This is a genomic window from Arthrobacter sp. RT-1, from assembly GCF_003367205.1.
GTDB lineage: Bacteria > Actinomycetota > Actinomycetes > Actinomycetales > Micrococcaceae > Arthrobacter.
In genome coordinates this window covers 68,817-124,844 of the sequence record NZ_QRGQ01000050.1, presented here as the reverse complement: position 1 = coordinate 124,844, position 56,028 = coordinate 68,817, and the positions used below count along the sequence as shown (strand labels likewise).

The 56,028-nt window shown below is 65.5% G+C and carries 52 protein-coding genes; 26 read left to right on the top strand and 26 right to left on the bottom strand.

Annotation, left to right across the window (positions count from 1 at the left end; genetic code table 11):
* Nucleotides 1-282 precede the first annotated feature (282 nt).
* Nucleotides 283-1,602 (top strand): BTAD domain-containing putative transcriptional regulator, encoded by a 1,320-nt coding sequence (locus DXK94_RS20870; RefSeq protein ID WP_258868652.1) that lies wholly within the window; start codon nucleotides 283-285, stop codon nucleotides 1,600-1,602.
* Nucleotides 1,603-1,612: 10 nt separating this feature from the next.
* Here the strand turns inward: DXK94_RS20870 and DXK94_RS20865 are convergent, their stop codons facing one another.
* A complete protein-coding gene (locus DXK94_RS20865; protein WP_181884897.1) occupies nucleotides 1,613-2,305 on the bottom strand; it encodes an ANTAR domain-containing protein in 693 nt (230 codons plus the stop codon).
* A gap of 606 nt (nucleotides 2,306-2,911) precedes the next feature.
* On the opposite strand from DXK94_RS20865, the gene DXK94_RS20860 reads away from it, so the two are divergent.
* Together DXK94_RS20860 and DXK94_RS21500 are read left to right on the top strand one after the other, a co-directional pair.
* Complete coding sequence (locus DXK94_RS20860; RefSeq protein ID WP_115526401.1) at nucleotides 2,912-4,045, top strand: glycosyltransferase family 2 protein; 1,134 nt, start codon at nucleotides 2,912-2,914, stop codon at nucleotides 4,043-4,045.
* An 11-nt stretch (nucleotides 4,046-4,056) separates the two neighbouring features.
* Nucleotides 4,057-4,203 carry a hypothetical protein gene (locus DXK94_RS21500; protein WP_176156811.1) on the top strand — a complete coding sequence of 49 codons (147 nt, stop codon included), beginning with the start codon at nucleotides 4,057-4,059 and terminating at the stop codon, nucleotides 4,201-4,203.
* Nucleotides 4,204-4,216: 13 nt separating this feature from the next.
* Here the strand turns inward: DXK94_RS21500 and DXK94_RS20855 are convergent, their stop codons facing one another.
* Nucleotides 4,217-5,443, bottom strand: a complete 1,227-nt coding sequence (locus DXK94_RS20855; RefSeq protein WP_258868651.1) for a glycosyl hydrolase — start codon at nucleotides 5,441-5,443, stop codon at nucleotides 4,217-4,219.
* Nucleotides 5,444-5,774: 331 nt separating this feature from the next.
* Nucleotides 5,775-5,942: a hypothetical protein gene (locus tag DXK94_RS21495; protein ID WP_181884896.1), complete on the bottom strand. Its 168-nt coding sequence runs from the start codon at nucleotides 5,940-5,942 to the stop codon at nucleotides 5,775-5,777.
* A gap of 181 nt (nucleotides 5,943-6,123) precedes the next feature.
* Here DXK94_RS21495 and DXK94_RS20850 point away from each other — a divergent pair, with 181 nt between their 5' ends.
* Nucleotides 6,124-7,917: a glycoside hydrolase family 5 protein gene (locus DXK94_RS20850; RefSeq protein WP_181884895.1), complete on the top strand. Its 1,794-nt coding sequence runs from the start codon at nucleotides 6,124-6,126 to the stop codon at nucleotides 7,915-7,917.
* A gap of 10 nt (nucleotides 7,918-7,927) precedes the next feature.
* Here the strand turns inward: DXK94_RS20850 and DXK94_RS20845 are convergent, their stop codons facing one another.
* From DXK94_RS20845 to DXK94_RS20810, 8 genes are all read right to left on the bottom strand, one after another.
* Nucleotides 7,928-8,272 (bottom strand): hypothetical protein, encoded by a 345-nt coding sequence (locus DXK94_RS20845; RefSeq protein WP_147294413.1) that lies wholly within the window; start codon nucleotides 8,270-8,272, stop codon nucleotides 7,928-7,930.
* An 83-nt stretch (nucleotides 8,273-8,355) separates the two neighbouring features.
* Nucleotides 8,356-9,045, bottom strand: coding sequence for a cation diffusion facilitator family transporter (locus DXK94_RS20840; protein ID WP_115526398.1), 690 nt, complete (start codon nucleotides 9,043-9,045; stop codon nucleotides 8,356-8,358).
* Between the two features lie 42 nt (nucleotides 9,046-9,087).
* Nucleotides 9,088-10,362, bottom strand: a complete 1,275-nt coding sequence (locus tag DXK94_RS20835; protein WP_115526397.1) for a glycoside hydrolase family 26 protein — start codon at nucleotides 10,360-10,362, stop codon at nucleotides 9,088-9,090.
* A gap of 108 nt (nucleotides 10,363-10,470) precedes the next feature.
* The gene (locus DXK94_RS20830; RefSeq protein WP_115526396.1) at nucleotides 10,471-11,547 is read right to left on the bottom strand and encodes a LacI family DNA-binding transcriptional regulator; all 1,077 of its coding nucleotides are present in this window, start codon (nucleotides 11,545-11,547) and stop codon (nucleotides 10,471-10,473) included.
* A 38-nt stretch (nucleotides 11,548-11,585) separates the two neighbouring features.
* Entirely contained in the window at nucleotides 11,586-12,491 is a 906-nt protein-coding gene (locus DXK94_RS20825) for a carbohydrate ABC transporter permease (protein WP_115526395.1), read from the bottom strand.
* Entirely contained in the window at nucleotides 12,491-13,369 is an 879-nt protein-coding gene (locus tag DXK94_RS20820) for a carbohydrate ABC transporter permease (RefSeq protein WP_115526464.1), read from the bottom strand. Before DXK94_RS20820 ends, DXK94_RS20825 begins: the two co-directional genes overlap by 1 nt.
* Before the next feature lie 78 nt (nucleotides 13,370-13,447).
* Nucleotides 13,448-14,782: an ABC transporter substrate-binding protein gene (locus tag DXK94_RS20815; protein ID WP_115526394.1), complete on the bottom strand. Its 1,335-nt coding sequence runs from the start codon at nucleotides 14,780-14,782 to the stop codon at nucleotides 13,448-13,450.
* Between the two features lie 43 nt (nucleotides 14,783-14,825).
* Complete coding sequence (locus DXK94_RS20810) at nucleotides 14,826-16,259, bottom strand: GH32 C-terminal domain-containing protein (protein ID WP_115526393.1); 1,434 nt, start codon at nucleotides 16,257-16,259, stop codon at nucleotides 14,826-14,828.
* 273 nt (nucleotides 16,260-16,532) lie between these two features.
* Between DXK94_RS20810 and DXK94_RS20805 the strand changes: the two genes are divergently transcribed.
* Complete coding sequence (locus tag DXK94_RS20805) at nucleotides 16,533-18,092, top strand: glycoside hydrolase family 32 protein (protein WP_115526392.1); 1,560 nt, start codon at nucleotides 16,533-16,535, stop codon at nucleotides 18,090-18,092.
* A gap of 77 nt (nucleotides 18,093-18,169) precedes the next feature.
* Here the strand turns inward: DXK94_RS20805 and DXK94_RS20800 are convergent, their stop codons facing one another.
* The 3 genes from DXK94_RS20800 to DXK94_RS20790 all read right to left on the bottom strand — a co-directional run bounded on the left by DXK94_RS20800 (nucleotide 18,170) and on the right by DXK94_RS20790 (nucleotide 19,846).
* Nucleotides 18,170-18,817, bottom strand: a complete 648-nt coding sequence (locus DXK94_RS20800) for a LysE family translocator (RefSeq protein WP_115526391.1) — start codon at nucleotides 18,815-18,817, stop codon at nucleotides 18,170-18,172.
* The gene (locus DXK94_RS20795; protein ID WP_115526390.1) at nucleotides 18,814-19,212 is read right to left on the bottom strand and encodes an STAS/SEC14 domain-containing protein; all 399 of its coding nucleotides are present in this window, start codon (nucleotides 19,210-19,212) and stop codon (nucleotides 18,814-18,816) included. The genes DXK94_RS20800 and DXK94_RS20795 overlap by 4 nt, the downstream gene beginning before the upstream one ends.
* Nucleotides 19,213-19,303: 91 nt before the next feature.
* Entirely contained in the window at nucleotides 19,304-19,846 is a 543-nt protein-coding gene (locus DXK94_RS20790; RefSeq protein ID WP_115526389.1) for a TOPRIM nucleotidyl transferase/hydrolase domain-containing protein, read from the bottom strand.
* 36 nt (nucleotides 19,847-19,882) lie between these two features.
* On the opposite strand from DXK94_RS20790, the gene DXK94_RS20785 reads away from it, so the two are divergent.
* Entirely contained in the window at nucleotides 19,883-21,217 is a 1,335-nt protein-coding gene (locus DXK94_RS20785; RefSeq protein WP_258868650.1) for a cation:proton antiporter, read from the top strand.
* 67 nt (nucleotides 21,218-21,284) lie between these two features.
* Here the strand turns inward: DXK94_RS20785 and DXK94_RS20780 are convergent, their stop codons facing one another.
* The 5 genes from DXK94_RS20780 to DXK94_RS20760 form a co-directional block, all read right to left on the bottom strand.
* Entirely contained in the window at nucleotides 21,285-22,658 is a 1,374-nt protein-coding gene (locus DXK94_RS20780) for an MFS transporter (protein WP_115526388.1), read from the bottom strand.
* A 39-nt stretch (nucleotides 22,659-22,697) separates the two neighbouring features.
* Nucleotides 22,698-24,173 carry an NAD-dependent succinate-semialdehyde dehydrogenase gene (locus DXK94_RS20775; RefSeq protein ID WP_115526387.1) on the bottom strand — a complete coding sequence of 492 codons (1,476 nt, stop codon included), beginning with the start codon at nucleotides 24,171-24,173 and terminating at the stop codon, nucleotides 22,698-22,700.
* 20 nt (nucleotides 24,174-24,193) lie between these two features.
* The gene (locus tag DXK94_RS20770) at nucleotides 24,194-25,444 is read right to left on the bottom strand and encodes an iron-containing alcohol dehydrogenase (protein ID WP_115526386.1); all 1,251 of its coding nucleotides are present in this window, start codon (nucleotides 25,442-25,444) and stop codon (nucleotides 24,194-24,196) included.
* A 164-nt stretch (nucleotides 25,445-25,608) separates the two neighbouring features.
* Nucleotides 25,609-27,576: a GAF domain-containing protein gene (locus DXK94_RS20765; protein ID WP_181884894.1), complete on the bottom strand. Its 1,968-nt coding sequence runs from the start codon at nucleotides 27,574-27,576 to the stop codon at nucleotides 25,609-25,611.
* A 92-nt stretch (nucleotides 27,577-27,668) separates the two neighbouring features.
* The gene (locus DXK94_RS20760) at nucleotides 27,669-29,189 is read right to left on the bottom strand and encodes a SulP family inorganic anion transporter (protein WP_115526384.1); all 1,521 of its coding nucleotides are present in this window, start codon (nucleotides 29,187-29,189) and stop codon (nucleotides 27,669-27,671) included.
* Nucleotides 29,190-29,366: 177 nt separating this feature from the next.
* Between DXK94_RS20760 and DXK94_RS20755 the strand changes: the two genes are divergently transcribed.
* Both DXK94_RS20755 and DXK94_RS20750 read left to right on the top strand, forming a co-directional pair.
* Entirely contained in the window at nucleotides 29,367-29,768 is a 402-nt protein-coding gene (locus DXK94_RS20755; protein WP_079596492.1) for a VOC family protein, read from the top strand.
* Nucleotides 29,769-29,900: 132 nt separating this feature from the next.
* Nucleotides 29,901-30,227, top strand: coding sequence for a hypothetical protein (locus DXK94_RS20750; RefSeq protein WP_115526383.1), 327 nt, complete (start codon nucleotides 29,901-29,903; stop codon nucleotides 30,225-30,227).
* A 20-nt stretch (nucleotides 30,228-30,247) separates the two neighbouring features.
* On the opposite strand, the gene DXK94_RS20745 is transcribed toward DXK94_RS20750, so the two are convergent.
* Nucleotides 30,248-30,991 carry an SDR family oxidoreductase gene (locus DXK94_RS20745; RefSeq protein WP_115526382.1) on the bottom strand — a complete coding sequence of 248 codons (744 nt, stop codon included), beginning with the start codon at nucleotides 30,989-30,991 and terminating at the stop codon, nucleotides 30,248-30,250.
* Between the two features lie 406 nt (nucleotides 30,992-31,397).
* On the bottom strand, nucleotides 31,398-33,080 hold the full coding sequence (locus DXK94_RS20740) for a cell wall metabolism sensor histidine kinase WalK (RefSeq protein WP_258868649.1): 1,683 nt from the start codon (nucleotides 33,078-33,080) through the stop codon (nucleotides 31,398-31,400).
* 231 nt (nucleotides 33,081-33,311) lie between these two features.
* Between DXK94_RS20740 and DXK94_RS20735 the strand changes: the two genes are divergently transcribed.
* Together DXK94_RS20735 and DXK94_RS20730 are read left to right on the top strand one after the other, a co-directional pair.
* Nucleotides 33,312-34,148 (top strand): alpha/beta fold hydrolase, encoded by an 837-nt coding sequence (locus tag DXK94_RS20735; RefSeq protein WP_115526380.1) that lies wholly within the window; start codon nucleotides 33,312-33,314, stop codon nucleotides 34,146-34,148.
* Nucleotides 34,145-35,935 (top strand): EAL domain-containing protein, encoded by a 1,791-nt coding sequence (locus DXK94_RS20730; RefSeq protein ID WP_115526379.1) that lies wholly within the window; start codon nucleotides 34,145-34,147, stop codon nucleotides 35,933-35,935. The genes DXK94_RS20735 and DXK94_RS20730 overlap by 4 nt, the downstream gene beginning before the upstream one ends.
* Before the next feature lie 144 nt (nucleotides 35,936-36,079).
* On the opposite strand, the gene DXK94_RS20725 is transcribed toward DXK94_RS20730, so the two are convergent.
* Entirely contained in the window at nucleotides 36,080-36,403 is a 324-nt protein-coding gene (locus DXK94_RS20725) for a hypothetical protein (protein WP_079596497.1), read from the bottom strand.
* Nucleotides 36,404-36,616: 213 nt separating this feature from the next.
* On the opposite strand from DXK94_RS20725, the gene DXK94_RS20720 reads away from it, so the two are divergent.
* Nucleotides 36,617-38,497, top strand: coding sequence for a hypothetical protein (locus tag DXK94_RS20720; RefSeq protein WP_115526378.1), 1,881 nt, complete (start codon nucleotides 36,617-36,619; stop codon nucleotides 38,495-38,497).
* Here DXK94_RS20720 and DXK94_RS20715 read toward each other — a convergent pair.
* Nucleotides 38,490-38,831 carry a hypothetical protein gene (locus DXK94_RS20715; protein ID WP_079596499.1) on the bottom strand — a complete coding sequence of 114 codons (342 nt, stop codon included), beginning with the start codon at nucleotides 38,829-38,831 and terminating at the stop codon, nucleotides 38,490-38,492. The two genes, DXK94_RS20720 and DXK94_RS20715, sit on opposite strands and share 8 nt — an antisense overlap.
* A 153-nt stretch (nucleotides 38,832-38,984) precedes the next feature.
* Between DXK94_RS20715 and DXK94_RS20710 the strand changes: the two genes are divergently transcribed.
* From DXK94_RS20710 to DXK94_RS20645, 14 genes are all read left to right on the top strand, one after another.
* Nucleotides 38,985-40,202 (top strand): MFS transporter, encoded by a 1,218-nt coding sequence (locus DXK94_RS20710; RefSeq protein WP_115526377.1) that lies wholly within the window; start codon nucleotides 38,985-38,987, stop codon nucleotides 40,200-40,202.
* A 17-nt stretch (nucleotides 40,203-40,219) separates the two neighbouring features.
* Nucleotides 40,220-40,924 carry a triacylglycerol lipase gene (locus tag DXK94_RS20705; protein WP_079596501.1) on the top strand — a complete coding sequence of 235 codons (705 nt, stop codon included), beginning with the start codon at nucleotides 40,220-40,222 and terminating at the stop codon, nucleotides 40,922-40,924.
* On the top strand, nucleotides 40,921-41,853 hold the full coding sequence (locus tag DXK94_RS20700) for an LssY C-terminal domain-containing protein (protein ID WP_115526376.1): 933 nt from the start codon (nucleotides 40,921-40,923) through the stop codon (nucleotides 41,851-41,853). Before DXK94_RS20705 ends, DXK94_RS20700 begins: the two co-directional genes overlap by 4 nt.
* Nucleotides 41,854-41,987: 134 nt before the next feature.
* Nucleotides 41,988-42,545, top strand: a complete 558-nt coding sequence (locus DXK94_RS20695) for an alternate-type signal peptide domain-containing protein (protein WP_115526375.1) — start codon at nucleotides 41,988-41,990, stop codon at nucleotides 42,543-42,545.
* A 67-nt stretch (nucleotides 42,546-42,612) separates the two neighbouring features.
* Nucleotides 42,613-43,224 (top strand): hypothetical protein, encoded by a 612-nt coding sequence (locus DXK94_RS20690; protein WP_115526374.1) that lies wholly within the window; start codon nucleotides 42,613-42,615, stop codon nucleotides 43,222-43,224.
* Nucleotides 43,225-43,279: 55 nt separating this feature from the next.
* A complete protein-coding gene (locus tag DXK94_RS20685; RefSeq protein ID WP_258868647.1) occupies nucleotides 43,280-43,858 on the top strand; it encodes a signal peptidase I in 579 nt (192 codons plus the stop codon).
* A complete protein-coding gene (locus DXK94_RS20680) occupies nucleotides 43,858-44,355 on the top strand; it encodes a hypothetical protein (RefSeq protein WP_115526373.1) in 498 nt (165 codons plus the stop codon). Before DXK94_RS20685 ends, DXK94_RS20680 begins: the two co-directional genes overlap by 1 nt.
* A gap of 602 nt (nucleotides 44,356-44,957) precedes the next feature.
* Nucleotides 44,958-45,608, top strand: coding sequence for an acetyltransferase (locus tag DXK94_RS20675; RefSeq protein ID WP_115526372.1), 651 nt, complete (start codon nucleotides 44,958-44,960; stop codon nucleotides 45,606-45,608).
* Nucleotides 45,609-45,682: 74 nt separating this feature from the next.
* A complete protein-coding gene (locus DXK94_RS20670) occupies nucleotides 45,683-45,979 on the top strand; it encodes a hypothetical protein (RefSeq protein ID WP_115526371.1) in 297 nt (98 codons plus the stop codon).
* 77 nt (nucleotides 45,980-46,056) lie between these two features.
* The gene (locus DXK94_RS20665; RefSeq protein ID WP_115526370.1) at nucleotides 46,057-46,893 is read left to right on the top strand and encodes a gamma-glutamyl-gamma-aminobutyrate hydrolase family protein; all 837 of its coding nucleotides are present in this window, start codon (nucleotides 46,057-46,059) and stop codon (nucleotides 46,891-46,893) included.
* A gap of 218 nt (nucleotides 46,894-47,111) precedes the next feature.
* Entirely contained in the window at nucleotides 47,112-48,227 is a 1,116-nt protein-coding gene (locus tag DXK94_RS20660; RefSeq protein ID WP_115526369.1) for a glutamate--cysteine ligase, read from the top strand.
* A 34-nt stretch (nucleotides 48,228-48,261) separates the two neighbouring features.
* A complete protein-coding gene (locus tag DXK94_RS21865; protein WP_115526368.1) occupies nucleotides 48,262-49,740 on the top strand; it encodes an aminotransferase class I/II-fold pyridoxal phosphate-dependent enzyme in 1,479 nt (492 codons plus the stop codon).
* A 21-nt stretch (nucleotides 49,741-49,761) separates the two neighbouring features.
* On the top strand, nucleotides 49,762-51,543 hold the full coding sequence (locus DXK94_RS20650) for an N-acetylglutaminylglutamine amidotransferase (RefSeq protein ID WP_115526367.1): 1,782 nt from the start codon (nucleotides 49,762-49,764) through the stop codon (nucleotides 51,541-51,543).
* Entirely contained in the window at nucleotides 51,543-52,916 is a 1,374-nt protein-coding gene (locus DXK94_RS20645) for a M20/M25/M40 family metallo-hydrolase (RefSeq protein WP_115526366.1), read from the top strand. The genes DXK94_RS20650 and DXK94_RS20645 overlap by 1 nt, the downstream gene beginning before the upstream one ends.
* A gap of 101 nt (nucleotides 52,917-53,017) precedes the next feature.
* On the opposite strand, the gene DXK94_RS20640 is transcribed toward DXK94_RS20645, so the two are convergent.
* The 3 genes from DXK94_RS20640 to DXK94_RS20630 form a co-directional block, all read right to left on the bottom strand.
* Entirely contained in the window at nucleotides 53,018-53,923 is a 906-nt protein-coding gene (locus DXK94_RS20640; protein WP_115526365.1) for a phosphatase PAP2 family protein, read from the bottom strand.
* Between the two features lie 76 nt (nucleotides 53,924-53,999).
* Nucleotides 54,000-54,506: an SRPBCC family protein gene (locus DXK94_RS20635; protein ID WP_115526364.1), complete on the bottom strand. Its 507-nt coding sequence runs from the start codon at nucleotides 54,504-54,506 to the stop codon at nucleotides 54,000-54,002.
* Nucleotides 54,507-54,510: 4 nt separating this feature from the next.
* Nucleotides 54,511-54,858: a helix-turn-helix transcriptional regulator gene (locus DXK94_RS20630; protein ID WP_115526461.1), complete on the bottom strand. Its 348-nt coding sequence runs from the start codon at nucleotides 54,856-54,858 to the stop codon at nucleotides 54,511-54,513.
* A gap of 68 nt (nucleotides 54,859-54,926) precedes the next feature.
* On the opposite strand from DXK94_RS20630, the gene DXK94_RS20625 reads away from it, so the two are divergent.
* Nucleotides 54,927-55,958, top strand: coding sequence for an o-succinylbenzoate synthase (locus tag DXK94_RS20625; protein WP_115526363.1), 1,032 nt, complete (start codon nucleotides 54,927-54,929; stop codon nucleotides 55,956-55,958).
* Nucleotides 55,959-56,028 lie beyond the last annotated feature (70 nt).

The window sequence follows — 56,028 nt, the reverse complement described above, 5'->3', positions numbered from 1 at the left end:
CGCGCGTGATTTCGCCTCCGCGCGGAGCTACCTAGGTTTGTCCAATCGTTTGAGACGGATCCGTGGCCATTCGCGTTCACCAGCACAAACGCCTCATGCCTCGCTGGTTTTACCCGAGTACAGGCGGGTTGCACCCACAGGGCCTCTGAGTATCTGCTCCCAAGTACTAAGTAGCCGGACGGAAATAGCCGGTGTGGAAGCGAGTAGTGACCACTGTTGTTCGCACTTTTTTCCGCCAATTCAATGGAAACCAGCAGTACTCAATTACTTGGGGGGCACAGAGTGACTATTTTGGAGATGGCGAAGAAGAGCGGCGGCCCGGAACTTGTTCCCGCATCACAGCAGGCGCCGGTGCTGACGATTTCGGTTTTTGGTCCGTTGACCATTCGGCGGGGAAACACCGAGCTGGGCGCGAATGACCTTGGCGGGCCCAAGCCCCGGCAGGTGCTGGAGATCCTGTTGTTGAACTTCGGCTCGGCGGTGTCCAAGACCCGCATCATGGACCTGCTGTGGGGTGACAATCATCCGTCGGTGGCGTTGCCCACGTTGGAAAGCTATGTCAGTGTCCTGCGGCGGCACCTGCAGCCGGGGTCCGGCCGGGGCGGGCCGCTGCGGACGGTCACCGGCGGCTACGCGATCGACCGGTCGCTGGTGGACCTGGACCTGAACCGGTTCGACACACTGACCAAGCAGGCCAGCCAGGCCGACGCGCCGGCAGCGCTGGCACTGCTCACCGAAGCACTCGAGATCGCTTCGGCCCCGCTGCTGGGGGATGAGTTGCTGCCGGCCTGGGCCGAGGAGGAACGGGCCCTTCACGCAGCCCGGGTCAGCATGGTCCGGGTCCAGGCGGCTGAGACTGCGCTGGCCGTGGGGGACCTGGGCAAGGCTATTGTGTGGGGCGGCGCGGCGGCAAAGGAAGATCCCCTGAATGAGCGGGCCTGGACGGCCCTGATTCTGGGGCTGGAACGCAACGGCGAGAAAACAGAGGCGCTGCGGGCGTATGACCGTTGCCGCAAGGTGTTGGATGAGGAATTGGGCTGCGCGCCCAGTCCGGCGCTAAAGGAGGCGCACGCCCGGCTCCTGACCAGCACGGCAGCAGCGCTCGGGCCAGCCGAGACCCGAAGCCCCATCCACGTGGTCAGCGGGGCCGGCGCCATTGCGCCGGTGGCGACAAAGCAGGAAACCGAACGGCTGCGAATTCTGATCGTTGATGACCACACCACCTTTTCGGACCTGCTGGCTGGAGCACTGGACCGGGAACCGGACCTGAAAAGTGTGGGGGCGGCGAAGTCGGTGGAATCCGCGGTGACCATGTTCCGCGAGCTGCAGCCCGACGTCGTGCTTATGGACCTTCATCTCACGGACGGGTCGGGCCTCGAAGCGGCCGGACAAATCCTCTCGGAAGCACCTGGGGCACGGGTCATCATGCTCACCGGCAACCCGTCACAGGAAGCCTTGGGCGAGGCTGCCCGGATGGGTATTTGCGGGTTCCTCCCGAAAGACGGCGGGTTGGGAGTCATGCTGGATACCCTGCGGCACGCCCATCCCGGCAACATGATCGTCCACCCGTCGCTCTTTGCGGGCCTGGTGGGTGCTGCCTGACCCTACCGGTTCATCGTTTGAAATGAACGGCGGGAGCACCGCCCGGGAGGTCGTCGAGGATGGTCTCCGCCACGTCCTTGGGATAGGCGTTGTTGTGGCTGGAGGCTTCGACGAGGATGCCGAATGCCTCGTCATAGGAGCAGCGCTTCCTTGCCATGATCACGCCACAGGCGACATCAATGGAGGTCCGGCCCTTTATGGCCGAACGCAAATGATGCGCCGTACTTAATGCCTGCCTGACTTCATCGGCTGCCACCAAGCTCGTGGCGGCCACTTCAGCGAAGGCCATGGCTTTGCTCAGAACTTCAGGAGTAAAGATGGCGCCCTTTGTGGCAAGGAGCGTCATCGCGCCACAGTGTCCGGCTGCCAGTTGCAGCGGCACTGATGCTACTGACTGATAAACGGACATCCGTAACCGTTCCCGGTACGCGGGCCAGCGCGTACCTCCAGAGGCGGCGTTGACGACGACAGCCAACCGCCCGCCCAGAGCCTGCGACACGGGCCCCTCACCGGACTCTTGGTCCCATGCGGCGAGGCCGGCGGCACGGTTGGAGTTGCCGGCGGTCAACGGGACCTCTTCCGGACGGACCAGGGTCACGGCACAGTCGAAGGCGTGGCCGGTAGCCTCCAGAAGTGCTGACTTAGCCGTCAGGGCGAGTAACCATAAGGAGTCATGCTCAGTATCGGCATGCACATCCAGCATGAACGTCGCGGGGCTTTCCCACCACTTATCCTGCGAGAAAGTCCCATCCCGGGCCGGCCCTGAGGATGCCGGGGCCGGTGACTGCCAGCGGGACCACGCTGTCCCGCTGCTGCCTCCGTCACCGACCCCTGCCTGATACCGTGCACCGTGCACGTTTAGCTCACTACTCATAACCTGCCCCCCATGACAGTCAGAATGCCCTCAGCAATACTTCTGGAGACAGTACCGGGGGGCCAAGGCGGAGCACACGAGTAGTGTGTACTCTATTTTCGCTCCGGCGGAGTCCCTGGAGGATGCGTTCGTGCGTCGGGGGAGCACGTGAAGGGCCGTCCTCCAGTTGGCCCAGGAATCAAGTGAATTTGAATTTGCCGTTTTAGCCCCAAATTGTGACCAGAAGCACAAATAAAATTAATGCACGCTATTAGTGCTTTCGCGATGTGGCTTTTGCATGAGTTGTGAATTGTGAGTCTCAAGAAAATGCGTTGAGCAAGAATTGAGAGTATTTGATTGAACCTTGATGCCGGGTGCGGGCGAAATCTGAGATAGGGGCTATTAGCTGGGTTGGAAGGTCCGGCCGGACTTTTCGACGTCCAGTAGGAGGCCTCCTTGTCCACGGTTTTGCCCTCGGCAGCTGACACCATGGTGCACTCAGGTGTCCCTGTTTCCAGGCTGCGCGTGGTGGTGCTGGTCCCCGCGTACAACGAGGCCGCGTCCATCGGGGCGACGCTTGATGGACTGATGCGCCAGGACCGTCCTGCGGACCTGATCGTGGTGGTTCCCAACGGCTGCACCGATTCAACAGCGAGGGAAGCGCGGAAGTATCCGGTCACCGTGATGGAGCTGCCCCGGCTGGAACACCGCAAGTCCGAGGCACTGAACCGCGCGTGGGCGGAGTATGCCTATGACGCGGACGTGCTGGTCTGCCTGGACGCGGACACCGTGCTGCCGCCGAATGCGCTGGCAGCCTGGGAAGCTGAATTCAGTGGCGGGGAAGGAGTCCTTTTGGGAGGGTCCTCCTCAAAATTCACCATGCAGGATCCCGGGCTGCTGAGCCGGCTGCAGAAAGCTGAGTTTGCCACGTGGACCGATACGGCGCTGCGGCGGGGACGGACGAGCGTGCTCGCCGGTACCGGCTGTGCGATCAACAACGCGGTCCTGCGGCAGATTGCTGCCCGGGACGACCGGGAGGGGCCCTGGGTCTATACCTCGCAGGTTGAAGACTTCGAGCTGACCTACCGGATCCGCGAACTCGGCTACGTTTGCCAGGTTTCGCCGGAGGTGCGGGCCTACACGGATTCCATGAAGTCCATCAAGGCCCTCTGGGGCCAGCGGATGAAATGGCAGGTGGGCACGGTGGAGGATCTGCTGGACCTGGGGCTCAACCGCCTGACACTCCGGGACTGGGCCCAGCAGGCCATGGGCCTGCTGGGCGTCTTCCTCAAGCTCCTGTGGATCGCCGTCATGGTGCTGTCGCTGACCCTCGGCGTGTTCCAGGTGGTCCTGTTCTGGTGGCTGGTGCCCATCCTGTTCGTGGCGCTGGACATCAAGCGCGCACTGCGGATACCGCACTGGGACTGGAAAGACGTCCTGATTGCGGCCACCTTCTTCCCGCAGGAACTGTTCATGTGGCTGCGCTCCGGATGGTTCCTTGCGTCCTGGTCAGCAGTACTCACCACCAAAATCACCCGGCGGCGCATCGACCGCTGGGAAGCACAATACACAGCAGAGGAAATCAACTAACAATGTACGGAATGAACACCTCCATCCCCGCGTCCGGGGCAGCTCTGGCCTACACCGGACTCAACGTAGGGGCCGGACTGCTCACAGCGCTGGGCATCATGCTGATTGGCGTGGCCCTGATCGCCCTGGTCCGCCGCAACCCCGCAGCCCGGCCCTAACCAGCAGCAGGGACTACGACGCCCGGCGCGCCGCCAACGCAGAATTGAAGGCGGACGCCGAGGCGTCGCTGCTGTTAATGCGCCAGTCGGCTTCCTTCTGCATGTGGAACCAGACGAAGCCCATCACATCCGGCTGGGCCGCAAGGTAGGACACCAAATCCGTGTTCCACGCAGCCTTGGACCCGCCCGCCTCACTTGAGGCCGTCTCGGCGATCAAAATCGGAACTCCCGGAGCCAGCGACCGCAGCTGGGCGATTCCGGGCGCGAAGAGATCCTGCGGCGAAATCCAGCCGCTCCACGAGGCGGACGTGCCCCAGTTGTACCCGTCCAGAGCGACAATATCCACGTAGCCGGCACCCGGATAAAGGCCGGACAACTCGGTGGAGCCCCAGTAGGGAACATTCGGGCTCCACACCCACGAGACGTTCGACGCCCCGGTGGCCGCCATGACGTCGTGCACGTGGCGCCACGCCTGGACGTAGTCCCCGGCCTCGTTGCCGTTGACCCCTTCGGCCCACGGGTACCAGTCGCCGTTCATCTCATGGGCGAACCTCAGCTGCACCGGGTAGCCCCAGGCGGTCAATGCCTGTCCCCACTGGGTGATGCGGGCATCGAAGTCTCCGGCCGCAATCCTGTCCAGGGAGTAGGCGGGCTGGTCGAGCCCGCCGCCCCAGGCCCACGGCTCCCAGGTCACCAATGGCACAGCGCCACGGGCCCGCACGGCGTTCATCTCGCTGATCGGCGGCGCCTGGAGGAAATCCTTGTAGAACAGGACGCTGGACGGGCTTTCCCCGGCCAGCCGTGACACCTCGTCCAGTTCGGCACTTGCCAGCGGCCCGCCCGTGGTGGCGACTCCAAACTTCAGGGCAGCCGTGCTGACCGGTGGCAGCGCCGGGGGCAGCACCGCCACCGGCGCTGCCACAGTAAAGACCGAGGACGCCTGGACTGAAGATGTCTTTGCCGAGATGGTCAGCTTTCCTGTTGCGGTTGAAGGAATGGTGATTGCCGTGCTGAAAGCACCGGTTGAGGTAGTACGGAAGCCAAATGTGGTGGAGCCCGCGATGACCGTTCCTGAGGTGGAGACCCTGAACCCGGTCCCGCTGACCGTGACGGCGGACCCCGCAGGACCGGTGGTTGGACTAAGCGTAATCTGGGCGGTTGCCGGTGCTGCCTGCACAGGCTGCACTCCCGCAAATGTGAGGCCCAGGCCGACGCCAAGAGTGGCCGTAAGAATCTTCACGAACTTGAACACAGAGATCGGTCCCCGCAATCGTCAAGGCTGCCCCAGCAGCCGCCAGTTCCGTGCCGGCAGGCACTTCCCTGATCCTAAAGGCCGCCTATTGCCCATGTCTCAAGATCCGCTCAAGTTTCTTAGCCCGAGCCCTTTACGCGGCGGACCTGGCTTATTAAAGTCAGTTCTTGTCATAGTCCGGATGGGCGCTGTGGGGCGTCCGGGAAGGGGGAGTGCATCACCGCTGACCGTTACCAGAAGACCAATGACCACTACGTTGAAAGCCCCTCCTAGGAGGGGCTTTCCCTTTGCCGGCTGGCATCGGCCGGGCGGTGTTTATTCAGCGCGGAATACGGCGTCCCCTGAACCGGTTCAGCAGCAGAAGGACCAAGGCGACAATCACCAGCATCGGGGCCACCCCAAGGAGGAACCCCAGCGTTTCGACGGCCAGTCCCACGATGAAAAGGACCACGGCGACAACCAGGATCGCCACCACCAAAGCTCTCATCTGTCTCCGCCTCACGGTCGCAGTAATCTCCCCAGCGTACGCCGATGCCCCCGTTTCCGGCCCCCTGGATGTGCTATGCGTCCCGTTGGTTTCCGCAGGTGGAACCACACCAAAGGTTTATCCAAGGTCAGCTCCCTAAAGTGGGCGCAACTGCTTTATGGCCAGGCAAGGGGAGCTCATCATGACCGACAGCAGCGCTTCATCATCGGATCGCCCAGCAGGGGCAAGGGCCTGGCGGATCGCCGGCCGGCGCAAGTGGCCGTGGTGGGTTGGAGGCGCGCTGCTGGTGTTGGTCCCGGCACTGGTCATTGCCGGCTTCACGGCCTTGGGCGACAAGGATGACCCTCCTGCAGCCGGACCGGCGTCGTTCACAGGCTTTGTTACTGCCTCCGGCCGAGGCCTGGTCCTCAACGGGGAACCCGCCAGGCTGAAGGCAGTGAACTTTTCCAACCTGTACCACCGGAATCCGAAGGGAACCGAGCTTCTCAATTCCCAACACCATTCCGAGACGGATTTTGAGCGCGCGAAGGAGCTGGGATTCAACAGCATCCGGTTCGCCTTCGACGGGGACTGGTTCGTCGATTCGCCAAAGGTTTTCTTGGAATGGCTGGACCAAAACGTCACCTGGGCGCGGCAGCACCAGATGCGCCTGATCCTGGACATGCACACACCCATCGGGGGCTTCTGGCTGGACCCCACCAGCGACCAGGTAAGTTTCGATATCTGGGAAGACCCCCGGATCCAGCAGCAGAACGCCGATTTGTGGCGCGTTATTGCCGACAAGTACAAGGACGAACCGGCCATCGCCGCCTACGACCTGCTGAACGAACCGGTGACCACTGATGCGACGGGGGAGCAGTGGAAAAAGTTCGCGCAACAGCTGGTGGACTCGGTGCGGTCCGTGGACCAGAACCACCTGCTGGTCATCGGCGGGATTTACGGGGTCAACGGCCGCTACGGAGCCGCCGGAATCGACCAGCACTTCCTGGTGGACGACAACAACGCGGTGTACGACTTCCATTTCTACGAACCCATCAAATACACGCACCAGTACGCCTCCTGGGTGGAAGGCCCCATTCAGGACGGCGGCCGGTACCCGGACCCGAACGTCATCCTGCCCACGGGCAACAGGACCCTGCTGCAAGGAAGCCGCATCACCACCCCGGCCCTGCCGAACGGCACCTCGGACTGGGCTCCCTATGACAGCGGCATCATCGCCATCGACGACCGAAACGCGGTAGCGGCCGCGCCGCTCATGACAGTGCAGGGCGGCATGCGGGGTTCCGCCGGGTTCGACGCCGTCACCGTGACCGAGTACAGCCCGGATGGGACAGAACTGCGCAAAATCGTTGATGAACAGCTGAACAAGGACTCCGTCCTGGACTGGTACCAGTGGAGCTTCGGCGGAGATGCGGCGGCGCCGGCCGGCTTCGCACGGGAAACCACCGGGCACCTGGATGACGGCAGCCTCTCCATCAGCAATGCAACAGACCCCGCAGCCATCACAGGATGGAGCAACGATAGGCACCTGTTCAAGGTGACACCCGGCAACAAGTACCGCATCCAGGGCTTCATGCGCGGACAGGACATCGCACCGTCAGCCGGCACGGCGCCCCGCATCGGCCTGCAGCTGGACGTTTATGCCCAGTCGCCCGGAGCGGCCGGAAACGGCTTCCTCCAGCGCGACAAAACCTACCTGGCGCATGAAATGGCGAAGCACCTGAAGTTCGGCGCCGACAACAACGTCCCCATGTCCGTGATGGAATTCGGGACGGTGCGCCAAGCTTTTGAAATGGAGGGCAAGGGCGGCCAGCAATGGGTCAGCGACATGCTCAGCCTTCTGGAGGAAAATAACCTCAGCTTCGCCTACTGGGAGTACCACGGGGCCCAAATGGGCCTCTACCTCAGCGGCCAGGGCCAACCGGGCGAACCCAACGTGCCGCTCCAGGAAACCCTCCGGCGCGAGATCGGCTAGAAGACACTCCTCAACTGCCGTCGCCGTTGGCGGCGCTGATGAACTGGGCCAGCATCCTTGCCTCGCTTGAGGTCAGGAAGACCTCAATGGGCTTGGCCTGGTTCGCGATTTCGAGGGTGAGCGTGAAGCCCTCTGACCCGGCGCTTGGGCGGGCGGACCATGTCTGCAGGACAGGTGCCATGTCCTGTCCCAACAGCACGTAGCGCTCCTCCATGTCCCAGGGGGAGCCGGCCTCGATCAACGCTTTATGCTCAGCGCAGACGAAGGCCTCGTGATAACCGGCAACGAGGTTCTGGTTCCCCACCAGGAAGGCGGAACCGGCATTGGTGCACCGCAGCACCGAGCAATTAATCATGAATCAGAGGGTAGGGAGCGGACATTGGGGAACCCTAACGGCGCAGCTTGGGGATTCCTTGTTTCGCAAAGGTTTCCATCGCCTCACTTTGTCCCGTCTGATGTGCAGCAGTCATCGGGTTCCCCAGCATGACTTTCCTCCACATGGGGGACGGTGCAGCAGACGTCCCCTTTCCAGGCGTTGATCCCCTCACGGACGGCGATCCCGGCAATGACCAGGGCCGCGCCGGCGTCGGCCCACCACCATCCCAGCGTGCTGTTCAGCACCAGGCCAGCCAGCAGCACGGCTGAGAGGTAGGTGCACAGCAGGGTCTGCTTGGAGTCAGCCACCGCAGTCCTGGATCCGAGTTCGCGGCCGGCCCGGCGTTGGAGCCAGGACAGGACGGGCATTATGGCCAGGCTCAGTGCGGCGATGACGATGCCCGGCATGGAGTGCTGTGCTTCCCCGCCGCCGGTCAGTGACCTGACAGAGTCGACGGTGACGAACAGTGCGAGGGCGAAGAAGGAGCACGAGATGATCCGCAGGGTCAGGTGCTCGCGCCGTTCCGGGTCCTGCGCGGAGAACTGCCAGGACAAGGCCAGTGCGGAGGCGACCTCGATCACCGAATCGAGTCCGAAGCCGATCAGGGCCGAGGAGTCCGCCACGGTGCCGGCCCACAGCGCTGCAACCGCTTCAAGGAGGTTGTAGGTGATCGTCGCGGCAGCCAAGAGCCGGATGCGCCGGCTCAGGACGTCACGCCGCGCCCGCGCCGGGGCAGTCCTCACGGTTTCCATAAACCCAACCTATATCCGCGCATGGGTCCGTGCGGCAGCGGATTACCTGCGGGGAGCGCAGGCCTCGGCCGGGCCGTAGTGCAGCCAGTCGGGCAATGCGGCGGTGAAGGCTTCCCGGATCTGCGCTGTCTTGGTGACCGTCCAGTCCACCCGGCCGTTGACTTCCACCTCGTCCTCGTCCCGCTCGAACCAGTTGACCATCTTCAGCTGCGGGAAGCGCGCGGCCGTCGCGGGATCGAACAGCTGGCCCCACCAGGCCTGCTTGATGGCCAGCTCGGTTTCCCCGCCGGCCGCCGGATTGAACAGCGCGGCAGTTTCCGGGATGGCCACCGGCTTGCCGTGCTGCACTCCATAGACCTCGTAGAAGTCAGGCGCCGGGGTGTCGTCCCCGTTCGCGCCAAGGTAGTTGCCGGTGAGCTGGCTGGCGAACTTGTTGGCTTCCGGCAGTTCGTTCTCACCCCAGGGAAAGGCCGAACCCCAGTGGTAGAGGGACATTCCCACCCAGTCCACCGCGTCGTCGCCGGGATAGTAGGGGGCGTAGGGGTCATCATTTGCGGTGAGTGCCCCGTCCGCGTCGGTGTCCAGCGCGGTGAAGTCCGCTGTTCCCGGCTTCACATCGAACTGACCGCCGGAGGACGGATAGCCGCCGCCGTAGTCCGGCGCCCACATCATCGCCGAACCCGGCGCCTGGGCGTGGACGGCTGACGCCAGCGTCCGGAAGGCTGCGATGTAGCGGGCCGGCTGCTGTCCCCATGGGGTCCAGTTGCCGTTCATCTCAGGTGCAAAGCGCACAAAGACGGGGACGCCGCCGTTGTTGACCGCCGCGAGGTCCCTGGCGAGAGTGGCGGCGGATTCCTCCGTCACCGCGTCGAGGCCGTTCACGGGCTCCAGGGTCAGCAGCATCGTCTGGCCGTGGGCGCGGATTTGGTCGGCGGCACGTTGCAGGTCCTCCTTCTCCTCGCCGTTGTAGGGGAAGCCGGTGGAAACTACGGTCACTGCTGGCGTGTGGCCCAGGTTGAAGGAGTATTCAGCCAGCGTCCTTGCCTCCATATCGAGGTTGACGCCGAATAGCGCACCGCTGGCGGGGACCAGCGCAGCCCTGTCCAGGACTTCGCACGGACGCAGGGAGACGGGCGTTGGAAGGCGGATGGACTGGTCGGTGTTCTGCGGCCTCGCGTTGATCCCGTAATAGGTGACGGCACCACCGATCCCCACGAAGACCAGCCCCACGATCACGGGAAGGGCGAGGCCTTTCAGCCGCCGGGAAAAACGGTGCCGCCGGGAACCGCGGCTCTCCTCCGGAACTTCCTCCGACATCGGTGGCGGCCCCCTCCCTGGCTGACGCTGACTCCATCCTAGGTTTGAACCTTGGAACCACCATGGAAACGTACGACGGCGGCCGCGCGCCGACGTCGTACGTTCCAGTTAAGCGTGGGCTTGCGCCCGGACTGACGTGCGCTCCACCGTGGGGCAGTGGACTTTCGAGATCCCCTCGGTGGCGCCGTCGAGTTCCAGCAGCATGCGGACTCCCGCCGCGCCCAGCTCGTAGTGGGGGAGGGACACCGTGGACAGCGGGGGGCGAAGGTGCGCGGCGATGACTTCCTGGTTATCGAAGCCCACCACCGCGATGTCGTCCGGGATGGACAGGCCGTGCTCGCGCAGCCCGTCGTAGAGGCCCATGGCCATCCGGTCGTTGTAGCAGTACACGGCCGTAGCGCCTCGTTTGAGCAGTTCCCCGGTTGCCCCGTAGCCGCCTTCCTGGTCCGGATAGGCTTCCATGACCAGCTCGGGATCGAACGGGATTCCCGCGTCCTCAAGCGCTTCCCTGTACCCCAGGAGCCGTCCGTCCTTGGCGGGGGCGGGGATGGTGGCGTTGATAAAGGCGATGCGCCGGTGGCCGTGCCGCAGCAGGACCTCCGTGGCTGAGCGGCCGCCCTGCACCTCGTCCGGAACCACGGACCGGGTGCCCGGCTCGTTGGAGAAGCAGTTGACCAGGACAAAGTCCGCTTCCCGCAGCGACGCCGGGATGTCGGTCTGGCGGTGGAACCAGGTGGAGTAGAGGATGCCGCGCACTTTGTACTCGAGCATCATGGTGATGGCGTCCTGCTCCAGCTCGCCGTTGCCCTCGGTGTTGGCGATGAGGAGGGCGTAGCCGTGCTTCCACGCCTCGTCCTGCGCGCCGTGGATGATCTGGCCGGCGAAGGGGGTGGTGGCAACGCCGTCGGCCACCAGCCCGATGAACCGGGAGGTGCCGCTGACCAGGGTCTTGGCCATCGCGTTGGGGCGGTAGCCCAGCGACCGGATGGCATCCTTCACGCGCTGCCGCGTTTCCTCCGCGATCCGGGCGTCCTTTTTCTTGTTGACCACCAGCGAGACGGTGGCGGTGGAAACCCCGGCCGCTTCCGCGACGTCGCGGAGGGTGACGGGGTGGGCACGCTCGGGAATCCGCCGGGCACGGGGCGTCCGGGCCGGTTCTCCCGGGCCTTTCTCCATTGAAATCATCTGTCCTCCTTCAGGAGTATATCCATCCGCTGCGGCCGTCATCCCTTGGTCGCCCCGCTCTCAAGGCCCTGGATCATGGCCTTGTTGAGCACCAGGAAGACCAGCAGCAACGGGGTGATGGTGACGCACACGGCGGCGAACGTTGCCGTCCAGTCCACCTTGCCCATGGCGCCGATGTAGTTCTGCAGGCCCAGCGGAATGGTCTTCAGGTCCTCGGACAGGACGAAGGTGTTGGCGAAGATGAAGTCGTTCCAGATGAAGATGCTGTTGACCAGCACCACGGTGACAACCGTGTTCAGGGACAGCGGCAGGGTGATCAGCCCGAAGATCCGGTAGGGCCCGGCGCCGTCCAATGATGCGGCCTCGTACGTCTCCCGGGGGATGTATTCGAAGAACGACGAGAACAGGTAGACAGACATGGGCAGGGAGAACCCGGCCAGCGGGATGATCATCGACTGGTACGTGTCCAGCAGGTTCACGGCCGAGTAGTCGATGAACAGCGGGACGAGGGCGATCTGGACCGGCACGATGATGCCGATCAGGAACAGCCCGCGGACCAGCTTGCTGAGGCGGAACCCGAGCACCTGGATGGCGTAGGCGGCCATCATGCCGAACAGGACAATGAGGATGTTGGCGCCCATGGTCACGATGAAGCTGTTCAGGATGTTCCGGCCCAGGTCGCCGGTCTCGAAGGCCCTGGCGTAGTTCTCCCACGTCAGGGAACTGGGCAGGGCGAAAGGGTCGCCGGTGGCGAAGTCCTGTTCGGTGCGCAGACTGGTGAGGAACAGCCAGGCCAGCGGGTACACCTGCACAATCACAATGAGCATGATCAGGACCCGCGACAGCGTCCGGAACAGGTTGGGCTTACGACGGCGGCGCGCGGCTTTGCGCGGAGCGGGCGGGACGGTGGTGGGAGGCGTAGCCGGGGCTGCCTGGGCGATCATTAGTCTGCCTTCCGCTTGAGCAGGAACAGGATGAGGCCGACGGCAACGAGGCACTCAATGACGATGAATACGGAGATGGTGCTGGCGTACCCGAAGTCCGTGCTGGTGAACGCGGTCTTGTACATGTAAGTGGTCAGCAGTTCGGAGGACTGTCCCGGGCCGCCGTTGGTCATCAGGTAGGGGATGTCGAAACCGCGCAGTCCGTAGGTGGTGGCCATGATGGTGGTGGTGATCCACACCGGCCGGATGTACGGGAACCGGATCTTGGTGAAGAGGGTCCACCGGGACGCGCCGTCCAGGACCGCGGCTTCCTCCAGTTCCTTGGGCACGGCGATCAGTGCCGCGTAGATGATGAGCATGTAGAGCCCGGTGAAGCGCCAGCCTTCCGGTGCGGACACTGCCGCCAGGACGGTGTTGACGTCTGAGAGCCAGGGCCGCTCCAGGCTTCCCAAACCGATCCAGTGCAGCAGCTGGTTGAGCAGGCCGGCCGGGTCGATGGAGTAGATCCGCACGAACAGGAAGGCGATGGCCACGGTGGAGATGACGGCCGGCAGCAGGTAGAGGGTTTTGATGAGCTCCCGCCCGCGGCGGAGGGACGTGAGCAGGCTGGCCACCACCAGGGCGCCGCCGAGTTGCAGGACCAGGCAGATGGCCAGGTAGATCAGGGCGTTCAGGAACGCGCGCCAGAAGATGTCGTCGGCGACGAACATCCGGACGTAGTTGTCCAGCCCGACGAATTCCATGTCGCTGATGCCGTTCCAGGAAAAGAAGCTCAGGAACAGGGACTGGAGGATGGGGAAGAGGACTGCGGCGCAGTAGAGCAGCAGGGGCGGGAGCAGGAAGACCAGGACCGAGGTCCGTGACCTGTTGGGAAGCATCCTGTTGGGTTGCATGGCGGGGCCTTTCGGGCGGGGGACCGGGTGGCCCCCCGCCGCGGTTGCTTGAAGAAGCTGTGCTTACTTGAAAAACTTGGGGGCGTTCTGGGCGATGGCGTTGTCCATGGTGCTGGTGAACTGCTCGGGCGTGATGTTGCCCTGGACCAGGAGGACCAGCTCCTGCTGCAGCCGGCCGTTGGCGGTGGGGTCAAGCTGGGTGTCCCACGGCATGGCCTGTTTGGATCCGAGGTTGTCGGCCTGGTCAAGGGCTTTTTGGTACAGGGGAGTGGCGTTGGCGGGGATGGCGGTTTCGACGTCGGTGGTGGGAGAGAGTGCACCGGTGGCGGCATACTCAGCGGGGTACTTTTCCAGGGCGAACTTCAGGAAGTCGCTCACCAGGGGGTCATAGGTCTTGGCGTTCACTGCCATGCCGATGCCGGAGGGGGAGACGAACTCGTTGGCCGCCGTCACGGATCCTTCCGTGGTGGGAAGCGTGAAGAAGTCGATGTCGTCCCGGACGTCGGGGTTCAGCTTGTCCGTGGCAAGGCTGGGCAGCTCCCAGGTTCCGATGTTGTACATCGCGGCCTGGCCGGAGGTGAACTGGTTCTGCGCATCGGAGTAGCCCTGGGCGGAGAACCCTTCCTGGAAGCACTTGGCCTTGCCGAGCTCCGCCAGCCACGTGACCGTCTTCTGGCCTGCCGGGTCGGCGAACTTCGCTTCGCCCTTCTTCAGCTTCTGCACAAAATCCGGCCCGGCTTCGCGGAACGGCTGATAGGCGACATAACGTTCCAGCGGCCACTGGTCCTGGCCGTCGATGGCGATGGGGGTGATGCCGGCGTTCCGCAGGGCGGTGCACATGGCGGGAATGTCATCGAGGGACGCTGGTACCGCAACCCCGGCCTTTTCCAGCAGTGCCTTGTTGTACCAGATGAATTCCAGCTCGAACTGGAACGGGATCATGTAGAGGGACCCGTCGTCGAACCGCTGGTAGTCCAGTGCGCCCTGGCGGTAGTCGTCGTAAACGTCCAGGGACTTCAGCAGCTTCTCGGCGTCCACCATCTTGCCCTGCTTGGCCAGCTGCTGGGCGAAGGGCGTGGCGTCGGTATCGAACAGCTCGGGAAGCTTGTTGGCCGCGGCCAGGGTTTCGAGCTTCTGGATATAGGAGGGCCGGTCCGGGGTGGTGATCAGGTTCAGTTCGAAGCCCGGGTGGTCCTTGGCGTAGTCGTCAGCGATCTTTTTCATGATGTTGATGACGGCACCGTCTGCCGGGCGGGAGAGCAGCCACGAGATTTCGCGGGGCTTGATCTCCCCGGTGGGGCTGACATTGGAGGGGTCGGTGGAGCTTCCGCCGCCACAGGCGGTCAGGGCCAGGGCGGCAACAGCTGCGGCTGCGGCAGCGCGGAACACGTTTTTCATTGCGGCAATCTTCCTTGATTGGAACGGAGGGAAACGGGGTTATTCAGTTGTCGGTGCGCTTGCGTACTTCAAGGTCTGCGATGGCGGATCCTTCGCCGGCGAAAACGCCGATCCGCCCGGCCGCCAGGTCGTAAATCCGGGTGCTGAGGGCTACCTGCCGGTCCACGACGGCGACGCACAGGTCCCCGTCCACCACGACTTCCAGGGTGTGCTTTCCGGGGCGGAGGTCGCAGGGGCGTTCGAGTTCAAGGGCGAAGGGGACGTCGCCGGAGACGTGCCATTGGGCGTCACCGGTAATGGTGCGCGGCCATCGGTCGAACACCAGGCGCCCGCGCTTCGGTTCCAGCCGGAGGACGTAGGAGTGGTCACCGTCGGGGGATGACCGCAGCAGCAGTCCGCATTCGGTGGTGCCCGGTTCGATGTCCAGCACCGCCTTCGCATAGAACTGCGCGGGGAGGTCCTCGTTGGAGACCGCGGCGGCGTAGCCGTCGGGTGCCTCCAGCCGGGCAGGGAGTGCCCGGTCGAAGCTCACGGAGACCTCGTCCCAGAAGCTGTCCACCAGTTCGTCCGCGAAGCCGAACCCGAGGGTTCCGTCTGGATTCTGCCGCGCCTCCAGGACGGACATGGTGCCAGCCCACTGCCAGGCGCCGCCGTCGTGCTTTCCTTCCTTGGTGGCGATCCACCCGAAGAAGAAGCGACGCCCGTCCCGCTCTGCAGACTTTGAGGCGTAGAAGGCGCGCCCGTCGATGGAGTCCTGGTCAGGTACCGTCCACGGGCCGTCGGGGCTCTTGGCCATGCGGTACCGGGTGGTGAACGTTTCGGAGAACTCGGAGTAGACCAGGTACCACCAGTCGCCCCAGGCGAACACGTCCGGGCATTCGTGGGTGATGTACCGGCGGGGGTCCCAGAACGGGTCCGTGTACTGCCAGGTGATCAGGTCCGTGGAGACGCACTGGGCGATGACGCCGCGGCGCCGTTCGGGTCCCGCGGAGTGCCGGGCCGCGATGAGCATCCGCCACTGGCCGGCGGCCTCGTCGCGGAAGACGAAGGGGTCCCGCCAGTCTCCGGACTCGTAGCCGCCGGGTGCGCCGAAGGTGTGCCCGGGGTGCTTGACCCACGTGCGCATTCCGTCAGAGCTGGTGGCGTGCATGACCAGCTGCAGCGGCAGCTTGTCCGGTCCCAGGTTGTTCGGATTGTGCCCGGTGTAGAAGAGGTGGTGGAGGCCGGCTTCGTCAACGACGACGCTGCCCGTGTACGCATTGAAGTCCAGGTCGGTCTCGGTTCCGTGGGGGAGGGCTACCCCGTGGTCCTGGAACTGGGTGAGGTCTTTTGTGGTGACCAGGTTCCAGGACGTTCCCGGTTTCGGGTCGGAACGGATCTCGTGAAGGTAGTAGAGCCAGAACTCCCCGTCCTTCTGGAAGGGGATGAGGTCTCCCACCCATCCATCGGCGGGCTGGAAGAAAACTGTATAGCTCATCGGCGTTGATGTCCATTTCTGCTAAAGCGTTTGATCAATCAAAGGCTAGCGGCGGGTCAACCTCTGATCAAGCGTTTTAGCAGAAAAGTTTTTTAGCCACTCCGTTGGCTCCAGGTCGGCGGTGCTGTTGGTTGATAAAACGCTTGACCAGCCGACTGAAACCACATTATCTTCTGCCTAAGCGATTTACCACGATGACGAGGATCGCGACGAACCAACGACGGTTCTGCAGCAGCGAAGACGCAGCTGCCACCCTGAGAGGAATCCCTTCCCATGACACCTGATATTTCGCGGCGCCGTGTCCTGCAAGGCACGGGAGCAGGAGCGCTCACCCTGCTAATGAGCGGCGCCCTGCCTGGCCCGGACGCCTACGCCCAGCGCTCGCTGCGGGCGGTGTACCACATGACACCGCCGTCCGGCTGGCTGTGCGATCCGCAGCGTCCGGTGCACGCCAACGCCGCGTACCACCTCTATTACCTGCATTCCGGGCAGAACAACGGACCGGGCGGATGGGACCACGCCACCACAACTGACAATGTGGCCTTCACCCATCACGGGGTGGCGCTGCCGCTTCAGCCGGACTTCCCGGTGTGGTCGGGATCAGCGGTGGTGGACACCGATAACACCGCGGGCTTCGGGGCCGGCGCCATCGTGGCGCTCGCCACCCAGCCCACCGGTTTCATCCGGAAGTACCAGGACCAGTACCTGTACTGGTCCACGGACGGCGGCTACACCTTCACGGCACTGCCGGATCCCGTCATCGTCAACACCGACGGCCGGACCGCCACCACCCAGGCGGAAGTCGAGAACGCGGAGTGGTTCCGCGACCCCAAGATCCACTGGGACGGGGTACGCAATGAGTGGGTGTGCGTGATCGGCCGGGCCCGGTACGCCGCCTTCTACACCTCCGCGAACCTGCGGGACTGGCAGCTGAAGCGCAACTTCGACTACCCCAACCACGCGCTCGGCGGGGTCGAATGCCCGGACCTGTTCGAGATGACCGCCAGTGACGGCACCCGGCACTGGGTGCTCGGCGCCAGCATGGACGCCTACAGCATCGGCATGCCCATGACCTACGCCTACTGGACCGGCACGTGGGACGGTGACCAATTCATCGCCGACGCCCTCACGCCGCAGTGGCTCGACTGGGGCTGGGACTGGTACGCCGCCGTGACCTGGCCGGCGGCCGAGGCGCCTGATTCGCGGCGGTACGCGGTGGCCTGGATGAACAACTGGAAGTACGCTGCCCGCGATGTTCCAACCGATGCCTCCGACGGGTACAACGGGCAGAACTCCATCGTGCGCGAGCTTCGGCTCGAGCGGCAGCCCGGAGGCTGGTACAGCCTGCTGAGCAGCCCTGTCGCACAGCTCGCGAACTACGTCGGTTCCACCACGGTGTTCCCCGACCGCACCGTGAACGGCAGCGCGGTGCTGCCGTGGAACGGCCGGGCCTACGAGCTCGAACTCGATATTTCTTGGGACGCCGCAGCGAACGTGGGGGTATCCGTGGGGCGGTCCGTCGACGGCTCGCGCCACACAAACATCGGCAAGTACGGGGCCGAGCTGTACGTTGACCGGGCCCCATCAGACCAGGCCGGCTTCGCGCTCGCACCCTACACGCGGGCCGCCGCCCCGATCGACGCAGCCGCCCGGACAGTGCACCTGCGTATCTTCGTGGATACGCAGAGCGTCGAAGTGTTCGTCAACGCCGGGCACACAGTGCTGTCGCAGCAGGTCCACTTCGCGGACGGCGACACCGGGATCTCGCTCTACACCGACGGCGGCCCCGCCACCTTCTCCGGCATCACCATCCGCGAATTCGAAGGAAGCTAGCCACCAGCCGCGGTGACGCGTACGACGGCGGCGCGTGCCGCCGTCGTAGGCGTTGCCCGAGGTGCCACCCGCCGGAACTAGTGGGTGGGCTCGAGGGCGAGCTTGAGGCCGAAGCCCACCAGGACTGTTCCAGTGATGCTGTCGATGATGCGGATGCTGCGGGCTCCCTTGAGCCAGCGGGAGGCGTATCCGGTGCCGAAGATCAGCAGCGTGAACCAGGCCATGGCCAGCAGGCAGTGGACGCCCGCCAGTAGGATGCCCACAAGCAGGGGCGACACCCCGGCGGGAATGAACTGCGGGATGGTGGCGATGTAGAACACCCCGACTTTAGGGTTGAGCAGGTTGGTTCCGGTCCCCGTCAGCCAGCCCTGGACAAGGTTGTCCCGGCCTTCCACGTGGCCCATTGTCCCGCCCGCGGCGTGCACCCCGGTCTTCCGTAGGCTTTTCCAGAGCAGGGACAGCCCCAGCCACACCATGTAGGCCGCGCCGGCGATGGTCAGCACGCGGTATGCGATCTCGGATGCTGCCAGGAGCGCCGATATGCCCACCGCCGCCGCGACGCCCCAGATCATCGCTCCCGTGCTGATGCCCGCCGCGGTGGCGAAGGCATAGCGGCGTGACTTGGAGATGGACGAGCGCAGGACAAGCGCCGTGTCCAGGCCGGGAACCAGGGTGAGGAGTCCGGCAACCAGGGCAAAGGAAAGAAGGGCCTGAAGAAGGGTCACGACTCAAGGATAGGGGTGGGGGAGTCCCCTTGGAGGAGCCAGTCCAGGGCGCCGTCACGGGACGTGAAGAAGCGGGTTGGACACGGCAGCACCTGCCGGTCGATGGTGAAGTTGGCAATGATGCGGTCCACCGGGCTGGAGCCAAGCAAGGCAATCCGCGAAGCGGCACACCGGATTTGGAAAGTGGACTTGGCCTGGCGGGTCACTGCTTTTGTGGTCCCCATGTCCACCAGCATCGGGTATTCGGACCCGCCGCAAATTTCGTTGACCGTTGCCATGGCCGCGAGCACGTCATCGCTTTCCAGAACAATTCCCGGTCTCCAGGAAAGGTGGATAATTCCGTCGGCACCGAGTTTTACCGTGCCCTTGCCGCCATCAACCACAATTGGTTCCATTTTTCTGCTCCCCCAAGATACTGATCAGCCACGTTTAGCGGCATGCATCAAACTACCGCACAGAGCCGCCTGCCGGACCAAATGGATCGCATCAGAATGATGCGACGAGGCGGGCGAGCGGCGGGGGTGCCTGTCCCGCAGGCAATGCATCAACGAGCAGCCGCGCGTACCGGACTTTGTTACCGCTGCGTCCCCCGAAGAACCGGCGCAGCTGCTCCTTAACGGGCCGCTCCCGCTGTGACGGCTGGCGCTGGAGGACCCGGAACGACGCGAGTTCGCCCTGCGCCTCGATGACGTTGAGCACGGCATCGGTCCCAAGGCAGCGGATAAGTTCGTCCTCCAGGTCGGCGTCGCAGACGTGGAATCCAAGCTCGGCCAGCGGGCCCGGCCCGATGCCTGACCGAACGAGTGCGCGGGCGACGCCGTGTGATTCACCCACATCGCACAGTCCGAGCAGCCGGTGGCCTTCGCCGTTGGGGCCGTACCGGTCAAGGAAGTGGACGATGCTGGTGGCGCCTCCCATCGGCACCACCGCCACCCGCCGGGCGGCCAGATCATGGCCGGCACGAGCGGCCAGAGTCTCCACCGCCACCCGGTCACTTTCGCCCTCGACCAGCACCGTCGTCGCCTGCATGGAACAAGTATGGCGTTGTGGGTGCCGGTTGCGTGGATGCCTGACTGTTATGGCGCCAACCCAGCGGCGGCGGTAGCTTTGGAGTACTTTTCCTTCGAAGCAGCCGAGGTGCCGGAGGTACCGCCGATGCAGGGCTTGTCCACGTCATTGGTTCTGATCGCCCTGCTTGCTATCGCAGCGCCCCTTGCGGCGCGCTTCCTGGACCGGGTGGTCAAGGTCCCGATTGTGGTCTTCGAGATTGTCCTCGGCATCATGCTAGGTCCCAGCCTGTTGGGGTGGATCCAGCCCACGGAGTTCATCGACACGCTGGCGCAGTTCGGGCTGGCCATGCTCTTCTTCGTGGCCGGCAACGAGATTGATTTCGCCGTGATCCGGGGAAGGCCGGTCAACCGTGCCGCCGCCGGCTGGGTCATCTCGTTGGCGGCAGGCATCGGCGCCGGATTTGTCCTGGGTCCGTCACCGGCTGCTGCCGTGATCATCGGCGTCGCCCTGTGCTCCACGGCGCTGGGCGCGCTGCTGCCGATCCTCCGCGACGCCGGCGAATTGAGATCCCCGATGGGCATCGCGGTCACGGCACTGGGTGCGGCGGGGGAGTTTGGCCCCCTGGTGGCGATCTCGCTGTTCTTCAGCGGCAGGGAACTGGGGCCGGCCACGGCGGTGCTTCTCGGGTTTGTCCTCCTGACCGGCCTGGCGATCTTCCTCGCCTCCCGGGCACGGCATACGCTGCTCCACTCCCAGGTCACCCGGACCCTGCACACCAGCGGCCAGTTCGCCGTCCGGTCCATTATGTTCATCCTGACCGTGCTGGTGGTGCTGAGCATGGTGGTGGGACTGGACATGCTGCTGGGTGCCTTCGCCGCCGGGGTCCTCTGGAAGGTGGCCATTGCGCGGGCCCCGGAACAGGACCGGCACGTCATTGAGACCAAGATCGACGCGGTCGCCTTCGGGTTCCTGGTGCCCATTTTCTTCATCGACACGGGCATCGATTTCGACCTGCGCGCCCTCACCGACAGCCCGGCCGCCCTGGCGCTGGTCCCGCTGTTCCTGCTCCTCCTGCTGGTGGTCCGCGGCCTGCCGTCGCTTCTGGCAGCCCCGCCCAAGTCCACGCCCGCGGACAAGCGGGCCATCGTCCTGTTCGGGGCAACGGGACTGCCGATCATCGTGGCGGTGACCGCCATCGGCCGGGAAGAGGGTCTGATTTCCAGCGGGATCGCGTCGGCACTCGTGGGGGCAGGAATGCTCTCTGTGCTGCTGTTTCCGCTGCTCGCACTCCGCCAGCAGCACCGCAAACCGCCGGCACGTCTCCGCGGCCCAAAGAACTCCCGGCGGAAGGTGCCCCGGGTTGATGCCCCGGGTGAAGCACCTCAGTGAATGACGGTTAACGAAACGTACGACGGCGGGCCGTGCCGCCGTCGTACGTCCCTCTTTAAGGGGGGTGTTACTTGGTGCTGATGCTTTGCTCGGCGATCCGTGCGTTGGTGTCGTCCAGTTCCTGGGCGGCGGTGATGCGCCGGTCCAGCTTTCCGAGGGTTTCCGGTGCCAGGAGCGTGGCCACAACGGTGATGACGCCGATCACGCTGAAGTAGAGGATCACCCAGCCGGGCTCACCGTTTCCGGCGTTCAGGAGCGCCACCGCGACCAGCGGAGCGACGCCGCCCGCCAGGACGGAACCGAACTGGTAGCCCATGGAGGCGCCGCTGTAGCGCAGCTTGGTGGAGAACAGCTCCGAGAAGAAGGCAGCCTGGGGGCCGTACATCGAGTTGTGGAAGACGGCGAGGCCGATGATGATGGCCAGTGTTGCCAGCAGGGCGCTGCCGGTGTCGGTCATCACGAAGTAGAGCGGGAAGAACAGGAGTCCGCCGATGGAGCCGAACAGGTAGAGCGGCTTGCGCCCGATCTTGTCCGAAAGGATGGCCCAGAGCGGGACGGCGAAGACTCCGATGGCAGAGGCGATCAGGACAGACAGCGTTCCCTGGTTGGCACGATCGGGTCCGAAGGTCCTCATGATGTAGACCACCGAGAACGTTGTGTAGAGGTAGAAGGCGGAGTTTTCTGCCAGGCGCATGCCCACAACAAGCCAGATGCCCTTGGTTTCCTTCTTCATTGCTTCGCCCAGCGGCTTCTTGGACGTCTGCTTGCTGGCCACAAGGTCCTTGAAGTCGTCGGAGTCCTCGAGCTTGGCGCGGACCACCAGGCCGATGACGATCAGGACCACGCTGAGCAGGAACGGCACCCGCCATGCCCACGCATCAAAGACCTCTGCAGGGACGGAAGACTTGACGATCAGGACGCTGGCGTTGGCGAGCAGCATGCCTGCCGGGACGCCCATCTGGGTGAAGCTGCCGAAGAAGCCGCTGCGTCCCGGTGGGGCGTGTTCGATGGAGATGACGGCTGCGCCGGCCCACTCCGCTCCGGCGCCGAAGCCCTGGAGCAGGCGCAGCACGGTCAGCAGGATGGGGGCCCAGACGCCGATCTGGGCGTAGGTGGGAAGCAGTCCCATGGCCAGGGTGGCGAAGCCCATGATGAGCAGGGACAGCACGAGCATGGGCTTGCGGCCGATCTTGTCGCCGAAGTGGCCGGCGAACATGCCGCCGAAGGGGCGTGCGACGAAGCCGACGGCGTAGGTGACGAACGCAAGGAGCAGGCCGGTTGCCGGATCCTGTTCGGGGAAGTAGAGCCGGCTGAACACACCCGTGGCGGCGAGCAGGCCGAAGATGTAGTAGTCATACCACTCAATGGTGGTGCCGGCGAAGCTGGCCAGCGGTACGCGCCAGGCCGCCTTGGGCTTGGCTGTGGTGTTGGAGATCGTCATTGGTCTTTTCTTTCGGAGGGAAACGAAGGGAGCAGCGGGCTACCAGTCGAGCGCGATGTATTTGGTTTCGGTGAAGTCCAGCAGGCCCTGATGGGCCCCTTCGCGGCCAAGGCCGCTCTGCTTGACGCCCCCAAAGGGTGCTGCGGGGTCGGAAACCAGGCCGCGGTTCAGGGCCACCATTCCGCTCTCGATGCGCTCGCAGACCCGCAGTCCGCGGCGGAGGTCCTCGGTGAACACGTAGGCGGCGAGGCCGTACTCCGAATCGTTGGCGGCGGTGATGGCTTCGTCCTCGGTGTCGAAGGGGATGACAGAGGCCACCGGCCCGAAGATTTCCTCACTGACCATGCGGGCCTGGAGCGGCACGTTGGTGACGACAGTGGGCGGGTAGTAGTACCCGGCCCCGTCCACGGCCTTGCCGCCGGCGAGGAGCCGTGCTCCCTGGCTGACCGCGTCGCGGACCAGCGAATCGACTTTGCGGACGCTGGCCTCATCCACCAGCGGCCCCACCTCGGTATCGGCGTCGGTACCCGGACCCACGCGCAGTGCGCTCATCCGTTCGGCCAGCCGGCGGGCGAATTCGTCGTGGATGCCGCGCTGGACGTAGATGCGGTTGGCGGCGGTGCAGGCCTGGCCGCCGTTGCGCATCTTGGCGACCATGGCGCCGTCGATGGCCAGGTCGAGGTCCGCGTCATCGAAGACGAGGAAGGGCGCGTTGCCGCCAAGTTCCATGGAGCACTTGAGGACATTGTCGGCCGCCTGGTGCAGCAGGTGCCGCCCGACGCCGGTGGAGCCGGTGAAGGACAGCTTGCGGACCCGGGGGTCGGCGAGGATCGGGGTCATGACCTCGCTTGTTTTGCTCGTGGTGATGACGTTGACCACGCCGGCGGGGGTTCCGGCGTCGAGCATCAGCTGGGCGATCGCGAGGGAGGTCAGCGGCGTGAGCGTGGCCGGCTTGAGCACGGCCGTGCAGCCGGCTGCCAGCGCGGGTGCCAGTTTGCGGGTGGCCATGGCCGCCGGGAAGTTCCACGGGGTGATCAGCACGCAGACGCCGATGGGCGGGTGCTGGACAAGGATCCGGTTCGAGCCCGACGGCGAGACGGACACATCCCCGATGATGCGGACGGCTTCCTCGGAGTACCAGCGGAAGAATTCTGCGGCATAGGCCACTTCGCCGCGGGCATCGGCAAGGGCCTTGCCGTTCTCGAGGGAGATCAGGTGGGCGAGCTGCTCGCTGCGCTCGGTCATCAGTTCGAAGCAGCGGCGCAGGATTTCGGCGCGGCGGCGCGGAGGAGTTGCCGCCCATTCGGGGAAGGCTGCTGCCGCGGCGTCCACGGCTGCGAGGCCGTCTTCGACGTCGGCGTCGGCGATGCCGGTGATGATGGAGGCATCGGAGGGGTTGATCACCTCGACGAGGTCACCGCCGGCCGCGTGCTGCCAGTTGCCGGCAATCAGCAGCTCGCGGGGCACCGTCAGGCCGTCAATGTCGAGGGGTTCGAGGGTGGAAAGAAGTGTCATGGGGAAGTCCTTGGTGCTGGTCAGCGGATGGTGCGGTCGCCGGCGAAGGCGGCGTGGACGATGGAGGTTACGGCGTCGAGGTCGAGGGGCACGGGGTTGTTGTCGATGAGCCGCTTGGAGTTCAGAGACAGCTTGGCCACCTGGGCGAGGTCGCTTTCCTGCAGGCCGAGGTCCTTCAGCGTTGGGGGCAGCTCGATCGCGGCGATGACTTCGTCGATTGCCTCTACGCCTGCGACGGCGGCGGCGCGCGGGTCCAGGCCCTTGGTGTCGCGGCCCAGGGCTTCGGCAATCTGTGCCAGCTGCGGCTGGATGGCCTGGAAGTTGTGGCGGACAACGTAGGGGAGCAGCAGGCCGACGCCTACACCGTGGGGAGTGTGGGTCAGTGCCCCCACCGGGTACTGGATGGCGTGTGCAGCGGCGGTTCCGGCATTGCTCAGGACGACGCCGCCGTACAGTGCCGCGAGCATCATTCCGGCGCGGGCCTCGATGTTTTCCGGGTCCTTGTATGCAGTGACGAGGCTGCGGCCCACCAGTCCAATGCCGTTCAGGGCAATGGAATCGGTCAGGATGTTCTTGCCGACGAAGACCCGCTCAGCGGCGAGCTCGGGGGTGGGTTCCCGGGTGATGGCGGTGAAGGACTCCACCAGGTGGACCAGGGTGTCAGCGCCGGTGGCGGCCGTAAGGGGCGCGGGGCAGGAGTAGGTGAGTTCGGGATCGCAGACGGCGGCGAACGGGATGATGTGCGGGCTCGAGATGCCCATCTTCATGCCCAGGTCAGGGTCGGAGACCACGGCGATGGCGGTCGCTTCGGAACCGGTGCCCGCGGTGGTGGGCAGGGCGATGACCGGCTTGGTGGGCCCGGGAACGGCAAATTCGCCGTAGTAATCGCTGGGCTTGCCGCCGTGCGTGAGCAGTACCGACACAACCTTGGCCATGTCCATGCAGCTGCCGCCGCCAAAGCCGATGATGACGTCGATGTCCTGGCCTTTGAGCTCCTCAACGCAGGCCAGGATGCCTGGCGTCGGCAGCTCGGCCTGGGTGTCTCCGTAGACCGTTACGGTCAGGTGCCGGTCCTCGAGGCTGCGGACCAGGGCCTTGAGCTCGTCCGAGGCGGCCAGCCGCGGATCGGTGCAGATGAGGATGTTGGTGCCGAATTCGGCTGCCATGCCGGCAATTGCGAAACGCTGCCCGGCGCCGACGACGACGCTCCGGGGCAGGCGCAGGACGCCGAAAGTTGCGGGACGGATGCCCGCTGCATGCGCACACGACATTGTGAATGACTCCTAAAGATGGGGTTGGCGGGCTGCCTGACAGGTGCCGCAGAAACCAGCATTCCAGAGCCGCGTGATGGTCACCATGTAGATGTGCGCCACACAAAAAGCGCGCTTATGTGCACGGGCGCCATGTGTGTCCCGGTAGAAGGCAGAACAGCTGCTCAGGCGCCGGACGTGACCCCGGACGTCTTCATCCTCCAGAGACGCAGCGCCACCTGGACGTCGAGGGAACGGCTTCCCCGGCGCCAGGTGGCACCGATCAGGGCGTCTATCCGGTCCAGCCGCTGCCGGAGGGTGTTGGGGTGGATGTGGAGGGCGTCGGCCGTCTCCTGCATGGCGCCGCCTTTTTCCTGGAACATCCATGCCGTGAGGACCAGCTGCGTTCCCCGCCGCTCGTCGTAGCCCAGGAGCGGACCCAGCTGTGCTGTCAGCAGTTGTCCGGCGAAGGGGCTGTCCATGGCTCCGAGCAACATCCCGGCGGTGCCCAGGGCGGCGCGGTCCGCTGCCTCCCCGTCACGCGAGAGGGCCTGAAGTGCCCGCAGGACGGTGTGGGCCTCAGTGTGCGCCGCCGACAGGCCTGCAAAGCCGGTGACCGGTTCCGATGTCCCCACGCTGGCAGTGATACGGCGCCGCTTGAGTTCTTCGATGATGGACCGGCCGTTGTCCCCGGCGCCGCCGGTTCCATCAGCTCGTGCGGTGCGCCGGTCGAAGGGTTCGATGATGCACAGGTGCGACTCGTGCAGGGCGATGATTCCCGGGGTGCCCTCTGCCCGGAGCCTCAGCACGGACAGCGCCCGCTGGCGCTGGTCGTCAGCGACCCCCACCACGCGCACCACGAGCTGAAGGTGGTTTGCGAGGCCGAACTGCCCGGCCCTGCGCGACAGCGCCTCGGCATGTTCCGACCGCGGGCTGAGCAGGTCGTCGATGAGTTCGAGCTGCAGCCGGTACTGCGCGTCCTGGAAGGTGCGCTCGAAGAGCAGGGACACGCTGAGCACCAGGGCGCTGCGTTCCAGGACAGCGAGACGGGCTGTGCTGAGTTGCTCTGCGACGATGAGCGTAGCCAGATGCTGGTCGCCCGCAACAGCGGACATGGCCGTGTACTTCCTGCCCGTGACCTCGAACTGCACTGCCGAGCTCGTCGCCACCGATTCCTCAGCCGCGCTCAGGGCCGGAAGACTGGTGAAGTCACTGTCCGCCGCGATTCCCGCCAGCGGCTCGCCCATGGGGGAGACCAGGAAAACAGGGGCGCCCAGCGATTCGGCCAGCAGGCTGAGCAGGTGCGGGAGGCTGCCGGTGGAGGCAAGGGTCTCCATGAGCCGCCGGTCAAGGGATGAAAGCTCTTCCAGGTCCCGGACATGGGCCAGGTTCTGCTGCTGTGCCTGGTCCAGCCGGGCGAGGGCATGGGCCATTTCACTGAAGTAGCGGGCGTTCTCCAGTGCGACGGCGGCGTGCGTGCCGATGGATTCCATCAGGGCGACGTCGTCGCTGCTGAACTGGTGCGGGTGCCTGTCGGCCACCAGCAGCGCGCCGATGACTTTCCCTTCGGCGCGCAGCGGAACACCCATGATGGCCCGGACGCCCTCCGCGGCAACGGCCCTGTCGCTGGACTCCAGGTGGGATTTGGTTTCGTCCAGGAGATAGTCCGCGCTTTGAGCCGGTGCCTCACCGGTGGCCACGGCGCCGAGCACGCCTTCGCCAAGCGGCATGCGGATGTTGCGGAACAGCGCCGTGGTTGCACCGTCGGTCACACGGACGTAGGACTCGCCGCTGTCGTAGTCGTTCAGGCTCAGGTAGGCGATGTCGCTGCCGATGAGGGACCTGGTGCGCCGGACGATGGCTTTGAGGACCGCCTCGACGTCGCGTATGCGGGTGAGGTCGGTGGCTGTGTCGTAGAGGACGCGCAGCAGGCCCTCCCGGCGGCTCGCCTCCCACAGCCGGGCATTCAGCCGGCGTGCGGCCGCGGCGGTGGACTGGTCGATCGCTCCGTCGTCCAGCCAGGCGGACAGTGTTGTCTCGAGCTCAGCGGCGGAAATACCGCTGTCGAGCATGGCCATAAGCCGGCCCGCGCTCCTGGCGCCGGCTGAAGGTCCTCCTCCGGCGTGGATGGCAGAACTGTCATCGGCGCGCATGAACATAATGCTAGCCGCGGCAAGCCCGCAGGAAGCCGACGACGACGGCCGCGGGGCCGCCGTCGTACTCGTTGCCTTAGTGGCTTGTTGCCTTAGTTCCCTGCGCCCAGCTTGCCGGCGAGGCGTTCGCGCATGAGCATGCTGGCGTCGTTGAGGCCGATGATCCTGACCTCTTTGCCGTGGTGGCGGTACTTCTCGGTGATGGCGTCCAGGGCGGCGATGGTGGAGGCGTCCCAGAGGTGGGAGGCGTGCATGTCGATGACCACGTGCTGCGGGTCCAGGGCGTATTCGAACTGGGTGAAGAGGTCGTTGGAGGAGGCGAAGAACAGCTCGCCGTTCACCGTGTAGGTGGCGGTCTCCTGGCCCTCGATGTCCTTGATGGTCCGCTCGACGGTGACGAAGTGCGCCACCCGGCGTGCGAACAGCACCATGGCCACCAGCACGCCGGCGCCGACGCCGATGGCCAGGTTGTGCGTGGCCACCACCGCGATGACCGTGGCCACCATGACCGTGGTTTCGCTTTTGGGCATCATCTTCAGGGTGCGGGGGTGGATGCTGTGCCAGTCGAACGTGGCCCAGCAGACGAAGATCATCACGGCCACCAGCGCGGCCATCGGGATCACCGAGACCACCCCGCCGAGGGCAACCACCAGGATCAGCAGGAAGACGCCGGCCAGGAACGTGGAGATCCGGGTGCGGGCACCCGAGGCCTTGACGTTGATCATGGTCTGGCCGATCATCGCGCAGCCGCCCATGCCGCCGGTGAAACCGGTGACGATGTTGGCCACACCCTGGCCCCACGCCTCGCGGGTCTTGGAGGAGCGGGTGTCCGTGACGTCGTCCACCAGCTTGGCGGTCATCAGGGATTCCAGGAGCCCGACGAAGGCCATGGCCAGCGCGTACGGGAAGATGACCTGCAGCGTCTCGAGGGTGAACGGGACGTTGGGGATGAACAGGGACGGCAGGGACTCGGGCAGGTCGCCCTTGTCCCCGACGGTGGGGACCGTGATGGACGCGAACACCGTGATGAGGGTCAGGACAACGATGGCGACCAGCGGGGCCGGAACCACGGTTGTCAGCCTGGGCAGCCCGAAGACGATGAGCAGAGCAAGGGCGGTGAGAGGGTAGACCATCCACGGGACGCCCAGGAGTTCGGGGACCTGGGCCATGAAGACCAGGATGGCCAGGGCGTTGACGAAGCCCACCATCACCGAGCGGGGGATGAAGCGCATCAGCTTCGCGACTCCGGCAAGTCCCAGGATGACCTGGAAGATCCCGGCCAGGATGACGGTGGCCACCAAGTAGTCCACGCCGTGGGTCTTCACGAGCGGGGCGATCACCAGGGCCACGGCGCCGGTGGCCGCGGAGATCATGGCCGGGCGGCCGCCCACAACAGCGATTGTCACGGCCATGGTGAAGGACGCGAAGAGGCCCAGCCGGGGGTCCACTCCGGCGATGACCGAGAACGCGATGGCTTCCGGGATCAGGGCGAGGGCGACGACGAGGCCACCCAGGACCTCGGTCTTCAGCCTCCTGGGGGACCTGAGTGTTTCCCGCACCGACTGGAGCTGTTCGGGCGTAGAGGCAGGGGCGTTCCCGGCGGTGGCGGCCATTGCTGGCTCCGTTCGTGGTCTGGAAGACGCACGGCAGCGCCCTCGCACTGTTCGAAGAAATGGTCTGTTCGAAGATTGAAGGGGCGCAGCACCGCGCCGGGGCGGCCTTTGTGGTGCGGCCGCTCCCGGTCAATTCTACGTGGCCGGAACGGGCCTTATGCGGGGTACTGTGGCGGGATGGAGATGCGCCTTGAAGTAGTGCAGGTACCGGTGGCTGACGTGGACAGGGCCAAGGCCTTTTATACGGAGAAGCTGGGTTTCGTGCTGGACCACGACGTGGAGCACATCCCCGGAATGCGGGTGGTGCAGCTGACCCCGCCGGGATCGGCGGCGTCAATCGTCATCGGGACGGGCATGACCTCCATGGTGCCGGGCAGCCTCGAGGGGCTGCAGCTGGTTGTTCCGGACATGGACGCCACGCGGACCGAACTCCTGGCCAGGGGTGCAGGCATCAGCGAGGTCCAGGACATGGGCGGCGTGCTGTTCGCCTACTTCTCGGACCCGGACGGCAACCGCTGGGTCATCCAGGGCGCGATTCCTCCCGGTATCAGGGATGCGCATCTGCAGGACCAGGCCTAAGCGGCTCAGCCGCGGCCAAAATTGCCTGTATCTTGAGCAAACCGCACTGACCTGTGGCAGCGGCATGGCTATGGTGAATTTACGGGTTCAAGCATCCGGACCGTTCGAAAACTGCATCGGGAGCAGCTCCCCATGCCACAGCGCAAAGCAACGCGAATCTGGCTCACCGCCGCCCTGGTTACCGCGGTGGTGCTGGGCGCGGTCTACTACACTCAGTCCACGTTCATTGCCAGCGGCGACCTCAGCGATGCCTGCCTCGCCGCCGGCCAGGAACTGGACCTGAACTACCGGCTTCGGCATCCGCGCGACGGCAGTGCCGTCTTCCCGCTCCACAACAGATGCAACGCCGTATCGGACCTCGTCCCGGACTGGGTGAATCCCACGTTGAGCCTGATCGCCGCAATGCTCTCCCTGGCCCTGGTGGGCCTGCTGTTCAGCCGCATCCGGAGGCACGCCTAAGTTTTTGGCGTTGTGCCCGTTTAAACGGCGCCTTCCAGCCACTCCAGGAACGTCTGGCGTCCGACGGCGGCACCCTCCGCCGGGACCAGCGCGCCATGGCGCATGGCTTTTCCCATAGGTCCCGGGAACGGGACCTCGACGATCCTCTTGCGCCGGCCCGTCTTATCCAGATAAGCGCGGACCAGGCGGGCGAGCTCCTCGGTGCGGGGGCCGCCCAGGTCGGCGATGCGTCCCTGGGGCCCCGCCTCGGCTGCCGCAACCAGGGCTTCCGCCACCTCGCTGGCCGCCACGGGCTGGGTGAACATTTTGGGAACCAGTACCACCGGGCCCGCCGAGGCGACGTCCACCGTCAGCGGCACAAACTCATGGAACTGGGTACAGCGCAGGAGGGTCCAGGGCACGTCGCCGTGCCGCACCGCGTCCTCCTGCACGAGCTTGCCCGCGTACAATCCGGACGTCGCATGGTCGATTCCCACAACCGAGAGTGCCAGGTGGTGCCCTACACCAGCCTTCTTCTCCGCGGCGAGCAGGTTCTGGGTGCTGTTGGTGAAGTAGTCCACGTTCTTCTTGGTGGCCATGGACTTGATGCCGGACACGTCGATGACCGTATCCACGCCCCGGAGTGCCTGCTCCAGGCCCTTTCCGGTCACCAGGTCAATGCCCTCGGAGCGGCTTAGGCTCACCACCTCATGGCCGCGCGCGCTGGCCTGCTCCACGACATAGCGGCCAACGGTTCCGGTTCCCCCTGCAACGGCAATCCTCATACAAGAAATCCTAGGACTCTTCCCGGCCGGGATGGGACGTTGCTTGGGCTGATGGCGTCGATGAAAGCAGCAACATATTTCTGATAAACGCTGTTGTGGTGTTTGTTGGCAACCTTATGGCGACTTTCGGGGCTGCTTGGCGGTGCCGGCTTCGTGACACCGCCAAGCGCTGAGACCATCGGTTGCCCGACTCAAGGCCTGTGGACTGCTGGGCCCAATTCCCAGGTGCACCCCCATGCGCTCCAGGCCTTTCACCAACTACTGTGCATGCCGTAGCTCAAGGACCTCGGCACGTTCGCTCAAGAAGCCCTCAAGAGTTCCTCAAATCCTGCCCGCGGAAGGCGCCGGTGGTAACAGTGCAGCGAAAGTGCGTGCCGTCGTCGGACGCTGGCACGTCCTGCGCCTCCTACGCGGGGCTGTACGGCAGGGAAAAGGTGACCGTGGTTCCCTTCCCGGGTGCGGTGCTGAGGCTGATGGACCCGCCATGGCCCTCAACGATGGTCTTGCTGATGGGCAGTCCCAGGCCTGCTCCGGGGATGGCCGTGTCCCGTGACCGTTCGGAGCGGAAAAACTTTGAAAAGGCGTGTGCGGCCTCATCCCCGGTCATGCCGATGCCGGGGTCGGTGATCGAGCAGACGAGGCCCTGGCCATTGCTTCGAAGGCTGGCGGTGATTGTTCCGCCGTCCGGGGAGTACTTGATGGCGTTGGACAGCAGGTGCTTGAACACGTGCCGGATCCGGCCCGGGTCCACCCGGGCAACCAGCGGCTGGCCGGCCTCCATCACCAGGCGGAGCCCCGAGCTGGCCGCCCGCGGCCGCATGAGTTCCACCACTTGAGCCAGCAGGTGGGTGATGTCAGCTTCCTGCACGGAGAGTTCCACGCGGTCGGATGCGACGGCGATCAGATCGTTCACGAGCGTCAGCAGATGCGTCGCGTTCCTGTGGATGATGAGCAGTTCGGGCTCGATCTCCTTGTGGTCCGGCTCGTCAAGCACGATTTCGAGGTAGCCGAGGATGGAGGTCAGCGGGGTGCGCAGCTCGTGTGAAACCGTGGCCACGAAGTTGTCCTTGGCCTTCAGTGCGTTGATGAGTTCAGTGACCTCCGCAAAGGTGACCACGGCGCCAGTACACACGCCTTCCGCTGAACGAATGGGGGAGGCGCTGACCGAATAGGCATGCTGGTCATCGCTTGTGCCGGCGTAATACAACTCGTCAGTAAACTCTTCGCCCTTTGCCGCCCTGATATTCGGCAGGCGTTCCGTGGGGGCTTCGCTTGTGCGGTCGGGGAGGAACAGCGGCCGCCGCCCTGTTGCCAGTCCGGCCAAGGCAGGGTCCACCTCCAGGGCCTTGTTCGTGAGCACGCCGCGTCCGTCCTGATCGATAACCCAGACACCGACGTTGATCGAGGACAGGACTGCATCGAGGAGCTGCTGGCGGCGGATGCTTTCGGCCAACGTGTCTGCCAGCTCCCGGTCCTTTTGGGTCAGCGTCTGATGCTGGTTGATAAGGGCGCGCGCCACGAAGTGGGCGGTGAGGGCGACGCCGGCCATGATCAGCGGAAGGAAGATGATGCGGATGGCGGAATCCTGCGCGTCGTCCCGGCCCATGGCGAATGCCGGAACGGTGGCGCTCAGCAGCACGCCGAGGATCGCCAGCAGCACGCCGGGACGCCCGCGATTAACGGAAAGCCGGATCACAGGAAAGACCAGGAGCAGGCTCAGGACACTGAATTCCGGGCCGCCGGCCTGCCGGGTGAACCCGATGGCCACGCAGTCAAGGACGGGAACTACTGAGAAGACGGCGGACGGCAGGCGATGCCACGGAACAATGGCGGCCAGTGCGAACAGTAAGGCGTGGCCTGCCACGGCTGCCTGGAAGGCAGGGTCCTGCAACGTTGCCGGGCTGAACACCCCGGCTGCTGCCACCAAAAGGACCAGCATGATGGCCAGCGGTAGCTGCCCGGCGGCGGCCTGCCACCGGCCGCCACCAGTGCCCAGCAGGGGCTCGGCGGCTCCTGCCCACGAACCCCCGGCTGTTTGCCCCAGACGCTGCCGCCACTCGAAGACAGTCCCGCCTTTAATATCCTGCATCCGACTCATCTGTTCCCCCCGGCACAGACTAAAATAGACAGCCTCCGGCTACTTGAAGTGCTGCTGCCCACAGCCTACCTGCCGGCGTCCGGCCATAAAGGAAGCCCACCGTTCGTTGGCTGCGGTTACCGGCAAGATTCGCGCAAGCCGAACCGAGTCCTAGGATTCCGCATCTCCCCGCCGCTAATATCAGGAAAAGCACAGTCACCTTACTTAAGGGCGAGTGAAAACATGGTTGAAGCAGCAACCGCCGCCGTTTCATCGGTGATCCGCCGGAACAACGTCACGGTGACGGGCAATGCGGAGGGGCCGGTGATGCTGTTCGCGCACGGTTTCGGCTGCGACCAGGACATGTGGCGGCGGCTGCTGCCGTACTTCACCGACGACTACCGGGTGGTGCTGTTCGACCATGTAGGCGCGGGCCGCTCCGACGCCGCGGCCTACAACCGTGCCAAGTACGGGACGCTGGACGGCTACGCAGCGGACCTGCTGGAGATCTGCTCCGCCCTGGAACTCCAGGACGTCATCCTTGTTGGGCACAGCGTCAGCGCAATGATCGCCGTGATCGCGGCGGTGCAGGAACCCGGCCTGTTCTCCCGCCTGGTGCTGGTTGCCCCGTCCCCCCGCTACACGGACGATCCCGGCGACGGCTATGTGGGCGGGTTCTCGCAGGCTGACATCGAGGGCCTGCTGGACTCACTGGACAGCAACTACTTCGCCTGGGCCGAGGCTTTGGCGCCGATGGTGATGGCGAACCCCGAGCAGCCCGGGCTCGCCGAGGACCTGCGGAGCAGCTTCTGCCGGACCAACCCGTCCATCGCACGCCACTTTGCCAGGGTCACGTTCCTGTCCGACACACGCCAAGTGCTGGACGAGGTAGGCACCAGCAGCCTGATCCTGCAGTGCTCCGACGATCTGCTTGCCCCGCCGGAGGTGGGCGACTACCTGAACCGGCACCTGGGGCACAGCACGCTGGTGCACCTGCAGGCCACCGGCCACTGTCCCCACGTTAGTGCGCCGGAAGCAACCGCCCGCGCCATCCAGCAATATCTTGCTGCGAGCCCATGACAAGCGTGCCTGGCCCGGAGCCTGTTGACTTCGAGGCGCTCTTCAACCAGGCACCCTGCGGTTACCTGGTAACCGACGACGGCGGCCGCATCACCGCGGTCAACGGCACCTTCCTGCACTGGTCCGGTTACAGCCTTCCGGACTTGGTCGGTTCCGCCATCCAGTCACTGATGCCGGTGGGTGACCAGATCCTGTATTCCACCCACTGCATTCCGCAGCTTGGTATTGCCGGTGCGGTGTCCGAGGTTGCGGTCGAAATAATCTGCGCTGACGGCAGCCGCCGCGCTGCCCTGCTCTCGGCATCACGCAGTCCGGCATCCGGGCAGCAACCGGCCACCGTGCGCATCATCATCTTCAGTGCACACGAACGCCGCATGTACGAAAAGGAACTGGTCTCAGCGCTGCGGAATGCGGAGGAATCCGAAGCCCGCCGCGCCGAAGCTGAGCATGAACTGCAGCGGCTCGCCCTGCAGGACCCCCTGACCGGCCTTCCCAACAGGGCCGGGCTGAAGGCAAAGCTGGACGGATTCCTTGCAGCCAGGCGTGCCGGGCAGGGAACGCTGGCGGCTTTGTGCATCGACCTTGACCACTTCAAGGCGGTCAATGACAGCCTGGGGCACGCAGCGGGGGACGAGCTGTTGGTCGCCGTGGCGCGGCGCCTGGTCCCTGCCGCGGGGAAGCAGGCCACCGTTGCCCGGCTGTCCGGCGACGAGTTCATCGCTGTGGACATTTTTGCCGGGACGGATGAAGCAACGGCACGGGCCGCGCGGCTCCTGGACGTCCTCCGGGCCCCGACGCTGATCGAGGGGCTGGAGATCGTGACGTCCGCAAGCATCGGCGTCGCGGTTGCCGGCGAGGACGGCGAGACCATGGACGATCTGGTCCGCCGCGCCGACATCGCGATGTACCGGGCGAAATCGCTGGGGCGGAGCCGCTGGGAACTGCACCAGCCGGCAGAATCCGACCCCACGGCGGACCGGCTCCGGGCCCTCGCAGAGCTGCGCCACGGCATCAGCGACGGCGCACTCCGGCTGCACTACCAGCCGCGCGTCGACCTGCGCACCGGCCTTGCCGTTGGCGTGGAGGCGCTGGTCCGCTGGCAGCACCCCTCGCGGGGACTTCTCGCGCCGTCGGAGTTCATCGGGATGGCCGAGGAATCCGGACTGGTGCGGCCGCTGGGCGCATGGGTCCTGGAGGAAACGCTGCGGCAGGCCGAAAACTGGCGGATCGAAGACGCCGGCGGGTCCAGGCTTGAGGTGGCGGTCAACCTGTCAGCCCGCCAGTTGAACGACCCCGGGCTGGTGCCCATGATTGAACACGCCCTCCGGCTGCGGAGGATGGATCCTTCGCTCCTGGTCCTGGAAATCACCGAGACCGCCCTGATGGACGATCCCGGCGGCGCCCTCGACCAGCTCATGGCCCTCAAGGACCTCGGCGTCAGCCTCGCCGTTGATGACTTCGGCGTCGGCTACTCCAGCCTCACCTACCTTAAGAAATTTCCCATCGATGAGTTGAAGATCGACCAGTCTTTCATCATGGGGTTGGGAACCGACACCGGCGACGCGGCGATTGTGACCAGCTGCATCGACCTGGCGCACGCGGTCGGCATCCGGGCCGTGGCCGAAGGCGTAGAGACCCCCGGCCAGGTCCAAGTGCTCAGGGCAATGGGCTGCGACTATGCCCAGGGCTACCATTTCGCCCGCCCGCTGCCGGCTCCGCTCCTCAGGGAATGGCTGAAGGCCAACTCCCAAGGGCAGCGCCCGGATTCCAGCCCGGTGCTGAGCTGAACCTCTGGGAAGGTCCCTTTAAACCCAAAAGCACAGCCACCCGTCTATTCAGGTACAGCTGCGCTCAAGGGTTTGGGTCAAGAAAAGTTTTGGGTGGCAACCCGGGGCCCGACGCTGGGCGCTGTGGGTTGCCGTTGCCTTGACCTATGCGGCCAGGCGAGTGGCTGCTGCCGGAGCCTTCCGCCGCGGGGCCAGGACGCTGATGGTGCAGGGCGCCTGCTGCGGATCGATTTTGGCTGGCAGATGGTGGGTTTCGGAACAGGCCCGGAGCATCTCCAGGGCTGCTTCATCCACCCACGCGTGGGAGATATCGAGTTCCAAATCAAGGCCTTCCCTGAGGGAATTGGCCCGCTTTGCTACTACATATAGGGCGTTGACGCTGTGGACGGTGATATGCCCCTTTGCAATCACCTTTGCACGTGCATGGTCGAGATCGATACGGACAACAATGTTCAGCTTAGAGTTCAAGTTGTAAAGCCTTCCCCGGCATTGGCTGCGACGCTGCAGCTTCTTGCTATGGCCGTTTGCATCAGCCTCATCCAGAGTAGGGGGCGAATGTGACCCACGCAACATGGTGACGTTTATTACATCGGATGGTCTTTTCATTACCCCGCGCCGGGCGGCGAAAGAAGGGGGCCTGCAGCCTTCCGCTTCCGTCCGGCCCGGGTGGATCATGTAGCCATGGGCAAGCGCGTGAGCGATGGCCTGGGGGATGCCACCAAGGACAACGACGGCGGTGACGCTGCGGAAGTGCCGGGCAGGCCCCCGGACCACGCCGTGGTGTTTGTCCATGGCATGGGCCGGGCCCTCAAAGGCGGCACCCTGCAGGAGTGGGCCCAGCCGCTGATGCTCAGCCTGCACGATCTGTCCCTGGACCTGGTCCCCGGAGACGTCCCGTGCCCGCACCTGGTCATCACCAAGGCCAACGCGGTGGGGGACGCACCCGAGGTGTGGGTGAAAGTGCTGCGCGGCTATGCAGACGGCAGGCCGGACTACCTCGCTGTCCTCATGACCGAGGCGTCCTGGGGCAGGGACTTCGAGCCGGCGTCGGCCGCGTCCACCTACTCCTGGGCACTGCGCACCGCCCTCCGCGTCTACAAACGCTCCGTTCAGCTGATCCGGTGGAACCTCTATCCCGGCCGCCGGCGGGCAAGCCCCGCGTGGCTCGCGGCCCGGCTGCGGCAGATGCTGCTCACCCTGATCGCGGCGTCTGCCGGGTTCTTCATCCTGCTGGCCGTGCTGGTGGTGCTGCTGCTGATCATCCTTCTGGCCTGGATTCCGGGGCCGGGCCGGTGGATCGGGAAAATCGTGTCCCTGTTCGCGGACTTCCTGGGCGACCCGCAGGTGTGGAAGCGGAAGCCGCTGCAGGCGGCCGCGATGCGGCAGCGCGTGGTGGACACGCTCCAGCGCTGGGACCACGACGGCAGGACGCAGGTGACCGTGGTGGCGCACAGCCAGGGTGCCGCGATCACCGGGCAGGTCCTGTTCCAGAACCAGGCGCGGGCCACCAACTTCGTCAGCGTGGGCAGCGGCCTGGACCTGCTGGGCTACGCGCAGTGGGGCGGCGGAACGGGGGAGGACCCGGTGACGGACTGGCTGGCCAACCCGGACCGGCCCCGCTGGATCAACGTGTGGGGCAAGTTCGACTTCGTCCCCGCCGGGCCCATTTCCACCCACGAGAACGGGCCGCTTCCCGTGTTCGGAAAGCTCTATGCCAGGGATACCGCCGGCGATGGCGGGCCCGGCCCCGAGGAGCACCCGGTGTACAACAGGTCCGGGCTCATCTACGACCACATCGTGTACTCCAGCAACCGGGTGGAGGTGCTCGATCCGCTGGCCCGGCTGATCCTGGACCCGCCGGCAGACCCGCACGGCCTCGTGCTGCGCGGGCTCGACGGCGACCGGCGGCTCCGGCCGCACCGCGTGATGGTCAAGAGCTTGGGGGTGACCCGGCTCCTCTCGATCCTCACCGCTGCGCTGAGCGCCCCGGCCGCGCTCGCCTGGCTGGGTTCGCAGGACTGGGCGCGGAACCGGGTCCAGTGCGGCCCGCCCGGAGGTGGCCAGGATCCGTGGTGGTCCTCCTGGCTGTGCTCGGGCCCGTCCTACCACTGGGGGCACTGGGAAAACTGGGGTGTGCTTGCGGTGACCACCGCCGTGTTTGCGGCTGTTCTCATCGGACTGCTCAACGGGCCGGTGTGGGGTGTGCTCCACAACCGGCTGCAGCGCATGCGGAAGCCGTCCTTCCGGCAATCCAGCGACCCCACCCGCAATCCGCCCGCCAACCCGTGGTGGTACGTCACCTGGTACCTGCTGATCGTCACCGCGGTGGCTGTGGCCGTGCCCTTCATGCTGGCATGGCCGGACCTGCCCTGGGTGCTGGTGGTGGTGCTGGTGGTTGCGCTGTGGGCGCTCTGCTTTACCCGCACGAGCATCAGCGGGCTGCCGGCGCGCACGGGTGAAAACCGGGACACGAAGGAAACCCCGGACACGAAGGAAACCCGTGACGCGCAAGAAGCGCGGCCGGAACCGCAGCGGACGGCAGTGAGCCTGCCGCCTAACTGATGACGGGGATGCTGCCGGTTAAGACTGTCACCGGGGCGGACGACCACCGCTCGCGTTCCGGCTCGTAGGAGATCACCATCGAGACGTCGCTTTCCTTTGCCTCGTCGATGGCGAGCAGCAGGGCGTCCTCCATGTGCCGCGCATACTCGAGCCGTTCGGCCAGGGTGCCCTGGAGGTCGGCGTCGTCAATCAGCACATGGCCCTTGCCGTCCACGATGACCTTCAGCGAATACCCCTGGTCCTCATGGAGGGATCCCCGGGTGGATGAAATTTCGGTGACTCTGTCTGCCCGGACCAGCCCGTTGCCGAGCGTGCGGATCCACACTTCACCCATCGAATGACCTCCCCTTGGCTGTGGGCGCGGAACAACGCCCCATAAGTCGAACGCTACTCCTCCGCGGGCCATTTGTGACCCCCGAATTTGCGCTGATGTGTCCCGGGCCATACATGCAAATTGCCCGCTGCTCACGGCCATAAAATAAATCTGATGACTTCCCCCGAAAACCAGCAGCCCTTCAGCCTGCGCAGCATCGCGGTGGCCGCGTTCGGGCCCACATTGCTCTATGGAATCGGCACCGGCGCCATCTTGCCGGTGGTGGCGCTGACCGCCCGGGACCTGGGCGCCTCGGTGGCCGTCGCGGCGCTGATCGTCACGCTGATGGGGCTGGGATCCTGGTTCTTCAACCTGCCGGCCTCCCTGGTGACCCTCAAGTTCGGTGAGCGGTGGTCCATCGTGGGTGCCGCCGTCGCCGCAGCGTTGGCGCTGGCGGCAGCGGGACTGACCTCGCTGGTGCCCGACGGGCTCTGGCTGCTCGCGGCGGCGATGGCCGTCGTCGGCATGTCCGGAAGCGTCTTTGGCCTGGCCCGCCAGAAGTACCTCACCGAGGCTGTGCCCGTGCAGTTCCGGGCACGGGCGCTGTCCACGCTGGGCGGCGTGAACCGGATCGGCGTGTTCATCGGCCCGTTCCTGGGTGCGGCGGTGATGCAGTTCTCCGGCATCGGCGGTGCGTACTGGGTGGGTGTGATAGCCATGGCGGCCGCCGCGCTGCTGTCCCTCACCATCCCGGATCTTGCCGCGGTAGGCGTGCCCGCCGGCGGACACAAGGGTCCGGAGCCCACCCTCCGGAGCGTCGCGGTGTCCCATGCGGGCGTGTTCCTCTCGCTGGGTGTGGGCATCCTGCTGCTGAGCGCGCTGCGATCCTCACGGCAGGTGGTGATCCCGCTGTGGGCCGACCACCTGGGCTTCGACGCCACCTCCGCCTCGCTGATTTACGGCCTGTCCGGAGCGATCGACATGCTGGTGTTCTATCCGGCCGGCAAGCTCATGGACCGCAAGGGCCGGCAGTTTGTGGCCGTACCGTCCACGCTGCTGATGGGTACCGCGCTGCTGCTGATTCCGCTGACCGGGTCCTTTGTGGGGCTGCTGCTGGCGGCGCTGCTGATCGGGTTCGGCAACGGCATCAGCTCAGGGCTGGTGATGACGCTCGGCGCGGACTTCTCGCCGGACCGGGGCCGGGGCCAGTTCCTGGGACTGTGGCGGTTTATGGCCGATGCCGGGTCCACCGGCGGGCCGGTCCTGCTTTCGGGCGTGACGGCGCTCGCCTCACTGGGCGCGGGGATCTCAGCCACGGGCGTCCTGGGGTTCGCGGCGGCGGCGGTATTCGCCGTCGTTATTCCCCGGCTAAAGCACCGCCGCAACTACTGACCCGTTATCCTCAACAGATGAGTGAAACGGGGGCACCTGCCCGGAGCAGTCCGCTGCAGAAGGCCGTGTGGTGGGCGCAGGACTACGTCTATGCCGCGGTCTGCCAGGTCCAGGGCATGCTGTCCCGGGTGCAGCCGGGTTCCTTCCACAAGGGCCACCTGAGTCCTGTGCTGATCATCCCGGGCGTGTACGAAAACTGGCAGTTCATGATGCCGCTGATCCGGTCCATCCACGACGCCGGCCATCCCGTCCACGTGGTCACGGTGCTGCAGCGCAACAAGCTGGACGTCCCCGTGGCGGCGCGGCTGGTGGCGCAGCATTTGGAGGAAGCCGGGCTGCGGGACGCGGCGATCGTGGCGCACAGCAAGGGCGGGCTGATCGGCAAGTACGCCATGCTGAACCTGGACCCCGAGGGCAGGATCTCGCGGATGATCACGGTGTGCACGCCGTTTTCCGGGTCCCGCTACGCGAAGTACATGCTGCTGCCGAGCCTGCGGATCTTCTCGCCCAGCAACGCGCTGACCCTCCAGCTGGCGCGCGAGGAAGCCATCAACAGCCGGATCACCTCCATCTACGGCCCGTTCGACCCGCACATCCCGGAGGGCAGCGTCCTTCCCGGTGCCACCAACATCGAGCTGCCCACGGCCGGGCACTTCCGGATCCTTGGGGATCACGAAACGGCCCGGATTATCGTGGAGCAGCTGACCCCCGACGAGCCGTGAGCCGCGTTCCTGATCCCGGCGGAAGGTACGACGGCGGGCGGCCAGTTCCGCATGAACCGGACCATTCGCGTTCCCCGAACCGGGTGGAGCGGCGCCAGAGCCGGTGGGCCACGGTCCTGGCCGTGCTGCAGCGGCTGCTCTATCTGGTGGTCACCGTCGCGGTGGGCTGGGCGGTGTGGTTTTTCCTGCTGTCGCGGCTCTCCCGCGGGCCCGAGCAGGCCTGGGTGTTCCTTCCGGTGTGGCTGATTCTTGCGTACGCGCTGCTGCCGCGCATCCACAAAATCCTGAGCAGCCTGTACATCCCGGACTACTTCATCGGCAGGACCCGGACCGGGGACGGGGTCCTGGGTGACCCCGTGAACCTGGCCGTGGTGGGAACGGGGGAGGAACTGCGGAAGGCGATGCTGACTGCCGGCTGGGTGGAGGCCGCCCCGATTAACCTCGCAACGGCGTGGCGCACCCTGACGTCAACCCTGTTGGGCCGGAGTTACCCGGCGGCGCCCGTCAGTTCGCTGTACGTTTTCGGCAACAAGCAGGACCTGGCGTTCCAGCGCGAGATCGACGGCAACCCGCGCAAACGCCACCACGTCCGGTTCTGGAAATGCCCGGCCGGCTGGATGCTGCCCGGCGGGTTGTCCGTGGACTGGGTTGGCGCCGGGACTTACGACAGGAGCGTTGGACTGTCCCTCTTTACATTCCAGATCACGCACAAGATCGCCGACCGGACAGACGAGGAACGCGACTTCATCATTGAGACGCTCCGGGCGGCCCGCGCCGTGGAGTCGGTGCACGTGATCCTCAACTACTCCAGCGGCTACCACCACCGCAACGGCGGCGGCGACGCTATCCGCACCGACGGGCACCTGCCGATCATCGACCTGTACGAGCCGGGCCGGCCGGGGAGTTCCAAGCCAGGCAGTGACAGCTAAACACGCAGGTCAGAGGCCACTTTAACCTTCAATTTCTTGAGCAAACTTTGACGTTTTCCCCCCAAAATTCCTGATAAAGCCCATGCATTGTTGTTCCCAGCTAGACCACACACAAAAGTCTGAGGGGACACATCATGAAGAACAGCACTCTGATCAAGGGAACCGCAGCCATCGCCGTAGGCGCGGCCCTGCTGCTGGGCGGCGGCGGAACGCTGGCAGCCTGGAACGAATCGGTCTCAGCCGCCCCGGGCACCATCGTCTCCGGTGACCTGAACGTAACAGCAGCTGCCGGCGTTTGGACCGACCGTGCCGGTGCCACCATCAACATCGCCACCTACAAGGTGGTTCCGGGCGACAAACTCACGTACACCCAGAATCTGACCGTAACGCTGGTTGGCAATAAGATGGCGGCCGACATTGTGTTGACGGGTGCAAATTCAGTCAATAACTTCACTGCCGCCAACGTCACCATCTCCCCGCTGCTGCTGAAGACCAGCACCGGAGCCACGGCTTCACGTCTCGCGCCGGTCAGCGGCAGCGACACCCAGACGGTGACCGCTTCCACGGTATTCGAATTCAAGAGCACCACCAGTGGTCGGTCTGACGTAGCCACCAACTACAACCTGGGCGACGTCAAGTACACGGTTCAGCAAGTCGTTGAAGGTGCCGGCCTCGTAGAACCGCAGGTCTAATCTGACGCTGGCGGGTGGCAGAACCACCACCCGCCTTCGCGATCGGAAACAGGACCAGGGAGGAACCATGCGCATCAAGCGCTCACTGCAGGCAACGGCACTCGTCGCCGCAGCAGTGATCCTGGGCCTCCTGACGGTGCAGGGCACGTATGCGCTATGGAGTGCCAGTGCGATTGCCGCCCCGGGTACGGTGACAGCCGCATCGTTCGACATGGCACTTGCCGATGTTCCATCGGGGCGGGCAACCAACATGACCCTGGCCGACGGAAAAACTTCCGCCAACCTGGCCATGACGCCCTCCGCCACGTTGGTGCCCGGGACTTCGGTCTACGGGGGAATCGTGGTCACGAACAACACCAACGCCGGGGGATCCTTCAACACGGTCATCACGGCCGGCCTGGGTACCGTAACGAACGTCGCCGGTGGCAGCCTGTCAACCTACGTCATCTTCTACGCCAAAACTGCCACCTCCTCCGCGGAGTGCAGCACCATCGCGGGCTACGCACCCATCGGTTCAGCCGGATTGTCATCCCCCGCAGTGGGCAAGGGCGGATCCACCGTCTTCTGCTTCCAAGCAAGTCTTAGCTCTAATGCCCCGTCGTCAGTGAAAGGACAAGCAGTGAACATCTCTCTTCAGCTCACCGCACGTCAGCTCTGTGGGGTGCCAAGTGGCTGCTGACTTGACGGAACGGCCCGTTGCCAACGCAATTCCCCAAGGGGAAGGGAGGCACTTGGTGCAAGCGCCGTCGGGCGCCGAAAAAACTGGGGGCACCGGCTCTGATGCATGGACCGCCGTCGGACGGATCCTGAGCATGGCTGCCATGATCATCGCATTGTTCGCCGCGATGATCCTGCTTGTCATCCCCGTCGTGACCGGCTCGCACACCTACACGGTGCTCACCAACTCCATGGCACCGAAGTTCCCACCAGGAACGTTCCTGGTGATGAAGCCCGTGCCATTCGATGAGATTCAGTACGGTGACGTGGTCACGTTCCAGCTGCACTCGGGGCGGCCCGAGGTCGAAACGCACCGGGTGGTGGGCTTCGGTGCCACCCAACAGGGTGAGAAAACCCTCATCACCAAGGGCGACAACAACGGTGCTAACGACGCCGACCCTGTCCGTGAGATCCAGATGAAGGGCAAGCTGTTCTACGCGGTTCCGTATGTTGGTTTCCTGGCCAATGCCCTTGGGAACTCCGACCGTGACGCATGGACCATCATCGCCGCTGTCGGGCTCATCGGTTATGGCGCCATCCTGGTTTTCAAGTCCGTGCGCGCATCGCGTCGCAGCCGGGCTGCTGAGGGAAAGTAATGGCCCGGATTCGGAATCTTCCAGGTGCGGCAACGGCCGTCGGTGCGTTTGTGCTGACTGTGCTGCTGGGCCTGGGTGGTGCATCCGCGTCAGCATTATGGCAGCAGAGCGCCACGGCGACCATGACGGTCACGGCTGCGGCGACATGGCCGGGCTCTGGCTTCACTGGGTTCACATGCCACAACGACAATCCGCAGAAGACCGCTACTTTGACGGCTACCGGGTCCAGTGCCCCAGCATCTCTGACCTATGCTGCCCTGCAACCAAACGGAACGTACGGACCTTCGTACATGGATGAGGTCAGCTTGGGAACGGCGAGCACCGTAGGCCTGACAATTACCTCGCCGATCATTGTTGCCAACCGATCGACACCCCAGCTGACCGTCCGCGTGGTGGCCACATATGCCAATCAAACGCAGATTACCGCCACTGCAGTTTTGAAGTTGGAGCAAGGCAACAACAGCGACAAGGTGATCTGCGTGTCAGCCACCGCCTAGGAGCAAAGAGGCCAGCTCGGCGGAAGCAGGTGCCGCTATGTCCCCCCACATAGTGGCACCAGCTTCTGCCGAGCTGGCGTGTGAGTTCAAACGGGAATACTCAGCCAGTTTGGGAAAGTTTTGGCGGAGGTAAGCCGGTATTTGTATCGGGCCTTCCGGTGGGGCCGAGGCCAGGCACTCGGTGCGCGTCCGCCGTCGTAATTCGGACCAGGGCGGGTACCTGGCGGCGCCTACTTCAAGACGCCGCCAGGAGTCTATGGCTTCAGGAGAGCCATCCGGCCGAGGCCCAGGGGCCCGGCAAGAGCAACTATCCATTGCATGGATCAAAATATGGCGCTGAATCACTCAAGAAACCTTCAAGTTCTCAACAGGATTTGGTCATCAGCGGCAATCCCCTAAATCCGCAGGAAAACCCCATAAACCAACCCTGTTTCCTGTGCCGTCTTCCCGGGGACCTGCCGCGGCGTTAACTTGTATTTGGGCACGCTGGCGGATTGATCCTCGAATCGCCGATGCCCCGACCAACAGCCAGGAGCCAAGAAGCGGTGTCCGGGCAAGCCATAGACCTGCTGCCCGCCTCCCGGGCCCGGAAGCGACACCCCTTGAGCGAATTGCTGTTGCTGGCCGCCACTGGACTGGCGCGCGAAGTGCTGCTGACCGTGCGCGCCAGCGGCCAGTACGACGTCCTGGGGATCCTTGATGACGACCCCCAACTCCTCGACGTCCTGATCGACGGCGCCCCCGTCCTCGGCGCCTTCGAGGACGCCGCCATGTTCCCAAAGGCGCTCTTCGCAGTGTGCCTGCCCTTAGGACGGGATAGGGAAGCGGTGGTGGAGCGGCTTACCCAGTCGGGTGTGGAAGGCAACCGGTATGGCACAGTGCTGGATCCGGACATCCGCCTGCCGGACGACTGCCGGATCGGCCCGGGAAGCATCCTGCTGCGGCACGCCACGGTTGGACCGCAGGTGTCACTGGGGAACCACACGGTGGTGATGCCGTCCGTGACTCTGGGCTGGGCCCTGCAGGCAGGGGACTTCACCACGTTCTCCGCCGGGTCCTCGCTGGGAGAGGGCGTGCGGGTGGGCCGGGGCGTCCACATAGGCGTGAACGCCGGCATTGGTGACGGCTTGTCCGTGGGTGATTATTCGTCAGTGGGGATGGGTGCGGCGGTTGTGCAGGACGTGCCCGAGTACGAGACGTGGGTGGGAGTGCCGGCGCGCACCTCCCTCCCGGGCGGGGGCCTTGCCTTTTAGCGGGCCGCGAAGAGGCTGCGCCGGGTATTGCCAGTCCTGGTAGTTCCCATCCACACACATGCGGAGGACAGTTCATGGAACTCTTCAGCGACAGGCCCGCCATGGCTGCCGCCGCCCTGACCCGGCTTGCAGCGGCAGACGCAGAAGCCGGAGGCCGTCTGGCAGGCCGGCTCCAGGTCTACCTCAGCGACCTGATCGTACGGAACGGGCCGGCAATCATGGAGCAACTTGCCATCGAACTGGCGCGCCAGCATCTGGCATCCCTGGAGAGGCTGGCCGCCGCCACCGGATGGCCGGCTGCCAGGTACCTTGACGACGTCGAGCTTGCCGCCGCCATGGATGAAAGGCGCGACACCGAAACTGAGATGTGATCTTCATCCGCTTGAAACAAAGCAGGGCCGCCACTCTCATATCCTTAAAGGCAGAGAATTCGCCTGGAAGGAAAACCTTGGAAACGACCGACGCCGCCGTGAAGCCCATCATCGGCCTCAGCACCTACCTTGAGCCTGCCGGCACCGCCGGCTGCGGCACAGTCAGCGCGGCGTTCCTTCCCGAGACGTACCTTGCCCCCATCATTGCAGCGGGCGGCGTGCCCACCCTCCTGCCGCCCCAGCCTGTGGCCCCCGGCGTGGTCGAAGCCCTGGTGGGCAGGCTGGACGGGCTGCTCATCCCAGGAGGCTGGGATGTTGATCCCGCCCTCTACGGCCAGGAAGCCCATCCCGAAACCGGGGAGCCCCGGCGTGATCGAGACGCCTGGGAACAGGCCCTGATCCGGGAAGCACTCAGACAGGACGTGCCGCTGCTGTGCATCTGCCGCGGGGAGCAGCTGCTCAACGTCACGCTGGGCGGCACCCTGCACCAGCACCTGCCCGACGTCGTGGGGAACGGGCAGTACCAGCTGGGCGGCTACGCTTTCAACCAGATCCCTGTCGATCTCCGGCCTGACTCGCAGCTTGCCCGCCTGATTGGCCCGGACACCCAGATTGTCCCCGTGGCCCACCATCAGGCGGTGGACCGGCTCGGCGAGGGGCTGATTGCCGCCGCGTGGAGCGAGGACCAGGTGGTGGAAGCCATCGAGTACCCGGCTAACACCTTTACGCTGGGCATCCAATGGCACCCGGAGGAACTGCCCGAGGACTTCGGGCTGTTCCGCGGGTTCGTCGAAGCAGCCCGGGCAAAGTACCTGTCCCGCCTGCTGCCGGCCACGCCGTCGTCGGTCTCGTCCGCATCGATGGCAGCGTCCGCCGCCACGGGGACGATCTCCATCCAGCCCGAAGCCTTCTAGCCCGCCCTGTATAACTGCCCCTCTTTGGGGGGCAGTTGACTCCCCACGACTTGCGGACAGGAACTAAGCATGCTTACGATGTGGTGACCAACGGAGGTTAAGCCAACGCCCCACGGGTTCAACCGAGGAGTAGTCATGGCTTATCTTGTCCCCATCTGTCGTCCTGCTGCCGGGCACGTCCGCCGCAGGGGAAGCGCCGGTTCCAAGGAGCTGCGCTGATGCGCCGCATGGGTGTCGAGGAAGAGTTCCTGATCCTCGACTTCACCGACGGCCACGCTGTTCCTTTGGGCCAAGTGCTGGAGAGCCTGGCCGACGACGGCCTCAGCAGCGAGATGAAGCAGGAACAGATTGAAACCTGCACCCTTCCCAGGATCACCCTGGAGGAACTCGCGCAGGACATCACTGCACGGCGGATGAGTGCAGACGCCACAGCCCGAGCGGCCGGAGCGCGTTCCGTGGCCCTGGCGACGTCACCCCTGCCCGTGCAATCCACCACTACGCCGGGCCTGCGGTACCAGCGGATGATGGAGCGGTTCGGCCTAACGGCGGTGGAACAGCTGACCTGCGGCTGCCACGTGCATGTGGAGGTCGAGTCGGACGAGGAAGGCGTGGCCATCCTTGACCGGATCCGGATCTGGCTCCCGGTCCTGACGGCCATCACCGCCAACTCCCCGTTCTGGAACGGCGTGGATTCCGGCTACGCAAGCTACCGCTCCCAGGCCTGGAACAGGTGGCCCACCGCCGGGCCCTGCGAGATTTTCGGTTCCGCAAAGGCCTACCACGCGCAGGTGCAGGAGATCCTCACCTCGGGAGTTCCGTTGGACAAGGGGCAAATCTACTTTGACGCGAGGCTCAGCCACCGCCATCCCACCGTTGAGATCCGGGTGGGCGACGTGTGCCTGTTTGCCGACGACGCCGTCCTGCTCGCCGGCCTGGTGCGGGCCTTGGCGGAAACGGCAGCCCGGCAATGGCGCTCCGGCGTGCCGCCCGTGCCCGCGTCCGCCGCGCAGCTTCGGCTCGCTGCCTGGCAGGCGGGCCGCTACGGGCTGGACGGGCAGCTGTTGGATCCGCTGACCGGCAAGCCCCGCGCTGCCTTCGAGGTCGCGATGTCCCTGCTGGACCATATCCAGCCCGTGCTGCGGGACCAGGGCGAATTCGGCACAGTGGAGGGTTTGCTGTTCCAGGTCCTGAACAGGGGAACAGGGGCCGCCAGGCAGCGGGCCGTCCACGCCACCACCGGCAGCCTTTGCGGCGTCATCGCCGACGCCGCCGACGTCACCTGCCTGCCTGCCACACCTATCCGAAAGCTCACAGACATCCCTGCTCACGGCTGAACAGGGAATTTAGGCGAACTACCCGGGAGGGCAGATGGACCAGAATGAAACACCGGTGCTCGATGCGCTGGCTGAACACCAGAAACTCGACAGGTACGGCTTCACGCCGCCCGCCCACCGCCAGGGCCGCGGCGTCGATCCGCGTGTGCTGGAGGTGCTGGGCGAACAGAGCTTCAAGTCCGACGTCGTTGCCTCCTCGGGCCTGGACGACCGGAAGTCCTCCAACGGCTACCTGCAGAAGGCGGAGCAGTTGATGGCCGAGGCGGTCAATGCCGACATGGCCTTCTTCTCGACCTGCGGAAGCTCCCTGTCCGTGAAGGCAGCGATCCTGGCCGTCACCCGTGGAGAAGGGGAGCTCCTGATCAGCCGCGACGCGCACAAATCCGTGGTCTCGGGGCTGGTGCTCTCCGGGCTGCAGCCGCGGTGGATCAAACCCAAGTGGGACAACGAGCTCAAGCTCTCCCATCCGCCGGCGCCGGAGACCGTGGAGGAGATGTGGCAGCGGTACCCGGACGCCTCCGCCGCGCTGATCGTCAGCCCCACTCCCTACGGCACATGCGCGGACATCGAAGCGATCGCCGAAATCTGCCACAAGCGGGGCAAACCGCTGATCGTGGACGAGGCGTGGGGCGCGCAGCTGCCGTTCCACCCGGACACACCCACCTGGGCGATGAATGCGGGCGCGGACATCTGCGTCGTCAGCGTGCACAAGATGGGGCTCGGCTTTGAGCAAGGCTCCATTTTCCATTTGCAGGGAAACCTGGTGGACCCGGTCCGACTGAACCAGTGCGCCGACGTCCTGTCCACCACCAGCGCCAACGTTATGCTGTACGCCGCCATGGACGGGTGGCGCCGGCAGATGATGCAGGAGGGCAAATCGATGATTGACAAAGCCCTCGAACTGGCCCGAGGACTCCGCCGGGACATCGATGCACTGCCCGGCCTGCATGTCCTGGAAGACGAACTGGTCCACGCCGAAGCCTCCCACGACCTGGACATCCTGCACATCATGATCGACGTTTCAGAACTTGGAATCAGCGGTTTCCAGGCCACGGATTGGCTGCGCGAAAACTGCCGGGTGGACATGGGCACCACGGACCACCGCCGGACCGAAGCCGTCATCTCTGTCTCCGATGACAGCGAAACCGCACAGCGGCTCCTCGATGCCCTCCGCGCACTCACCGTTGCCGCCCCGGACCTGCCCCGGCCGCCCGCCGTCGTAATTCCTGATGAGGAGGACCTCTTCCTGGAGACGGTGATGCTGCCCCGGGATGCCTTCTTCGGCCCGGTGGAAAACGTCCCCGCGGAGGAGGCACCCGGCCGCATCGCCGCCGAAATGGCCACCCCTTACCCGCCGGGCGTTCCGCTGTTGCTGCCCGGGGAAAGGATCAACAAAGCCGCCATCGATTACCTTCGCAGCGGGGTGGAGGCCGGCATGGTCCTGCCCGATCCCGCCGACCCGTCCCTGAAGACCATCAGGGTGGTCCGCGAAGAGCAGCATAGATCGCTGTAGGCCGCAGGAAACGAGGAAGTTATGTGCGGAATAGCAGGCGAAATCGCCTTCAACGGTAAGACGGCCTCCCGGGAGCCCGTCCTCGCAATGATGGGGGCCATGACCTCCCGCGGACCCGACGGAAGGGGGATCTGGGACGACGCCGGCTGGGTTGCCCTGGGACACCAGCGGCTGAGCATCATCGACCTGTCTTCGGCGGGGGCGCAGCCGATGCTGGACGACGGCGGCCTGGCCCTCACCTTCAACGGCTGCATCTACAACTATCGCGACCTGCGGAGGGAGCTCGAGCCGGAGTTTACCTTCCGGACAACCAGCGACACCGAAGTGATCCTCAAGGCCTACCGGAAGTGGGGCGACGACTTTGTCCACCACCTGGTGGGCATGTTCGCCATCGCGTTGTTCGATCCGCGGCGGCAGGAAGTCCTCCTGGTCCGCGACCGGCTGGGCATCAAGCCGGTCTACGTTTCCCACCTGCCCGGTAAGCTGCGCTTCGCCTCCACGCTCCCCGCGCTGGTGGCGTCCGGCGGCGTGGACACGTCCCTGGACGAGGTTGCGCTGCACCACTACCTCAGCTGGCATTCGATCGTTCCGGCGCCGCGGACCATCCTGCGCGGGGTCCAGAAGCTGCCGGCGGCGACCATCCGTACTGTCCGCGCCGACGGAACCTGGCAGGACCGCGAGTACTGGCGCCCTGATTACACGCGCGATGCTTCGCGGTCCGGGTGGTCGGCTGCGGACTGGCAGGACGCCGTCCGGGATGCCTTACGAACGGCAGTACGACGGCGGATGGTGGCCGACGTGCCGGTGGGTGTCCTTTTGTCCGGGGGCCTGGATTCGAGCCTGCTGGTTGCCCTGCTGGCCGAGGAGGGCCAGCACGGGCTTTCCACCTTTAGCATAGGATTCGACGGCGCCGGCGGGGACGCGGGCAATGAGTTTGCCTACTCCGACCTGGTTGCACGGGAGTTCGGCACCCGCCATGAGCGGCTCCACGTCAGCACGTCCGAGTTCGCCCCGTCCATCGATGGCGCGGTGGGTGCGATGTCCGAGCCCATGGCCAGCCACGATGTGACCGCTTTCCACCTGCTCTGCAGGACGGTCTCGGAGCAGGTGAAGGTGGTGCAGTGCGGACAGGGCGCCGATGAAGTCTTTGCCGGCTACGCCTACCATCAGCCGCTCGCCTCGGCCGGCCGCCGGGACGCCCTCCGGACCTTCTCGGCATCCTTCGTGGACCACAGCCACGAGGACCTCATGGGGATCCTTGAACCTGAATGGTTCTGCGGATCCGATGTAAGCCGCAAGGTCCTGGCCGCCCATCTGGAAACACCCGGAGCCGATACCGCACTGGACGCCGTCCTCCGGCTGGACACCCACCTGCTGATGGTGGACGACCCCGTCAAACGGCTGGACAACATGTCCATGGCGTGGGGCATCGAGGCCCGTGTCCCGTTCCTTGACCATGAGTTGGTGGAGCTCGCCGCCGCCTGCCCGCCCGGACTCAAGGCCTCGCAGGACGGGAAGGGAATCCTGAAGGACCTGGGCCGGCAGATGCTGCCCGCAGCCATCATCGACCGGCCCAAGGGATACTTCCCCGTTCCGGCCCTGCGGCACCTTGAAGAACCGTTTATCTCCATGGTGCGGGATGCCCTGCATGCCCCGGAGGCCAAACAGCGCGGACTCTTCCGGCCCGCCTACATCGACGGTCTGCTCGCGGATCCCAATATCCAGCGGACCCCCGTGAACAGCAACGTGCTGTGGCAGTTCGCCCTGCTGGAAATGTGGCTGCAGCGCCACAGGGTGGGCTGATGTCCCTGCTGCCCCGATTGCGCCAAGCCGTCGCGGCGGACTTTCCCGCCGTCGTCGACGAACTGTCCTCACTGGTGCGGATCCCGGCCATGGCGTGGGAGGCCTTCGACCCGTCGCAGCTGGACAAGGCAGCCCAGCAGGTGGCTGGCCTGCTCCGCGATGTCGGGATGGCCGACGTCGACGTTCTGCAGGCGCCACGGCCGGACGGCGCGCCCGGGGCGCCCGCGGTGGTGGGACGCCGGCCTGCGCGGCCGGGCAAGCCGACCATCCTGCTGTACGCCCACTATGACGTCCAGCCCGCAGGGGACGTGGAGCTGTGGGAGAGCCCACCGTTCGAAGTCGTGGCGCGGGACGGCCGGCTCTGGGGCAGGGGAGTGGCCGACAACAAAGCCGGGGTGCTCCTGCATGTGGCTGCCGTCCGCACCGTGCTCCGGGTGCTCGGCGACGGGCTCGGCCTGGGCGTGACCGTGTTCATCGACGGCGAGGAGGAGGCGGGGTCGCCCAGCCTGCCCCTGATGCTGCAACGGCACGGGGACCTGCTCAAGGCGGACGTGCTGGTAGTGGCCGACTCCGGAAACTGGAAAGTGGGCGTTCCCGCGCTCACCACCAGCTTGCGCGGGCTGATTCTGGGGACCGTGGAGGTCCGGGTGCTGGACAACGCCCTGCATTCAGGAACCTACGGCGGGCCAGTGGTGGACGCCGTCGCGGCGCTGTCCCGGCTCCTCGCAACGTTCCATCACGACGACGGGAGCGTGGCCGTGGAGGGCCTGCCTGCTTCGGAGTCTTCCGGGCCCGTGCTGACGGAAGCCGAGTTCCGGGCTGACGCGCGCGTCCGGCCGGGCGTCCCCCTCACGGGGACGGGCAGCATCACCTCGCGGCTGTGGACCAAGCCTGCACTGGCCATCATCGGTGTGGATGCCCCTTCCGTGGCGCTCTCCTCTGACACGCTGCAGCCGGTGGCACGGGCCCGGTTCAGCCTAAGCCTTGCACCAGCCAGCGACACCGCTGCCGCCATGGAAGCGGTCCGGCGGCATGTCGAGTCACACGTTCCCTTTGGTGCTGACGTCACCTTTACGCCGGGCGGCCGGACCGAAGGATTTGCCGGCGATGCGTCCTCCCCGGTGTCCCGGCTGATGCTCTCGGCGATGGAGGAGGCGTGGGGAGTGCCCGCCGTGTCCATGGGCGTTGGCGGGTCCATCCCCGCCGTCAACATCCTCAACAAGCTGTACCCCCAGGCGGACATCCTGATCACCGGCGCCGAGGACCCCGACTCCCGCGCTCACGGCGCGAACGAGTCCATCCATCTGGGTGACTTCGAAAACGCCATCCTGGCCGAGGCCCTGCTGCTGGCCCGGCTCAACGCCCGCGACTAACCCCCGTCCTACCCGCCCAAGTAGGTAGCAGTAACTGCCGTTATGAGCCATCAAAACGACACTTAGTGCTACCTGGTTGGGCTGGGGCTGCGGAGGTGACCCTAGCGCCTGGGTGAGTCCCGGCGTCGGGCGGCGTAGGCGAACAGCGAGGTGGTGGCCACCGTGGCCAGATACCCCGCGATCACGATCAGCGAGATCCCGGCCCAGAAATAGTTGGTGGTGCTGGCCTCCTGCCACGGGCTGGGCGCCAGCCGGAGCAGCGAGTACGAGGCTACCGCCGCCGACGCCAGCCCGATCATGACCGGCAGCGTCAGCCAGATCCGGGCCGAGCCGATGTGGCCGCCGAACCCGTCCCACGCATTCCAGGACCCGCGCCGGACAATGAGCCAGCCGGCCGGGATCATGAACGCGCCCACCAGCAGGAACGCCGCCACCACATCGGCAGGCCGGTGCCACTGGTTGATCAGGGTGGACACCCCGGAGGCGATCGCGAACGAACCGCCCACAAAACCCGCCATCGGGCGCCAGCGCGGCGACGCCATGAGGAACACCGCCGCGGCCGCGGACGCCGCCAGCGTGGTGTGCCCGGACGGCAGCGAGTTCAGGTCCAGCGTCACCACGCCCTTGTCCGGACGGGCCGGGAGCAGGGCCTTCAAAACCTGGGTTGCCAGGTTCGCGCCGATGCACGCTGCCACCGCGATGGCTGCTTCGGTCCAGCGCCGCCTGATCACCGTGACAAAGAGCACCACGACGGCGGCCATCACCAGCGAGATGGTGGGCAGCAGGTCCAGGAATCTTGTGGTCGCCTTGCCGGCAGGGCCATGCAGCTCCACGGCTTCCACCAGGGCCGACTCGTCGATGAACTGCCCGGTGGTGGTCTGCACGAAGTAGTAGTACGTGGCCATGAGCCCTGTGACGCAGGCCAGGGTGGCAAGCACGAAGAGGAAACCCGATCCCGGTGCGGGGCGGGCTGCGGTCCTGGCGGTTGCTTGCCGTGAAAGAGTCATCCGTTCAAGGATTTCACAGAAAGCTGGGACTGCGCCGCAAGCGCAGGCCCGCCCTCTTGAAGACCCCGAGGAGCAGCTACGCCAGCGCCACCGCCAGCTCCTCGATGATCTCGAACTGCTCCCGCACGCCGCCCTCCATGCCGGACCCAGCAATCATGTCGCGGACTTCCCTGCTGCCAGCGTCGGTGCGGATACTGACCAGGGTGGCGCCGCCGTCGGCATCCTTGAAGGTGACCGTGTTTACCACTGCCCCCTCCTCGCTGTCCGGTGCCGCGTCCGGAGTTTCCATGACCTCCGTGTGCACAATCCGTTCGTTGGGCACAATCTCGCGGTACGTCCCGTGTAAGGCCAGCTCGAAGTGGCCGTGGGCCAGCATGACGTACCGCCAGGCCCCGCCCACCCGGAAGTCCATTTCGACGACGGTCATCTCGCCGCGCCTGCCGGGCCACCACTTTTTGACGAGCTCCGGTGTGGTCCACGCCCTGTAGACCAGGTGCCGGGGTGCGTTGAGCGTCCGGGTGATGAGGATTTCCTGGTCGCCGGGGAGGGTGACGCTCATGGTGCCGCTGCCTGTCTGTGCCATTGCCCTAGTCCTTCTCTTGGTTTTCCTGTTCCTTGAGGTCCTCCAGCACGTCCTCCAGGGCGTCCAGCCGTTCCTCCCAGAGGTGCCGGTAGCCGGCCACCCAGTCGTGGATGGGCTTCAGGGCCTGCGGATTCAGCCGGTACAGCCGCTGCCGGCCTTCACCGCGCACGTCCACCACGCCCACAGCCCGCAGGACGCGCAAGTGCCGGGAGACGTGCGGCTGGGCCAGGTCCAGGAGGTCCACCAGATCGTTCACCGGCCGTTCGCCGCCCGCCAGGGCATCCAGGATCTCCCGGCGGCGGGGCTCGGCCACCGCATTGAACGCGTCCGACGTTGTTGCTGCCCGTGCCATGACCACATCATATATCGATATCGATATGCATTGAAAGGGGTTCCAGTCCCCGCTTGTACAGTGAATCCATGCCCTCCCGCCCAGCTGTCCCTTCCGCCGACATTCCTGGCTTCGATGAATTGCTTGCGTCCGCCCACGTGGTCAGCCTTCCCATGCGCGTGAAGTTCCGGGGAATCATGGAACGCGAAGCACTGCTGCTGCGCGGTCCGGCCGGCTGGGGCGAGTTCTGCCCGTTCCCGGAGTATGCCGACGCAGAGGCATCCCGGTGGCTCGCCGCCGCCATCGAGGCCGCCTGGTCCGGCTTCCCGCCGCCTGTACGGTCTGTCATCCCGGTTAACGCGACCGTCCCCGCCGTTCCGGCTGACCGGGTTCCGGACGTCCTGGCCCGCTTCGGCCGGGTGGACGCCGTCAAGGTCAAGGTTGCCGAGCAGGGCCAGACCCTTGACGACGACGCCGCCCGCCTCGCCGCCGTCCGTGCCGCGCTGCCCGAAGCCGCCATCCGCGTGGACGCCAACGGCGGCTGGGACGTACCCACCGCGGTTGAGGCACTCACCCGGCTGTCCGCCGTCGGGCTTGAATACGCGGAGCAGCCCGTGCCCACCATCGAAGGGCTCGCCGAGGTTCGCCGCGCGCTGCGGGCGGCCGGCACGCCCGTGCTCATCGCCGCCGACGAAAGCGTCCGCAAGGAGTCCGACCCCCTTCGCGTGGCACGGGCCGGAGCTGCCGACCTGATCGTGGTCAAGGTGGCGCCGCTTGGGGGAGTGCGCCGCGCACTGGACATCGTGGCGCAGGCCGGGCTGCCCGCCGTCGTCAGCTCCGCGCTGGACACCTCGGTGGGCATCCGCGCCGGGCTGGCCTTGGCGGCTTCCCTTCCGGAACTGCCCTACGCGTGCGGGCTGGGTACGGTATCCCTGTTCGAATCCGACATCACCAAGGATCCGCTGGTGGCCGACGACGGCGCCATCCGGCTCCGCGACGTTGCCGCCGACGCCGGGCTGCTCGAGCAGTATGCGGCTTCACCCGAGCGCCGGGACTGGTGGCTCGCGCGGCTCCGCCGCGTCCACGCATTCCTCGCTCCGCAGCAACCCTCTATCACTTAACGCGGCTTTACCTGGGACCCCCTATCACATTTTCGCAGGTCACCACGGGTTACCGGCGGGTTTACCCTGG

Bases quoted from the DNA above. Each gene is read 5' to 3' on its own strand.
- DXK94_RS20865 (WP_181884897.1), bottom strand. From the start codon at position 2,305: ATGCTGGATGTGCATGCCGATACTGAGCATGACTCCTTATGGTTACTC.
- DXK94_RS21500 (WP_176156811.1), top strand. From the start codon at position 4,057: ATGAACACCTCCATCCCCGCGTCCGGGGCAGCTCTGGCCTACACCGGA.
- DXK94_RS21495 (WP_181884896.1), bottom strand. From the start codon at position 5,942: ATGAGAGCTTTGGTGGTGGCGATCCTGGTTGTCGCCGTGGTCCTTTTC.
- DXK94_RS20850 (WP_181884895.1), top strand. From the start codon at position 6,124: ATGACCGACAGCAGCGCTTCATCATCGGATCGCCCAGCAGGGGCAAGG.
- DXK94_RS20845 (WP_147294413.1), bottom strand. From the start codon at position 8,272: ATGATTAATTGCTCGGTGCTGCGGTGCACCAATGCCGGTTCCGCCTTC.
- DXK94_RS20840 (WP_115526398.1), bottom strand. From the start codon at position 9,045: ATGGAAACCGTGAGGACTGCCCCGGCGCGGGCGCGGCGTGACGTCCTG.
- DXK94_RS20835 (WP_115526397.1), bottom strand. From the start codon at position 10,362: ATGTCGGAGGAAGTTCCGGAGGAGAGCCGCGGTTCCCGGCGGCACCGT.
- DXK94_RS20830 (WP_115526396.1), bottom strand. From the start codon at position 11,547: ATGATTTCAATGGAGAAAGGCCCGGGAGAACCGGCCCGGACGCCCCGT.
- DXK94_RS20825 (WP_115526395.1), bottom strand. From the start codon at position 12,491: ATGATCGCCCAGGCAGCCCCGGCTACGCCTCCCACCACCGTCCCGCCC.
- DXK94_RS20820 (WP_115526464.1), bottom strand. From the start codon at position 13,369: ATGCTTCCCAACAGGTCACGGACCTCGGTCCTGGTCTTCCTGCTCCCG.
- DXK94_RS20815 (WP_115526394.1), bottom strand. From the start codon at position 14,782: ATGAAAAACGTGTTCCGCGCTGCCGCAGCCGCAGCTGTTGCCGCCCTG.
- DXK94_RS20810 (WP_115526393.1), bottom strand. From the start codon at position 16,259: ATGAGCTATACAGTTTTCTTCCAGCCCGCCGATGGATGGGTGGGAGAC.
- DXK94_RS20805 (WP_115526392.1), top strand. From the start codon at position 16,533: ATGACACCTGATATTTCGCGGCGCCGTGTCCTGCAAGGCACGGGAGCA.
- DXK94_RS20795 (WP_115526390.1), bottom strand. From the start codon at position 19,212: ATGGAACCAATTGTGGTTGATGGCGGCAAGGGCACGGTAAAACTCGGT.
- DXK94_RS20790 (WP_115526389.1), bottom strand. From the start codon at position 19,846: ATGCAGGCGACGACGGTGCTGGTCGAGGGCGAAAGTGACCGGGTGGCG.
- DXK94_RS20785 (WP_258868650.1), top strand. From the start codon at position 19,883: ATGCCTGACTGTTATGGCGCCAACCCAGCGGCGGCGGTAGCTTTGGAG.
- DXK94_RS20780 (WP_115526388.1), bottom strand. From the start codon at position 22,658: ATGACGATCTCCAACACCACAGCCAAGCCCAAGGCGGCCTGGCGCGTA.
- DXK94_RS20775 (WP_115526387.1), bottom strand. From the start codon at position 24,173: ATGACACTTCTTTCCACCCTCGAACCCCTCGACATTGACGGCCTGACG.
- DXK94_RS20770 (WP_115526386.1), bottom strand. From the start codon at position 25,444: ATGTCGTGTGCGCATGCAGCGGGCATCCGTCCCGCAACTTTCGGCGTC.
- DXK94_RS20765 (WP_181884894.1), bottom strand. From the start codon at position 27,576: ATGCGCGCCGATGACAGTTCTGCCATCCACGCCGGAGGAGGACCTTCA.
- DXK94_RS20760 (WP_115526384.1), bottom strand. From the start codon at position 29,189: ATGGCCGCCACCGCCGGGAACGCCCCTGCCTCTACGCCCGAACAGCTC.
- DXK94_RS20755 (WP_079596492.1), top strand. From the start codon at position 29,367: ATGGAGATGCGCCTTGAAGTAGTGCAGGTACCGGTGGCTGACGTGGAC.
- DXK94_RS20750 (WP_115526383.1), top strand. From the start codon at position 29,901: ATGCCACAGCGCAAAGCAACGCGAATCTGGCTCACCGCCGCCCTGGTT.
- DXK94_RS20745 (WP_115526382.1), bottom strand. From the start codon at position 30,991: ATGAGGATTGCCGTTGCAGGGGGAACCGGAACCGTTGGCCGCTATGTC.
- DXK94_RS20740 (WP_258868649.1), bottom strand. From the start codon at position 33,080: ATGCAGGATATTAAAGGCGGGACTGTCTTCGAGTGGCGGCAGCGTCTG.
- DXK94_RS20735 (WP_115526380.1), top strand. From the start codon at position 33,312: ATGGTTGAAGCAGCAACCGCCGCCGTTTCATCGGTGATCCGCCGGAAC.
- DXK94_RS20730 (WP_115526379.1), top strand. From the start codon at position 34,145: ATGACAAGCGTGCCTGGCCCGGAGCCTGTTGACTTCGAGGCGCTCTTC.
- DXK94_RS20720 (WP_115526378.1), top strand. From the start codon at position 36,617: ATGGGCAAGCGCGTGAGCGATGGCCTGGGGGATGCCACCAAGGACAAC.
- DXK94_RS20715 (WP_079596499.1), bottom strand. From the start codon at position 38,831: ATGGGTGAAGTGTGGATCCGCACGCTCGGCAACGGGCTGGTCCGGGCA.
- DXK94_RS20710 (WP_115526377.1), top strand. From the start codon at position 38,985: ATGACTTCCCCCGAAAACCAGCAGCCCTTCAGCCTGCGCAGCATCGCG.
- DXK94_RS20705 (WP_079596501.1), top strand. From the start codon at position 40,220: ATGAGTGAAACGGGGGCACCTGCCCGGAGCAGTCCGCTGCAGAAGGCC.
- DXK94_RS20695 (WP_115526375.1), top strand. From the start codon at position 41,988: ATGAAGAACAGCACTCTGATCAAGGGAACCGCAGCCATCGCCGTAGGC.
- DXK94_RS20690 (WP_115526374.1), top strand. From the start codon at position 42,613: ATGCGCATCAAGCGCTCACTGCAGGCAACGGCACTCGTCGCCGCAGCA.
- DXK94_RS20680 (WP_115526373.1), top strand. From the start codon at position 43,858: ATGGCCCGGATTCGGAATCTTCCAGGTGCGGCAACGGCCGTCGGTGCG.
- DXK94_RS20670 (WP_115526371.1), top strand. From the start codon at position 45,683: ATGGAACTCTTCAGCGACAGGCCCGCCATGGCTGCCGCCGCCCTGACC.
- DXK94_RS20660 (WP_115526369.1), top strand. From the start codon at position 47,112: ATGCGCCGCATGGGTGTCGAGGAAGAGTTCCTGATCCTCGACTTCACC.
- DXK94_RS21865 (WP_115526368.1), top strand. From the start codon at position 48,262: ATGGACCAGAATGAAACACCGGTGCTCGATGCGCTGGCTGAACACCAG.
- DXK94_RS20650 (WP_115526367.1), top strand. From the start codon at position 49,762: ATGTGCGGAATAGCAGGCGAAATCGCCTTCAACGGTAAGACGGCCTCC.
- DXK94_RS20645 (WP_115526366.1), top strand. From the start codon at position 51,543: ATGTCCCTGCTGCCCCGATTGCGCCAAGCCGTCGCGGCGGACTTTCCC.
- DXK94_RS20640 (WP_115526365.1), bottom strand. From the start codon at position 53,923: ATGACTCTTTCACGGCAAGCAACCGCCAGGACCGCAGCCCGCCCCGCA.
- DXK94_RS20635 (WP_115526364.1), bottom strand. From the start codon at position 54,506: ATGGCACAGACAGGCAGCGGCACCATGAGCGTCACCCTCCCCGGCGAC.
- DXK94_RS20630 (WP_115526461.1), bottom strand. From the start codon at position 54,858: ATGGCACGGGCAGCAACAACGTCGGACGCGTTCAATGCGGTGGCCGAG.
- DXK94_RS20625 (WP_115526363.1), top strand. From the start codon at position 54,927: ATGCCCTCCCGCCCAGCTGTCCCTTCCGCCGACATTCCTGGCTTCGAT.